The organism is Borreliella chilensis, assembly GCA_000808095.1.
Taxonomy (GTDB): Bacteria; Spirochaetota; Spirochaetia; order Borreliales; family Borreliaceae; genus Borreliella; species Borreliella chilensis.
This window is the reverse complement of sequence record CP009910.1, coordinates 576,715-634,385: the sequence shown is the minus strand read 5'-3', so window position 1 is coordinate 634,385 and position 57,671 is coordinate 576,715. Positions and strand designations below refer to the sequence as shown.

41 protein-coding genes, 5 tRNA genes and 2 pseudogenes (2 of these 48 only partly in view) are annotated in these 57,671 nt (G+C 28.5%); 14 read left to right on the top strand and 34 right to left on the bottom strand.

The annotated features are described in order from the left end of the window. From OY14_03040 to OY14_03000, 9 genes and pseudogenes are all read right to left on the bottom strand, one after another. A pseudogene (locus OY14_03040) lies at positions 1 to 298 on the bottom strand (trigger factor) (it extends 1,062 nt beyond the left edge of the window). Between the two features lie 45 nt (positions 299 to 343). After that, positions 344 to 415: transfer RNA gene (locus tag OY14_03035), tRNA-Gly, on the bottom strand. A gap of 5 nt (positions 416 to 420) precedes the next feature. Then, positions 421 to 501 (bottom strand) — tRNA-Leu (locus OY14_03030). A gap of 77 nt (positions 502 to 578) precedes the next feature. Continuing rightward, positions 579 to 652, bottom strand: a tRNA-Arg gene (locus OY14_03025). Between the two features lie 25 nt (positions 653 to 677). Next, positions 678 to 750: transfer RNA gene (locus OY14_03020), tRNA-His, on the bottom strand. A gap of 122 nt (positions 751 to 872) precedes the next feature. Then, entirely contained in the window at positions 873 to 2,303 is a 1,431-nt protein-coding gene (locus OY14_03015) for an aminoacyl-histidine dipeptidase (GenBank protein AJA90404.1), read from the bottom strand. Between the two features lie 128 nt (positions 2,304 to 2,431). Next, on the bottom strand, positions 2,432 to 4,408 hold the full coding sequence (locus OY14_03010; GenBank protein AJA90403.1) for an ATPase AAA: 1,977 nt from the start codon (positions 4,406 to 4,408) through the stop codon (positions 2,432 to 2,434). Positions 4,409 to 4,410: 2 nt separating this feature from the next. Next, complete coding sequence (locus OY14_03005) at positions 4,411 to 4,902, bottom strand: chemotaxis protein CheD (protein AJA90402.1); 492 nt, start codon at positions 4,900 to 4,902, stop codon at positions 4,411 to 4,413. A gap of 19 nt (positions 4,903 to 4,921) precedes the next feature. Then, positions 4,922 to 6,124, bottom strand: a pseudogene (locus tag OY14_03000) (D-Ala-D-Ala carboxypeptidase). Between the two features lie 70 nt (positions 6,125 to 6,194). On the opposite strand from OY14_03000, the gene OY14_02995 reads away from it, so the two are divergent. Continuing rightward, positions 6,195 to 7,703, top strand: a complete 1,509-nt coding sequence (locus OY14_02995) for a lactate permease (GenBank protein AJA90401.1) — start codon at positions 6,195 to 6,197, stop codon at positions 7,701 to 7,703. 237 nt (positions 7,704 to 7,940) lie between these two features. Continuing rightward, complete coding sequence (locus OY14_02990) at positions 7,941 to 9,803, top strand: membrane protein (protein ID AJA90400.1); 1,863 nt, start codon at positions 7,941 to 7,943, stop codon at positions 9,801 to 9,803. Between the two features lie 55 nt (positions 9,804 to 9,858). On the opposite strand, the gene OY14_02985 is transcribed toward OY14_02990, so the two are convergent. From OY14_02985 to cysS, 4 genes are read right to left on the bottom strand one after another with little or no spacing between them, the layout of a single operon-like run. Continuing rightward, entirely contained in the window at positions 9,859 to 10,611 is a 753-nt protein-coding gene (locus OY14_02985; GenBank protein ID AJA90399.1) for a molecular chaperone DnaJ, read from the bottom strand. A gap of 26 nt (positions 10,612 to 10,637) precedes the next feature. Further along, positions 10,638 to 11,891, bottom strand: coding sequence for a serine hydroxymethyltransferase (gene glyA / locus OY14_02980; GenBank protein AJA90649.1), 1,254 nt, complete (start codon positions 11,889 to 11,891; stop codon positions 10,638 to 10,640). Beyond that, the gene (locus OY14_02975) at positions 11,891 to 13,447 is read right to left on the bottom strand and encodes a DNA-binding protein (GenBank protein AJA90398.1); all 1,557 of its coding nucleotides are present in this window, start codon (positions 13,445 to 13,447) and stop codon (positions 11,891 to 11,893) included. Before OY14_02975 ends, glyA begins: the two co-directional genes overlap by 1 nt. 3 nt (positions 13,448 to 13,450) lie before the next feature. Continuing rightward, entirely contained in the window at positions 13,451 to 14,893 is a 1,443-nt protein-coding gene (cysS, locus tag OY14_02970) for a cysteine--tRNA ligase (GenBank protein AJA90397.1), read from the bottom strand. A gap of 52 nt (positions 14,894 to 14,945) precedes the next feature. Between cysS and OY14_02965 the strand changes: the two genes are divergently transcribed. Continuing rightward, positions 14,946 to 15,866 (top strand): UDP-N-acetylenolpyruvoylglucosamine reductase, encoded by a 921-nt coding sequence (locus OY14_02965; protein ID AJA90396.1) that lies wholly within the window; start codon positions 14,946 to 14,948, stop codon positions 15,864 to 15,866. Here OY14_02965 and OY14_02960 read toward each other — a convergent pair. After that, positions 15,863 to 18,064, bottom strand: coding sequence for a chemotaxis protein (locus OY14_02960; protein ID AJA90395.1), 2,202 nt, complete (start codon positions 18,062 to 18,064; stop codon positions 15,863 to 15,865). The genes OY14_02965 and OY14_02960 overlap by 4 nt on opposite strands. A 255-nt stretch (positions 18,065 to 18,319) precedes the next feature. Between OY14_02960 and OY14_02955 the strand changes: the two genes are divergently transcribed. From OY14_02955 to OY14_02945, 3 genes are read left to right on the top strand one after another with little or no spacing between them, the layout of a single operon-like run. After that, complete coding sequence (locus OY14_02955; protein ID AJA90394.1) at positions 18,320 to 20,467, top strand: chemotaxis protein; 2,148 nt, start codon at positions 18,320 to 18,322, stop codon at positions 20,465 to 20,467. Between the two features lie 21 nt (positions 20,468 to 20,488). Continuing rightward, a complete protein-coding gene (locus tag OY14_02950) occupies positions 20,489 to 21,088 on the top strand; it encodes a hypothetical protein (protein ID AJA90393.1) in 600 nt (199 codons plus the stop codon). Then, positions 21,081 to 22,841 carry an arginyl-tRNA synthetase gene (locus OY14_02945; GenBank protein ID AJA90392.1) on the top strand — a complete coding sequence of 587 codons (1,761 nt, stop codon included), beginning with the start codon at positions 21,081 to 21,083 and terminating at the stop codon, positions 22,839 to 22,841. The genes OY14_02950 and OY14_02945 overlap by 8 nt, the downstream gene beginning before the upstream one ends. A gap of 36 nt (positions 22,842 to 22,877) precedes the next feature. On the opposite strand, the gene OY14_02940 is transcribed toward OY14_02945, so the two are convergent. Continuing rightward, positions 22,878 to 24,815: a long-chain fatty acid--CoA ligase gene (locus tag OY14_02940; protein AJA90391.1), complete on the bottom strand. Its 1,938-nt coding sequence runs from the start codon at positions 24,813 to 24,815 to the stop codon at positions 22,878 to 22,880. 14 nt (positions 24,816 to 24,829) lie between these two features. Continuing rightward, positions 24,830 to 25,543 (bottom strand): CAAX protease, encoded by a 714-nt coding sequence (locus OY14_02935; GenBank protein AJA90390.1) that lies wholly within the window; start codon positions 25,541 to 25,543, stop codon positions 24,830 to 24,832. A 116-nt stretch (positions 25,544 to 25,659) separates the two neighbouring features. On the opposite strand from OY14_02935, the gene OY14_02930 reads away from it, so the two are divergent. Both OY14_02930 and OY14_02925 read left to right on the top strand, forming a co-directional pair. Beyond that, complete coding sequence (locus OY14_02930; GenBank protein ID AJA90389.1) at positions 25,660 to 26,913, top strand: competence protein; 1,254 nt, start codon at positions 25,660 to 25,662, stop codon at positions 26,911 to 26,913. A 50-nt stretch (positions 26,914 to 26,963) separates the two neighbouring features. Further along, on the top strand, positions 26,964 to 27,788 hold the full coding sequence (locus tag OY14_02925; GenBank protein AJA90388.1) for a 16S rRNA methyltransferase: 825 nt from the start codon (positions 26,964 to 26,966) through the stop codon (positions 27,786 to 27,788). Here OY14_02925 and OY14_02920 read toward each other — a convergent pair. Together OY14_02920 and OY14_02915 are read right to left on the bottom strand one after the other, a co-directional pair. Beyond that, positions 27,771 to 28,808 (bottom strand): phosphate acetyltransferase, encoded by a 1,038-nt coding sequence (locus tag OY14_02920; protein ID AJA90387.1) that lies wholly within the window; start codon positions 28,806 to 28,808, stop codon positions 27,771 to 27,773. The two genes, OY14_02925 and OY14_02920, sit on opposite strands and share 18 nt — an antisense overlap. A gap of 111 nt (positions 28,809 to 28,919) precedes the next feature. After that, positions 28,920 to 29,714: an MTA/SAH nucleosidase gene (locus OY14_02915; GenBank protein ID AJA90386.1), complete on the bottom strand. Its 795-nt coding sequence runs from the start codon at positions 29,712 to 29,714 to the stop codon at positions 28,920 to 28,922. Between the two features lie 159 nt (positions 29,715 to 29,873). Here OY14_02915 and OY14_02910 point away from each other — a divergent pair, with 159 nt between their 5' ends. Together OY14_02910 and OY14_02905 are read left to right on the top strand one after the other, a co-directional pair. Beyond that, positions 29,874 to 32,048: a methionyl-tRNA synthetase gene (locus OY14_02910; protein ID AJA90385.1), complete on the top strand. Its 2,175-nt coding sequence runs from the start codon at positions 29,874 to 29,876 to the stop codon at positions 32,046 to 32,048. A 10-nt stretch (positions 32,049 to 32,058) separates the two neighbouring features. Further along, positions 32,059 to 33,102 carry a peptidoglycan bridge formation protein FemAB gene (locus tag OY14_02905; GenBank protein ID AJA90384.1) on the top strand — a complete coding sequence of 348 codons (1,044 nt, stop codon included), beginning with the start codon at positions 32,059 to 32,061 and terminating at the stop codon, positions 33,100 to 33,102. Here OY14_02905 and OY14_02900 read toward each other — a convergent pair. The 3 genes from OY14_02900 to OY14_02890 all read right to left on the bottom strand — a co-directional run bounded on the left by OY14_02900 (position 33,099) and on the right by OY14_02890 (position 37,337). After that, the gene (locus tag OY14_02900) at positions 33,099 to 34,454 is read right to left on the bottom strand and encodes a UDP-N-acetylmuramoylalanine--D-glutamate ligase (protein AJA90383.1); all 1,356 of its coding nucleotides are present in this window, start codon (positions 34,452 to 34,454) and stop codon (positions 33,099 to 33,101) included. The genes OY14_02905 and OY14_02900 overlap by 4 nt on opposite strands. 18 nt (positions 34,455 to 34,472) lie before the next feature. Beyond that, positions 34,473 to 35,819: a membrane protein gene (locus tag OY14_02895; GenBank protein AJA90648.1), complete on the bottom strand. Its 1,347-nt coding sequence runs from the start codon at positions 35,817 to 35,819 to the stop codon at positions 34,473 to 34,475. A 168-nt stretch (positions 35,820 to 35,987) separates the two neighbouring features. After that, entirely contained in the window at positions 35,988 to 37,337 is a 1,350-nt protein-coding gene (locus OY14_02890) for a membrane protein (protein AJA90647.1), read from the bottom strand. 120 nt (positions 37,338 to 37,457) lie between these two features. Here OY14_02890 and OY14_02885 point away from each other — a divergent pair, with 120 nt between their 5' ends. Then, a complete protein-coding gene (locus tag OY14_02885; protein ID AJA90382.1) occupies positions 37,458 to 38,246 on the top strand; it encodes a D-alanyl-D-alanine carboxypeptidase in 789 nt (262 codons plus the stop codon). On the opposite strand, the gene OY14_02880 is transcribed toward OY14_02885, so the two are convergent. The 5 genes from OY14_02880 to OY14_02860 all read right to left on the bottom strand — a co-directional run bounded on the left by OY14_02880 (position 38,243) and on the right by OY14_02860 (position 46,459). After that, on the bottom strand, positions 38,243 to 40,303 hold the full coding sequence (locus OY14_02880) for an ATP-dependent DNA helicase RecG (GenBank protein ID AJA90381.1): 2,061 nt from the start codon (positions 40,301 to 40,303) through the stop codon (positions 38,243 to 38,245). The two genes, OY14_02885 and OY14_02880, sit on opposite strands and share 4 nt — an antisense overlap. Before the next feature lie 9 nt (positions 40,304 to 40,312). Then, positions 40,313 to 40,894, bottom strand: a complete 582-nt coding sequence (locus tag OY14_02875; protein ID AJA90380.1) for a membrane protein — start codon at positions 40,892 to 40,894, stop codon at positions 40,313 to 40,315. A gap of 8 nt (positions 40,895 to 40,902) precedes the next feature. After that, complete coding sequence (locus tag OY14_02870; protein AJA90379.1) at positions 40,903 to 44,388, bottom strand: DNA polymerase III subunit alpha; 3,486 nt, start codon at positions 44,386 to 44,388, stop codon at positions 40,903 to 40,905. Between the two features lie 88 nt (positions 44,389 to 44,476). After that, complete coding sequence (locus tag OY14_02865; protein ID AJA90378.1) at positions 44,477 to 45,640, bottom strand: chemotaxis protein; 1,164 nt, start codon at positions 45,638 to 45,640, stop codon at positions 44,477 to 44,479. Between the two features lie 228 nt (positions 45,641 to 45,868). Next, on the bottom strand, positions 45,869 to 46,459 hold the full coding sequence (locus tag OY14_02860) for a hypothetical protein (GenBank protein AJA90377.1): 591 nt from the start codon (positions 46,457 to 46,459) through the stop codon (positions 45,869 to 45,871). Positions 46,460 to 46,597: 138 nt separating this feature from the next. On the opposite strand from OY14_02860, the gene OY14_02855 reads away from it, so the two are divergent. Then, positions 46,598 to 47,122: a hypothetical protein gene (locus OY14_02855; GenBank protein AJA90376.1), complete on the top strand. Its 525-nt coding sequence runs from the start codon at positions 46,598 to 46,600 to the stop codon at positions 47,120 to 47,122. 17 nt (positions 47,123 to 47,139) lie between these two features. Here OY14_02855 and pyrG read toward each other — a convergent pair whose 3' ends face one another. The 4 genes from pyrG to OY14_02835 form a co-directional block, all read right to left on the bottom strand. Continuing rightward, a complete protein-coding gene (gene pyrG / locus OY14_02850) occupies positions 47,140 to 48,741 on the bottom strand; it encodes a CTP synthetase (protein ID AJA90375.1) in 1,602 nt (533 codons plus the stop codon). A gap of 193 nt (positions 48,742 to 48,934) precedes the next feature. Continuing rightward, positions 48,935 to 49,786 (bottom strand): membrane protein, encoded by an 852-nt coding sequence (locus tag OY14_02845; protein AJA90374.1) that lies wholly within the window; start codon positions 49,784 to 49,786, stop codon positions 48,935 to 48,937. Between the two features lie 6 nt (positions 49,787 to 49,792). Then, positions 49,793 to 50,599, bottom strand: coding sequence for an ABC transporter ATP-binding protein (locus OY14_02840; GenBank protein AJA90373.1), 807 nt, complete (start codon positions 50,597 to 50,599; stop codon positions 49,793 to 49,795). Between the two features lie 61 nt (positions 50,600 to 50,660). Then, the gene (locus OY14_02835) at positions 50,661 to 51,737 is read right to left on the bottom strand and encodes a glycosyl transferase (protein ID AJA90372.1); all 1,077 of its coding nucleotides are present in this window, start codon (positions 51,735 to 51,737) and stop codon (positions 50,661 to 50,663) included. Positions 51,738 to 51,937: 200 nt separating this feature from the next. On the opposite strand from OY14_02835, the gene OY14_02830 reads away from it, so the two are divergent. Both OY14_02830 and OY14_02825 read left to right on the top strand, forming a co-directional pair. Then, entirely contained in the window at positions 51,938 to 52,627 is a 690-nt protein-coding gene (locus tag OY14_02830; GenBank protein AJA90371.1) for a uridylate kinase, read from the top strand. A gap of 7 nt (positions 52,628 to 52,634) precedes the next feature. Beyond that, positions 52,635 to 52,718 (top strand) — tRNA-Leu (locus OY14_02825). 268 nt (positions 52,719 to 52,986) lie between these two features. On the opposite strand, the gene OY14_02820 is transcribed toward OY14_02825, so the two are convergent. The 4 genes in view from OY14_02820 to OY14_02805 are tightly spaced (at most 56 nt apart) and all read right to left on the bottom strand, a layout consistent with a single transcriptional unit that may run on beyond the window. Beyond that, entirely contained in the window at positions 52,987 to 53,361 is a 375-nt protein-coding gene (locus tag OY14_02820) for a chemotaxis protein CheY (GenBank protein AJA90370.1), read from the bottom strand. A gap of 40 nt (positions 53,362 to 53,401) precedes the next feature. Continuing rightward, complete coding sequence (locus tag OY14_02815; protein ID AJA90369.1) at positions 53,402 to 55,177, bottom strand: hypothetical protein; 1,776 nt, start codon at positions 55,175 to 55,177, stop codon at positions 53,402 to 53,404. Positions 55,178 to 55,179: 2 nt separating this feature from the next. Then, positions 55,180 to 56,337 carry a glutamate methylesterase gene (locus OY14_02810; protein AJA90368.1) on the bottom strand — a complete coding sequence of 386 codons (1,158 nt, stop codon included), beginning with the start codon at positions 56,335 to 56,337 and terminating at the stop codon, positions 55,180 to 55,182. A gap of 56 nt (positions 56,338 to 56,393) precedes the next feature. Further along, positions 56,394 to 57,671, bottom strand: partial view of a chemotaxis protein CheA gene (locus OY14_02805; GenBank protein AJA90367.1) — the 3' portion only. It continues 873 nt past the right edge of the window; 1,278 of the gene's 2,151 nt are visible here — the last part of the coding sequence; its start codon lies beyond the right edge, outside the window; it ends in the stop codon at positions 56,394 to 56,396.

The following is a 57,671-nucleotide window of genomic DNA, read 5'->3' as shown; positions in this document are numbered from 1 at the left end:
TTTTCTCCTTTATGATAGGAGAAGCATAACTTAAAGGCTTTTTAGACTCTTCTTTAAAAAATTCTTTAAGAGAATCATTAACCACCTCTTCTAAAACAACAGCCCTTAAACTCTCAGAATATTTACTCTCAACAATATTAATAGGAACTTTTCCAATTCTAAAGCCCTGAATCTTAAGACGGGAAGAATAATCTTGTAATAATGAGTTATATTTTTCCTGAATAACACTTTTTGAAACCCTAATGGAAACCTCAACTTTTGAGCCTGGAAGAAGCTTGGTATCTTTACTTAAAATCACTGCTAATGCCTCTAATTAATATAAAACTTATTGATAATTATTAAAAGCGAAAGACGGGATTTGAACCCGCGACTTTCACCTTGGCAAGGTGACACTCTACCCCTGAGTTACTTTCGCATTTTTACAGAAGGTGGGAGTCGAACCCACACGCCAAAAGCACTAGATCCTAAGTCTAGCGTGTCTGCCAATTCCACCACTCCTGCATACTTCATACTCAAACTAGTATACAAAAACTTAAAAGCTTTTGCAAGTATGCCTGATATACTAAAAATAAATAATTTGCACTCAGCAGGACTCGAACCTGCAACCTTCGGATTCGAAGTCCACTGCTCTATCCAATTGAGCTATGAGTGCAGATAAAAAGACAATTGGGTACAAGGGTGATTGACGGGGATTGAACCCGCGACATTCGGAACCACAACCCGACGCTCTACCAACTGAGCTACAACCACCAATAACTATTTACTATAATATTTTATAGACATTTAATTTCTAAGTCAATAAAAGATAATAATAAAAGCTATACGATTTAGATTAAAAAATAAAAATTAATATTTAGTATTAGCTTTTAAAACTAAAATTTTTGAAATCTTTCTAAACTTTTTTTCAAAAAATCATAAACTCTGATGGTTGAAGAAATATCTACTCTTTCTCTAGTAGTATGAGGAGATTCAATCCAAGGACCAAGAGTAACAGATTCTATACCTCCCAGCCTAGAAGATATTATGCCCGTTTCAAGTCCTGCATGTATTAAAGAAACCTTAGCATCTTTTAAATACATCTCTTTATAAACACCTTGAAGATGTTTTAAAAGTCTGCTATTTTTATCAGACTCCCAAGAAGGATAATCATAAATTACGCGCAAACTAACCCCAGACAAACTACTTACTGATTGCAAATGATTAAAAATATATTCTTTGTCTAAATCCGATAAAGATCTTATTAAAAAAGTAAAAATATAGTCACCTTGCACTTTTAAAAGACTTGAAAAATTTAAAGAAGTTTTGATAAGCTTGTTTTCGTAACTTTCTACTTTTTGAACTCCATGCAAAAATCCCATTCCCATATTTAAAAGCTTGTTTTTACTGCTTCCATCAAGAACTTTAACTGATGAAAATTCTCTTTTGTTAATAATAATGTTAAATCCATTTTCAAGAAAATATGTGTTTTTAATTTTAAATACGAAAAGTTTAAGTTCCTTATTTAATAGATCATAATCAGTACTATTAATAAACACTAAAGCCTTGGCCTCATTTGGAATTGCATTACTGCTCTCTCCACCAAAAATACTCTCAATCTCAAAATCAATTTTTGCTTTAATTTCAAAAAGGAAGAAAAACATTAATTTTAAAGAATTTGCCAAATCTAAGTGAATATCTGCCCCAGAATGACCACCCTTAAGCCCTTTAAATACAATTTCTACTTTTGTTTTTTTTACTGCAAGACTATACTGCGGAGAAAAACCAATCTCAACAAGCCTTGATCCTGCACAACCAACCAAAAAATACCCCTCTTCTTCCCCATCAAGATTAATAAGGCTTTTGCCGCTACATAACTTAGGGTCAAGACCAAGAGCGCCTAATAAACCTATTTCTTCATCAATGGTAAAAAGAAGTTCTAAATCGGGATGGGGAAAGCTATTGGCCTCACTCATAATGCTAAGCATCATAGCAACCCCAATACCATTATCAGCCCCAAGAGTAGTCCCTACTCCTTTGAGATACCCATCTTCTTCAACTATTTCAATTGGATCCGTTTCAAAATTGTGCAAACTGTGCTCATTTTTTTCACAAACCATATCAACATGAGATTGTAAAATAACAGGATGCATATCAACACTATTGCTGGATTTTATCTGCACCACAACATTACCAACACTATCTTCTTTAAAAGAATACCCAAATTTTTTAGATCTCTCCTTAATAAAATTAATAATTCCTTTAACATTTTTTGAGCATCTTGGAATTTTTGCTATCTCTTTAAAATAATTAATTACAATACTCATAACGGTTTTCCTTTGGTTAAATTATCCACAAATATTAAATATACTTAAGACTGAATTATAATTAATCATATAATACAGGATTTATTAAATCAATCTTAAAATTCACTCAATAAATTAAACAATGTCAATTAAGCTTTATTTTCAACAAAATCTGCATAATAATTAAAATTTAGAAACTCTTTAGGAATTTCTGAAATAAATCTTGAAGGCAGTTGGTCAAAAATTTGCCTATCTTTTTTCCGTTTATTGGCCATAGTAATAGTAAGAGCATCTTTTGCACGAGTTAATGCAACATAAAAAACTCGTCTCTCTTCTTCCACGCCAACCTCACTATCTTCAATTATTCTATGATGCGGAATAATATTATCTTCAACAGCAATAAAAAATACATAATCAAATTCTAAACCTTTAGCGGAATGAACTGTCATTAAATTAATATTAATATTTTCAACACCTTCACTCTCTTCCTTAGATTGAAGAACTATATAGTTTAAAAAACTACCTAAATCTCTCAATTCTCCAAATTGCCTGGATTCCCAATTTTTAATTATGCTTAAAAACGCTTCTATATTTTGATATTTATATTCGGCTACTTTGATTGAATTTGGATTTTCACTAACTAAAAATCCCCAATATTCAATACTTTCTACCATTTCTTTAATTACAGTAGAATATGTACTTTTCGTTATACTAAATTTATACTGATACTCTTCAATAAAAGATACAAAATCTTCTATACTTTCAATTACTTGCTTATTTAAAGCCCTATCGTAACCAGAAGCATTTGCAAAAGAAAAAACAATATCACAAAGAGCATCATAAATACAACAACCCTTTTTGTCAGCAATATTTCTAATTTTCTTCAAATATTCTTTACCAATACCTCTTCTTGGAACATTTATGATTCTAAGCAAATCATAATCACTTTTAGGATTTATTATCAAATTTAAATAAGAAATAATATCTTTTATTTCCTTTCTCTGAAAAAAAGATGTTCCCCCAGAAACTTTATATTTTATGCCTTGTCTTCTAAAAATCATCTCAATATTTCTAAAAAGAGCATTGGTTCTCATAAGAACTCCTATCTTTTTAAATTGAAAATCTTCTTGCCTTGAAAGTTTTATGATTTGATTTACAACAAACTCAGATTCTTGAATTTCATCCTCAAATATAAAAACATCTATAACTTTGCTACACACCTTTGAAGACCACAAAGTCTTTTCTTTTCTATTTTTATTATTTAAAATAACAGAATTAGCAACATCTAAAATATTTTTTGCAGAACGATAATTTTGTTCAAGCTTTATTTCTTTAACATTGTAATCTTTTTCAAACTGAAGCATATTATTGTAACTAGCCCCACGCCAAGAATATATTGATTGATCATCATCTCCAACACAACACAAATTGTTATGATTTATCAAAAGGCGAATAAAATTATATTGAATCAAAGAAGTATCTTGAAATTCGTCAATCAAAACATACTTATACCTTTTAGAATATTTATTACTAATATCAAAATTATTACTCAACAATTCTTTTGGTTTTAAAATCAAATCATCAAAATCAAAAGCATTATAAAGTTTTAATCTCTCTTCATAAAGCCTGAAAACATTTATATCTTCTTCTTTTAAATCATTAAAAGTAATAATCTCATTTTTTAAAAGTGAAATAACATTACTAAGTGACTTCAAAGAAACTTTTTTATTAAAAAGACCCTCATCAAGTAAAATCTCTTTAAGAAGAGAAACTCTATCATTATCGTCATAAATACTAAAATTTTTCCTATATCCCAATAATCTATAATTTTCTTTTAAAAAGAAAAGTCCAAAAGCATGAAAAGTAGAAACCATAAGATTACTAAGAGGACTTCTCAAAATTTCTTTAATCCTATCTTTCATTTCATTAGCCGCCTTGTTGGTAAAAGTTAAGGCTAAAATTTCCTTCTGAGCAATTCCTTTTAAAAGCAAATAAGCTATTCTATGAGTAACAACCCTTGTTTTTCCACTACCAGCACCAGCAATAATTAAAAGAGCGCCTTCAATAGTAGTAACTGCTTCATATTGAAATTGATTGAGAGCGCTTTTAAAAAAATCATCAATCAAAATTAAAAAACCTTTGCTCCATCTGGATATTCCACAATAACTTTAAAGTTTTCAGGAAAAGCAAAAATCTTTCTCGACTTAGATTGATCAAAATCTTTAGCTAAGATTGGAATACGATACTTATTTAATGTATTAATAGCAAACTCTGAATTTTCAAGACCCACTTTAACTGACCCTTTTGCCATAAAATTCGTACCGCCAAAAAGCTTAGCCTTAAGATTACTCTTATTAGCTCCATTTTCTAACATTGCATTTATTAACATAGGAATAGCATAAACCCCATATCTTCCCCTTTGAGCAGGAGATATATCAAGATCTGACTTAACTAGAACATAATGGTTCATTCCAATTAAATTGACTGATTCGTCATAAAGTACAACAGAAACACAAGAACCAAGAATTGTAGAAATAACTCTTTTGTTTGAAACAAAAGCTTCGCCCGGAACTATTATTGTAACATCTCGTTTAAATTTAAAATTAAAATGATTTAACATAAAATTTAATACTCTCTTGAAAAAAATTTAAAAAACTCTTATAAAGACTTTGCCAAAATCCTAATTTATTTACTTTGCTGCTAAACAAAGCAATATCCCCCAATTTTTCATTTTCTAAAAAAATCATAGCCCTCCCAACAGGCTTATCCCCACTAAGAGGAGCAACCAACTTATCAATAGTATAACTTATATTAATTTTATCAAATTCATCTCTTGTCAAAACATAATAAAAAGGCTCTTTAGAAAAAAGAGCAACTGCATCTACTGTACCATTATAGACTTTTTCTTTTAATTTTACTATTAAAGGAAATTTAGAATACTCATTAAATCCATACTCAAATAAATTTTTTGCAATCAAAGCTCGCAACTTCTCTCCATATCCATTAAGCCCCTTTTCAACCCCCAATATAACTGCGATTAATCTTCTTTTACCCTTTTTGGCAGTAGCAACAAGATTTAAACCCGATTCCTTAATATATCCTGTTTTAAGACCGTCTGCATAAGGATAATCATATATTAATAGATTTGCATTTTTTTGTTTTAAGTTTAAAAATTTCGATGATAAAGTAGTTCCTAAATTTTTATTCTTTGGATAAACAAAATCCTTCAAAGAATGAATATTAAGCATAAACTTAAACTTTTCTAAATAAGATTTTACAAAAAAAGCCATATCTAACGCTGTAATTTTATTTTCATTGCTATATCCAGAAGGTTCGACAAAATGCATATTCAAAAGTCCTAAATTCAAAACATTAATATTCATTAAATTAACAAAGCTGTTTAAATCACCTACTACAAACTCAGCAATTGCAATGGCCGCGTCATTACCTGAAGAAACCGAAAGTCCTTTTAGAATTTCTTCAAAATTAACAATTTGACCCTTTTCTAAAAACATTAAAGAAGAATTCAAAGGTGCATTATAATATGAAGCAGAATCACTAATAGGAACTGCGCTTGTTAATTTTATATTCCGCTTTTCAGCCTCAATCAAAGCTGTATAAATTGTAACAATCTTTGTAAGTGATGCTGGGGGAAAAAGTAAATTAGGTTCCTTAGAATAAAGTATCCGATTAGTACCACAATCCATCAAAACTATTGATTTTGCATGCTTTGATAATTCATTAATTGCAGTTAATTTAACTGCAAAAAGATTGTCACAAAGCAATAAAAAATTTAAAAATAAAGTTAACAGCAATTTTTCAATAGCGCAGATACTCTTCATGTTGTAATATTAAATTATATATTATTTATTAATTGTTAATATAATACAACAGAAAAAGGAGCCATTTTTTATGAATTCTTACGATTTTATAACGGCTTTGGTGCCTATAATCCTAATAATTATTGGACTTGGCATAATAAAAAAACCTGCTTACTATGTAATACCTATATCACTAATAACTACTATTGCTATAGTTATATTTTATAAAAACTTAGGAATGGTAAACACAAGTCTTGCAATACTTGAAGGCACCCTAATGGGAATATGGCCAATAGCAACCGTTATTATTGCCGCCATATTCACATACAAAATGTCAGAAGATCAAAAAGATATTGAGACTATTAAAAATATATTATCAAGTGTATCTTCTGATAAAAGAATTATAGTCTTACTAGTAGCATGGGGATTTGGGAACTTCTTAGAAGGAGTTGCTGGATACGGAACTGCCGTTGCAATCCCCGTATCAATATTAATAGCAATGGGATTTGAACCATTTTTTGCCTGCTTAATTTGTTTGATAATGAATACCTCATCAACCGCTTATGGATCTGTGGGAATCCCCATAATATCTTTAGCTCAAGCAACCAACTTAGATGTTAACATACTTTCATCTGATATTGCATTGCAACTAATACTCCCAACCTTAACAATACCTTTTGTATTGGTAATTCTTACAGGAGGGGGCATTAAAGGATTAAAAGGAATATTCCTTCTTACCCTACTCTCAGGAATGTCAATGGCAATATCTCAAATATTTATATCAAAAACTCTGGGTCCAGAACTTCCTGCAATACTTGGAAGCATCCTTTCTATGACAATAACAATAGTTTATGCAAAGCTTTTTAGAAATGAATACGCTAACAATTGCCAAAGCAAGAATACGAGCACAATGCCCCTTTCAAAAGGAATTATTGCTTGTTCACCCTACATTTTAATAGTGGTATTTATAATCCTTGTATCTCCTCTTTTTAACAAAATTCATGAATACCTAAAAACTTTTCAAAGCACTATTAGCGTTTACCCAGAAGCAAATCCCTTACACTTCAAATGGATCATATCTCCGGGTTTCTTGATTATACTTGCCACAGTAATATCCTATTCAATACGGGGGATCCCAATATCAAAACAACTAAAAATATTCTTGCTAACCTTAAAAAAAATGGCATTATCTTCATTTATCATCATATGCATCGTTGCAATATCAAGATTGATGACACATAGTGGAATGATAAGAGATCTTGCTAATGGAATCTCAATAATAACAGGTAAATTTGGCCCATTATTTAGCCCACTAATTGGAGCTATTGGTACATTCTTAACAGGAAGTGACACAGTTTCAAATGTTCTTTTTGGACCTTTGCAAACACAAATGGCAGAAAATATTGGAACAAATCCTTACTGGCTTGCAGCAGCAAATACAACAGGAGCAACTGGAGGAAAAATGATTTCTCCTCAAAACATCACAATAGCAGCAACAACTGCCGGATTAATTGGGCAAGAAGGCAAACTTTTATCAAAAACAATAATTTACGCTTTATGTTACATTTTAGCAACAGGACTGTTGGTTTATTTAATATAAATTAATCGTTTAAAATAAATAAGATTAATTAATGACAAAGTTAATCTTATTTATATATTTGAATAAGATAAAAATAATAAAATTCTAATATGATCTTGAATTTTTACCCAATATTTTAATATTATATACATGCTGTTATGTAAAAATATAATAGCATGTATATAATATTATTTATTAAAATATTTAATAAATAACTACAACTAACAAAGTTTATAGTTACAATAGGAAGGTATAATTATGAAAGATAATATCTTATATAAATTGATTATATTTTTAACTACATCTGTATCAATATTTGCAGCAGATGCATTAAAAGAAAATGATATATTTAAAATAAACCCATGGATACCTACATTTGGATTTGAAAACACAAGTGAGTTCAGATTCGATATAGATGAACTTGTTCCTGGGTTTGAAAATAAAAGCAAAATTACTATTAAACTTAAACCATTTGAAACTAATCCCGAATTAGGTAAAGACGACCCATTCTCAGCTTATATTAAAGTAGAAGATCTTGCATTAAAAGCAGACGGCAAAAAAGGTGATCAATTTAAAATTGATGTGGGAGATATTACATCCCAAATCAATATATACGATTTTTTTATTAAAATAAGCACTATGACAGATTTTGACTTTAATAAAGAATCTTTATTTAGTTTTGCACCTATGACTGGATTTAAAAGCACTTATTATGGATTTCCAAGCAATGATAGAGCAGTACGGGGAACAATTATTGCAAGAGGAACTTCTAAAAGCATAGGAACAATCCAGCTGGGATACAAACTTCCACAACTCGACCTTACATTTGCAATAGGGGGAACAGGCACAGGGAACAGAAATCAAGAAAATGACAAAGACACCCCATACAATAAGACTTATCAAGGAATACTTTATGGAATTCAAGCAACATGGAAGCCAATAAAAAACCTACTTGATCAAGAAGAAAATACTGAATCTGTAATTGCAGAAACACCTTTTGAATTAAATTTTGGCTTATCAGGGGCTTATGGAAATGAAACATTCAACAACTCATCAATAGCGTACTCTTTAAAAGATAAATCTGTAGTTGATAACGATTTATTAAGTCCAACTTTATCAAATTCTGCCATTTTAGCATCTCTGGGAGCTCAATATAAATTTGGACTAACAAAAATCAATAATAAAAATACCTATCTTATTTTACAAATGGGTACTGATTTTGGCATAGATCCTTTTGCAAGCGATTTTTCTGTATTTGGACATATATCAAAAGCAGCAAATTCCAAAAAAGGAATAGCCTCAGATCCTAGCAAAAAAGCCGAAGATATATTTGATCCAAAAGACAATGCTCTTAATTTCAGCAAAAATCAAGAACTAGGAATTGCGTTCTCAGCAGGAGCAAGCATAGGATTTGCTTGGAATAAAGTCGATGGCAAGAAAGAATCTTGGAAGATTAAGGGATCTGACTCCTACAGCACAAGACTATTTGGAGAACAAGACAAAAAATCTGGAGTTGCACTAGGAATAAGCTACGGACAAAATCTTTACAGATCCAAGGATACAGAAAAAAAATTAAAAACCATATCAGAAAATGCATTTCAAAGCTTAAATGTTGAAATCTCAAGCTATGAAGACAATAAAAAAGGGCTTGTGAATGGACTAGGATGGATAACATCTATCGGTCTTTATGACATTTTAAGACAAAAATCTGTAGAAAACTACCCTACAGCAATTCCAAACACTAATCCAAACAATCAAAGCCAACAAAGTTCATCAACAAGCACACAAACTTTAACTCCTAATTTGACATTTGAGAATGCAATGAAAATCGGTATGGCTTTATATTTTGATTATGCAATCCCAATAGCATCCATCTCAACAGAAGCATATGTAGTACCCTATATTGGAGCATACCTTTTAGGACCTTCTAATAAAATCTCAAGCGATGCTACAAAAATTTATTTAAAAACAGGGCTTAGTCTTGAAAAACTAATAAGATTTACAACAATTTCTCTTGGATGGGATTCAAATAACATTATAGAACTTGCTAATAAAAACACAAATAATGCCGCTATTGGTAGTGCTTTCTTGCAATTCAAAATAGCCTACAGTGGAAGCTAACAATAAAAAAAGAAGGGTTTTGCCCTTCTTTTTTTTTATCTTCACAAAAAATTAATTACTTCATATTTCTTTCTTTGCAAATCTTTTCATAAGCATCTTGAATTTTAATAAATTTATCATTTGCATCTTTTTGTCTTATAGGATCATTTGTAAACTTATCAGGATGATATTTTATAACAAGGCTTTTATAAGCCTTTTTAACCTCGTCATCACCAGCACTGTAAGTCAAACCCAAAACACTATAAGGATTTACAATTTTAATATTAACATCTTTATAAGCTTCATAACCATCAGATTCAAGCTCAAGAAAAACCCCAACATAAGAAATAAATTTTTCAGCTTCTAAGTTTTTATGCCTAGAAAGTCTGTTAATTTCTTTAAGAGAAGCAAAAAGCCATATAAAAAGATCTTTATGCTGGAAATAACCGAGCTTAAGAGTATACAAAATTTTATCCGCATTATTATTCTTAGTAATAGCAGAATGAAAGATAGTATACAATTCTGATTTACCGCGTTCAGACAAATTCAAAGAATTAATAATAAAATTAACATAGCTTAGCTGCTCTCCTGTTACAGTTCCCAAAATAGATAGCAATTTAGACATTAATAAAAATGAAAGTTTATAAAATTCAAACTCTCTAGACCTAGAATATGAGTAACCTCTTGTAAGATATATTCTAAAAACACCTAAAAAACTAAACAATATTAAAATAAAAGGAAATAATATAAAAAGCATCCCTATTAAAATGGGGTTAAAAATAAAAATAAGCAACAACACTAAAAAGAACATTCTAATCAAGCTTGGCATTTATTGATCATAACCTCCAAACACAATTAAGGCATATCAAAATCGCTAATAAATCTTACGACTTCCTTTTTTATTTGTTTTAATTCAGTATCAGACCTTGTCTTTAAAGCTCTAACAATAAATTTAGCAACATTTAAAGAATCGCTTTCATTCAAGCCCCTTGAAGTAATAGCGGCACCTCCAATTCTAATGCCAGAAGCCAAAGAAGGACTTTTTTTGTCAAAAGGAATGGCATTTTTATTTAAAGTAATATTTACACCCTCAAGCAATTTCTCAGCATCAGCACCTGTAAGATCTAAATCACTAAGATCAATCAAAAATAAATGATTGTCTGTACCTCCACTGACAATCCGAAATCCTTCCGATTTAAAATATTCAGCCATAACTTTAGTATTTCTTATTACGTTGGCAATATATTCTTTAAAATTTTTATGAAGAGCTTCTTTGAATGCAACAGCCTTACCCGCAATAACATGAACCAAAGGACCTCCTTGAGTTCCAGGAAAAACTGTAGAATTTACAGCATTAAACAAAGCTCTCTCTTTCCCATTAAAGTTTACCAATCTGTCAAAATCTTTTCCAGAAAGTATTATACCACCCCTTGGTCCTCTTAAAGTTTTATGCGTAGTACTTGTAGTAAGATGTGCCACATCAATAGAAGAATTATGAAAGCCAGCGACAATAAGACCTGAAATATGGGCAATATCACACAAAAGATAAGCAGAAACATCGTCTGCTATTTCTCTAAATTTTTTAAAATCAATTTCTCTAGAATAAGAAGAAGCACCAGCTATTATTAAATTTGGTCTACAATCTCTAGCTATTTTAAGAACCTCATCATAATCAATCACCTCAGAATCTCTAGAAACACCATAAAAATAGGTATTAAAAAATATGCCAGAAAAATTCACCCTACTACCATGGGTTAAATGTCCTCCATGAGACAATTGCATACCAAGAATCCTGTCCCCAGGGCTAATAAGAGCCATTATAGCAGCCATATTGGCCTGAGAACCGCTATGGGGCTGAACATTGGCATACTCTGCGCCAAAAAGCTCTTTGGCTCTTGAAATTGCTAAAGATTCAATCTCATCAATAAAAGAACAACCACCATAATATCGATTCAAAGGATACCCTTCAGCATATTTATTGGTTAAAATACTCCCAACAGCCTGCCTTATCTCTAGAGATGTAAAATTTTCAGATGCAATAAGCTCAATATGTTCTTTTTCTCTTAATCTCTCTTTCTCAATTAAATTAAATATTTGATCATCCCTCATCATAAATTATCCTCCAAAACAAATCTATGTATTAAAGAATACGATTCGTTTGTTAGGCTTTTATACCTTAAAAACCCAGAATCTGAATATCCATTAAAAAATCCATTTTTATCGTGGTCTTCCTTGCAACCATATTGAATATAGTTTTCAGATATATTTAAAAAATACTTAGAACTATCCTTAAATAATACTGCATTTATTATATCAAAATATACAAAGCCAACCCCAGGCAAAAAAAATTCAAACCAAAGATGTTCATTTAATTTAAGAGAATTGGAATCATAATAAAGCCCAACTATATTTCTAAGAGGAATCTCATACTTTAAAAATAATAAATTCGTAAGAACCATTAAATTGCTAGATGAAATTTTTCTTTCTTTAATAGCATCCTTTAAACTTAAATTATTCTCAACAATTTTAAAATTTAAAGTCAAAACATCAATAATTGCTTTAGACAACTTATAAACTGAATTATTCCCAGCCGTCATAGATAAAATCATAGAATCTAACGGCATTAAATCAACAGCTACGTAAGATAAATAATCTTTTCTTTTGTTTTGAACATATGTTTTGTACTCTTGGTTATTAACATCTCTATTAACCTCAATACTTTCTAAATATTTAGTATCCAAAAATTCCAAATTAAGTTTATGAGTCTTTACTTGGGTCTCAAAAATAAATTTATTTGTCTTCAAGCTTTTAAAAAATAAATTATCAATATTAAAATCAAGATGCTCATTGTCGTACTTTGTAATTTTTTGACGTTCATTCTCAATTGGTCTTAAATAGAAGATATTAAAATTAATGTCTTCAGGCTTTGAATCAAAATTGCTACTGATATCTTGAGAAAAATAAATTTCTTCAATTATTCTAAACTGTTTTGAATCGCTCAAAGACCATTTGAAAAAATCATCTTTAACAAAAAATGGAACTTTATTGCTTTGAAGATCCTCCAATAAAACATAAAGCTTACCACCAGAATTTAAAGTTTTAGGAGAAATAAATTCTACTTTATTCTCAGAAACATTTAAAATATTTTGAGGCAAAATTGTATAAAGTTCATCCTTAGTTTCAAGAAAAATTTTAATAGTACTAGAATTTGAAAAAAAATTCATACCTTGTAATAAAGTTGAAGAATTTGCATTTAAAATTATTTTATCCTCTGGAAAAATCGAAGGTATATTTTTCCCATTAAGCTTAATGGGGACTTGCCTGCTAATCACTAGAAAAAGTTCGTTACTAGTCCCACTCTCACTTTTTACAAAAATAAGCCCAGAATTTACTTCTTCTGTAATTTTAAAAATTATCTCAGTATTATTCCAACTAATAATACTACTTTTAACCAAATAATTATTGTTAATATTAATCTCTCCCGTGCTACTACCTAAATTGCTTCCTTTAATAACAATAATGTCCTTGTGTGAAGTGGGAATTGGAGATATATCATAAATAATTGGCTTTGAATAAAATAAAAATCCAGAAAAAACAAATAAAAATAAAAAAATAACAAAAATTAAGCTTAAATAAAAATATTTGTTTTTTAAAAAAATAACCAAATACTAGCCTCTTTTAACTTTAGTTCCTTCCTTAGTATCAATCAAAACAAACCCTTTTTTAGCAAAAAAGTCTCTAATTTCATCAGCACGCTTAAAATTTTTTTCACATTTAGCTATTTTTCTTTCTTCAATCAAAGTTTTCATATTCTCATCAATAACTGCATTATTATTTTCCAAATTTTTTAAAATCTCTTCTCTTAAATTAAGCGACATAATCTCATCAAAAATAAACGCTAATTTAAGCTTTGAAACAAAACCTAAATCTTCAGATTTAATTATCTCCCAAAGCAAAGCTAATCCTTGAGAAACATTCAAGTCAAAAGAAACTTTTTCTACAAAAAAATCATAATATTCTTCTTCTGTACTAGAGGAAAAACTTTTCAAATCTTTATGAAGCATATTTAAATCAACCGAATCTAAAGAAGCATAAAAAGAACTTAGCCTGTTTATCATATTCTCCCTAGCAATCTTACTTGCTTGAAGATTATTCAATGAAAATTTTAATTGATTCCTGTAATGCGATGTCAAACACAAGTATCTAAAATCTAGAGGAGAAAAATTTTGCTCTTGCAAGTCTTTAACTGTAATAAAATTCCCACTCGATTTTGACATTTTATTATAATCCATAATCAAAAATTCTCCATGAACAAAGATATCACACCACTTCTTATCCAAAAAACACTCTACTATTGCTATTTCATTAATATGATGAACTCCAATATGATCAACTCCCCCTAAATGAATATCAAGCGTATCTTTAAAATACTCCAAATTCATAGCAGCACACTCCAAATGCCAACTTGGATAACCAAATCCCCAAGGAGAATCCCACTTCATTTCCTGATCTTTAAATTTAGAATTAGTAAACCATAAAACAAAATCGGTTTTATTCCTCTTAAACTCATCAATATCAACCCTGGAAAAAGCCATATCTTTATCAACCAAATTAATGCCAGCCATCTCTCCATAACTTTTAAAGCAAGAAGTATCAAAATACACATTACCATTAGAAAAATAAGTAATTTTTTTTTCTTCAAGAATTTTAACAACCTCTATCATGGTGGGAATATGTTTGCTTGCAATAAGAACTTTATCGGGATGTGCAATGTTTAATTTTCTACAATCGTTAAAAAAAGCCTCCGTAAAAAATTCACTAATCTCATAAACTGTAAGACCTTTTTCTCTTGCAGCTTTAACAACTTTATCTTCTCCCTCATCAAAATCGCCCGTTAAATGCCCAATATCTGTAATATTCATCGCATAATCAATCTTATATCCTAAAAACTTTAAAGTTTTAATTAACAAATCTCCAAAAATATAGGTTCTAAAATTTCCAATGTGAGCATAATTATAAACAGTAGGCCCACAAGCATACACTTTAAGGCCATCAAAATTTGTTAACTCTGAAAAACCCTTTGTTCTAGTATTATATAGCTTTAAAATCATATATTTTCCAAAAATTGAAAAAATAAAAAATCTAATTTATCATTAAGCAAGTATGCTTAAAAGCCTAAATAATTTTTTGAAAAAAATCAATATTAAGCCTCAAACAAAAAGCCTAACAGACTATACAACATATAAAATTGGAAGTATTTCGAAATTATTCCTCATTCCTAAAAATATTCAAGAAGCCCAAACTATTTTTAAAGCTGCAATAGAAGAAAAAATTAAATTATTTATTCTAGGAGGAGGATCCAATATTTTAGTCAATGACGAGAAAGAACTTGATTTCCCAATAATATACACCGGACATTTAAACAAAATAGAAATTCAAGACAATCAAATCACCGCCGAATGTGGTGCAAATTTCGAAAACTTATGCAGAACTGCACTTGAGAACAGCTTAAGTGGTCTAGAATTTATTTATGGGTTGCCCGGAACACTCGGAGGCGCTGTATGGATGAATGCCAGATGTTTTGGAAATGAAATCTCTGAAATACTAAAAAAAATTACATTTATAAATGACAAAGGAAAAACTATTTGCCAAGAATTTAAAAAAGAAGATTTTAAGTATAAAATCTCGCCTTTTCAAAATAAAAACTTTCTCATATTAAAAATTGAATTGAATTTAAAAAAAGAAAATAAAAAAATTATTGAAGAAAAAATGAATAAAAATAAACAAGCAAGAATAAAAAAAGGACACTATTTATTCCCAAGCAGTGGAAGTACTTTCAAAAACAATAAAGCATTTCTCAAGCCTAGCGGACAAATAATTGAAGAGTGCAAACTTAAAGGACTCAGCATTGGAGGCGCCACGGTGTCTAAATACCATGGAAATTTTCTTATAAACGTTAACAATGCCACTTCTAATGATGTAAAAAATCTAATTGAAAAAGTAAAAACTGAAGTCTACTCAAAAACTGGACTTTTACTAGAAGAAGAAGTTCTCTACATAGGGTTTAAAAATCATAAAAACTAAAAAAGAATATCTTTAATCTCATTATTAATCTTTTGAATCAATTCCTTTGTCTTTAATATTTTGCCTTTAGAAGATTTAATCAAAGATGAATATTCTTGAAGAGAACTTACTGCATCTAAATTCATCTTAGAAACCTTAAGTTCTTTTAAATCCTGACTAAAGTTGTTAAACTTTCCGCTAACAAAAAAATGGTTATTAAATATTTCTTTATACATATTCTTAGCATCTCTGATCTTAGTATCATGAGACAAATACCTTTCTTTAAACTCGCCAATTTCTTTAAAATGCTTGGCAAGAGTAAGATCTACTTTTTCATGTCTTGAAAAATTGTTATCCACATTATCTTGAATATCTATAAAATTTTTATAAATTGTATCAATCTCTGAATTAATTACTGCAATAATACTATCAACCATTTTAAGCTCATCTTTAATGGTTTTAGAATATTTTCCAGAATTAATAGCAAGCTTTCTAATCTCCTCAGCAACAACTGCAAAACTTTTACCCGCATCACCTGCTTTTGCAGCTTCAATCGCTGCATTCATGGCAAGCATATTAGTCTGAGCTGAAATTGAAACTAAAAGTTTATTTACACTTTGCAAGCTGTTTGTTTGAGATAAAAGATCTGCGAAGTTTTTATTCACATTTTCAAAAACAATATTTAAATCGAAAACTTTACTTTTAATACTTTCAATATCAGCAGAATTTGTAGTAGCAATTTTATTAAAAATTTCCAAATTTTTATCTATGCTATAAAAAAAACTAACATTCTCTTCAAACTTTGAAGAGATTTCTGACATATATTTATTGTGGTCATTAATCGGATCAGTAATAGATTCAAAGCCTTTTAAAATATCTACAATTGACTTTTCAAATTTAGAAAAAGTATCTCTTAATTGCTCATAGGCTAAAACACTAGAATCTATACTCTCAGTATTTGATATAGCAGCTTCTATTTGCTCTAAACATCCACTTAAGTCTTCAGAATAAAATTTTATCTTCTCAAAAGATTCATTACTCCTAGACGATATACTATCTAGCTTTGAACCAATATAAGAAATAATAGCCGAAGAATACTTAACCTCCAAAGGAGACTCAAAACTAAAAGGATCACTTTTTGATTTTTGATAATCAACAATTCTGTTAAAATCATTAATTAACGAAAAAACAAAAGTATTACACAAGTAAAACATAATCAAAAAAGACAGCAATAAAAATATAAAAAATAAAACCCAATTTGACTTAAACATAATAGGAATAGAATTGACATTTAAAATCAATCCTTGAATCAAAAAATCACCAGTTTTTACAAAATTTAAAGAATAAAAATCACTTGCATAACTAAAAGTATGCTGAGAAACAGAAACATCTTTTTTAGTATAAGCTATAGCTTTACTCAAAACATTCTCACTATAAGCTTTAGAAAAAGATTTGGTCTTAAGATTGTTAAAGTTTGAAAAAATAGGCACATAATTCCTGTCAAGCATAAAAAAGTTATAATTGCTAGACTTAAGAGAAGAATACAGCTGATTTTCAATAATATCAAATGAATCATCAAAGCACACTAACATCCCTATTACCCCTAATGTTGTAACAGAATCTCTAACGGGGAAACTTACTACAGAATAAATTTTCCCATCTATTATTAGATACCTCGAATAATATTTAGAATTTTTTTCCACAGGAACAGAATAAATTGGATCTGATCTAACATCTTTTAAACCCAAGGATGAAAAATCCGCATTCGATATTAAAACATTTTTCCCTATAGGAATATAAAATACGCCTTCGAGTGAATTTTCTGCTATAGGAATAGTCTTAAAAATTTTATCTATAGAGCCAAATTCTCTTGACTTTAAAAATAAATCGCTATTTTCATCTAAACTATCGCCAAATTTTAAACTTGAAGACAAAAGAAAGCTCTTTGAAGAATTCACCAATATCCCAAACCTATAGCTATCTTTTACAAGCTCTTCCAGGAATCTAGAAGATTCTATATACTTACCCTTAATAACAGTAGATACACTGTTTAAAAACAACCTAGCATCAAATTGAAAGCGATTCAAATATTCCTTCTTATAATTCATATAAGAATAGCCTATAAATAAAAAATTTAAAAAAAGAAACCCAAATAAAACAAGATAAAGAACTCGTTTAGTATTTTTTAGATTAACATCGATTAAATTCTCATCAGTCATAAAAGTTCTCCAAACATAACATGATTAAAACCTTAAAACAAAACTTTCACCTTCCATAAATCATGTATAAATAAATACCAATAACAATTGGCAAATACACTTTTCCCACTAAAGATTACATATCCCAAATATTTGCAAATAATTATTTTATTATTTAGTCACATGCATATATAATTATATAATAAAACATGTAGAATACTAAAAATCTAATATTTTTGAAAATTTTATAGAAAATTAAAATTTTAAGGGGACTTAGTGAAAAAAAAGAAACTTAACTCCAACCTTTTTTATAAATTCAATTTTATAATTTTGGCATATACAATAATCATTATTGCAACAACCTTTTTGCTACTAGATCAAGGCTATAAAAAAATCATAACAAAAGAACTTCAAGACTTTACAAAATTCATTAACCAAGCAATGATTAAAAGCTTTTCTGATGAATCTAAAGAAATAATAAAAGCTTTAAGCATATTAACAGCCAAATATGACTATAAATCTGCAATTCAAAATAACAAAAGAGAAGAACATTTAGTATCTGACAAGATTTTAATTACACTTCCGTCCTTTATTAAAATAATAGAGTACACAAACAAAGATGGGTACATAATCTCATCAAGTGACAAAAAAAGAAACGGCCAATACATGAGCTTGAAAGAATTAATCTTAGGCAAAGCTCTAACTACATTTCAAATTTCAATCCTTCACAACAGTTTGGTAAAAATAAATAACAATTTTTATATCCCAATAACATATAAAATAACAGATTCAAAAAAAACTAATATTGGATATATTATTTTATATGCTGACATTTCAGAAAAAATTGCCGAGCTAAAAGAATATCTTTTGCTTCTTTTAGAAAACTCGTTGCTAGAACAAAATGCAAGCAGTCAAAACTCATCAAAATACTTCAATATATACATAATAAACAACAGTGGAGACGCATTTGGAGGAAAAGATGAAGTTTTGAAAAACATAAAGCACATATTTGGATTTAATATCAAAACGCTAACTCAAATACTAAACGCATTGTCTCAAGGAAAAGCAAATTACAATACAAGTAATTCAAATGAAATAATCTCTTTAGCAAGGATTACAACATCCCATTGGTACTTGGGAATAAAAATAGATTATAACAACATATTTTCAAAAGAATTTAAAAATATGAGATTAGTTTCGCTTTCCATTATATTGATTTTAGTAATAATTTTTATATTAATAATGATATCAACCATAAAAACTTTAATAATATCAAAAATAGATAAACTCAATGTTGTCATTCCAAAAGTGAAAAACGGCGACTTAACATTTAAAATCGAATCAAAAGGCAAAGATTCAATAAGCTCAACAATAAATCTTTTTGGTCACTTTATTGAAAATTTAAAAAATGTAATTAATTCACTACAAGAAAGAGTAAGACTGCTAAAAGAAAACGGCGACCATTTATTTAGTGAAATAAATAAAACCCACGATACAATAAAAAATTCAAATCAATACATAGAAAAAACACAAGAAGAAGTAGAAAAGCAAGTAGAATTCATCTCCAATACAACAAACGTAATTGAAAGTCTTTCAAAAAATATTTCATCTCTTGACAACTCAATTGAAACTCAAGCCGCAAGCGTTGAACAATCCTCATCAGCTATCGAAGAAATGATAGGGGGAATACAATCAATAACAGAAATAACTCAAAAAGCTGCAAAAAGCACAGAAGAACTAAAAAGATTTTCTGATGAGGGTCGAAAAAAACAAGAAGAAGTTATTGCTCAAATCAAAGAAATTTTCAAAAACTCAACAAGATTACAAGAAGCAAACTCTTTAATCTCATCTATAGCTAGTCAAACCAACCTGCTCTCAATGAATGCTGCAATTGAAGCATCTCATGCTGGTGAGGCTGGCAAAGGATTTGCCATTGTTGCAGAAGAAATAAAAGACCTAGCAGAACAAGTTACATCACAATCAGAATCTGTTGCTTCATCAATAAACGAAATAATGGATTCAATAACCAAAACTGTGAATACTTCTGAACTAACAAATAAAGCTTTCAACCAAATATTCGATTCAATCAATCTAGTTGTTCAAGTAATAGAAGAAATAAACCACACAATGCAAGAGCAATCAATAGGTAGCCAAGAAATCTTAAAGGCTTTAAACACAATGAGAGAAATCACATATGAGGTAAAAATTGGCTCAAACGATATGTTTAGAGGCAACAAAGAAATCATTAGCACTGTTAAACTATTAGGAGAAATTAACATTACGGTCTCAAACTCTATGAAAGGACTAAAAGAAGAGATTAATAAGCTAGTAGGAGCAATTGAACGCATTAAAGTTTTAGGAACTACAAACTCAAGCCATATTTCTGGAATTAGTGAAAATACAAATCAATTTAAAACTAAATAAAATAGATCAAAAGGAAATAATATGCAAAAAAAGACATTTTATATCACTGAAAAGTATCTTAAAAGTCATTTAATGTTATTTCCTATTTTTGCTTATACAAAAAACTTTTTAGATGCTAGTATTGTATCTGTTTGGATTTCACTATGCATTATATTGCCTGCTTTAATAATCAACCAAATTGAGTTGAGAAAACATAAAAATCACATATTGGGAATATATCTATTAATAATAGGAATGTTTGCTAGTCTAACCTACTTATTCATGTTCTATTTGACTCCAACCCTATACAAAGAATTCAAATTTTCAATACCCATTTTAATAGCCATAATAATATCATTCCATAAAAATGAGCCTTTTAAAATCCTAAAAAATCCATCAATAATAATTGAATATTCTAAAATCCCAATTTTAATTTTCATTACTCTAAACGTAATAATTTCACTTATTAGAGAAATATTAAACACAGGAAATTTAAAACTTTTCAATAAAGAGATAATTATAATAAAAGATTTTATAAATATAAAAACACCAGCCTATAGCTCAAACGTTTTTATTATAGCATCTTTAATTTTACTATTAATCAATATGCTAATAAGAGTTAAAGGGGAAAAGGATGACTAAAAGTATAAAAAAAAAGATTAAAGACGAAATTGGCATCATAGTTGCTAATCTAGCATTAGCAAAAAATATAAGCATAGACAAAATCAATATAAATATTCAAAAACCTCCTAAAAACGATCTGGGAGACATTACTATATTAATATTTGAACTTAGTAAAACCTTAAAACTTCCTATTGCAACTATCTCGGAAGAAATAATAAAAACTCTTAAAAATAAATACGAAATTAAAGCTATGGGACCTTACTTAAATATCAAAATTCCTAGAAAAGAGTATATTAACAATATAATACAAATGGTAAATGCCCAAAAGGATAACTACGGAACAAATAAATATCTAGACAATAAAAAAATAATATTAGAATTTTCATCCCCGAATACAAACAAACCACTGCATGTAGGGCACCTTAGAAATGACGTAATAGGAGAAAGCCTATCAAGAATATTAAAAGCCGTAGGTGCAAAAATTACAAAAATAAATTTAATAAACGATCGTGGGGTACATATCTGCAAATCAATGCTTGCATACAAAAAATTTGGGAATGGCATTACCCCTGAAAAAGCTTTTAAAAAAGGAGACCATTTAATTGGTGATTTTTATGTCAAATATAACAAATACTCACAAAAAAATGAAAACGCTGAAAAAGAAATTCAAGATCTGCTTTTAAAATGGGAACAAAAAGATGAAGACACAATTAAACTCTGGGAAAAACTAAATAAATGGGCAATTGAAGGAATAAAAGAAACATACAAAATTACAAATACATCATTTGATAAAATTTACCTTGAAAGTGAAATTTTTAAACTTGGTAAAAATGTAGTATTAGAGGGACTTGAAAAAGGACTTTGCTACAAAAGAGAAGATGGAGCAATATGCATTGATTTGCCCTTGGATTCAGATGAAAAAACAGATGCTGCTCAAACCAAACAAAAAGTGCTCATACGACCAAATGGAACATCTATCTATCTTACCCAAGACTTAGGAAATATAGTAGCTAGAACAGAAGAATTTAATTTTGAAGAAATGATTTACGTGGTTGGAAGCGAACAAATTCACCACTTTAAAAGTCTATTTTTCATATCAGAAAAATTGGGAATTTCTAAAAACAAAAAACTCCTCCATTTATCACACGGAATGGTTAATCTTATTGATGGCAAAATGAAGTCAAGAGAAGGCAATGTAATTGACGGAGATAATTTAATCTTGGACCTAATGGAGTCAATAATGCCTGAAATTACACAAAAAATTGCAAATAAAAAAGATGCTAAAAAAAATGCTTTAAATATTGCGCTAGGAGCAATCCACTATTACCTACTAAAATCGGCTGTACATAAAGATATTGTTTTTAACAAAAAAGAAAGTCTATCTTTTACAGGAAATTCTGGACCATACATACAATACGTTGGTGCAAGAATTAATAGCATTCTTGAAAAATATAATGCACTTTCTATCCCCATAGTGAAAAAAATTAATTTCGAACTTTTAAAACATGAAAAAGAATGGGAAATTATTAAAATAATATCAGAATTAGAAGAAAATATAATCAAAGCAGCAAAAGATTTAAATCCTTCAATACTTACCAGCTATTCATACTCGCTTGCAAAGCATTTTAGCACATACTATCAAGAAGTTAAAGTAATAGACATAAACAATACTGATTTAACAGCAACAAGAATCGAATTTTTAAAAATTATATTACAAACAATAAAAAATTGTATGTACCTATTAAATATTCCTTATATGTTAAAAATGTAGGCAAGAAAATGCTATAAAATATTCTTGCCTAATATTCTAATATCCATTTAAATCAAGATCACTTTTACTAAAAATTAACCTTATTTTATCTTCATACTTTTGAGATATATAATATCTTTTTAACTTAAGAGTATTGGTAAGTTCTTCTCCAATTGAAAAAGAATCTTGAAGCAAAACAAAACCTACTATTCTTTCAAAGCTTTTAAAACCTAATTTGATATTAATAGTATCTGAGATTTGCTTAGAATACAGCTTGTTAACATCTTCGCTGATCAATAAATCACCTCTAGAAGCAAAAGATACCCCATTAGAATTTGCCCACTTTTCAAGATTTTCAAAATTAGGCACAATAATAGCTCCCAAAAATTTTTGATCTTGACCAACAATCATAATATTTTCAATAAATAACGATTTGCTCAAAACCCTCTCAAGAGGCTCAGGCTCAATATTTTCTCCCCCTCTAAGAACAATTGTATCTTTACTTCTACCAACAATTGAAATTTCATTATTAATTGTCAATCTAACCAAATCTCCAGTATTAAACCAACCATCTTCTGTTAAAACTTCACTTGTCTTAGCTTTATCTTTAAAGTAACCGCTCATTATTTGTGGAGACCTTATCCAAAGTTCACCTTTTTCTCCATAAGACAAAACTCTCCCGTCAATTCCAACTACCTTATATTCAACATCCGGCAAAATAGGACCTACGGTTCTAGCTACAGGACCCTTAAGACGCCTAACGCTCAAAATAGGACCTGTTTCAGTAAGGCCATAACCTTCAAGGACTTTAATTCCTACAGCTTTGAAAAAATAATCAACATAATCAACTAAAGCCCCACCACCAGAAACTCCAAATTCAAAATTTTTTCCAAGAGCATTTTTTATTTTCTTAAATACCAAAATATCACCTAATAATTTAACAGGAAAAATTAAAATAATCCCAACAAATAAGAATAATTTTGAAAAAAGTGAAATAAAAAAATTAGGTTTTTTATAAACAGGAGAAAACCCTAAAAATTTTTCCTTAAGTTTTGCATAGAAAATTCCAATCTTTAAAAACCCTCCAAACACAAGTTTTTTAATCAAAGATTCTGACACTTTTTTAATAATACCTATTCTTATGCCTTCCCAAATTCTAGGCACAGAAATAATCGTTTGAGGATTTAAAAGTAAAAAATCTTTTAACAAAACAGGGCCTATGGGTTTTGAATATGCAATTGCTATGCCCTTTAAAGCAACTATATATTCACAAGCTCTCTCAAAAGAATGCCAAAGAGGAAGAATAGAAATCATTATCTTACCTGGCTTAAGTGTTGGAAGATAATCATAAAGCCTGTCTAATTGAAAAATAAAAGATTCATGCCTTAACATTACTCCCTTTGGCACACCTGTTGTACCAGAAGTATATATTATAGTTGCAATATCTTTTGAAGAACCTTTTTCAATCTCCATATCAAATGATTTTGGATTAGCCCTTAAATACTCAATTCCAAGTTCTAGCAATTTTTTATAAGAAAATACAGTAATACTTCCCATTTTTTCTTCATAAGATTTATCATCATCAATAACAACAATACATCTCACCAATCTAAGATCATGTTTTTTGGATAAAACTTTTTGAAGCTGTTTATTGTTTTCAACAAAAATAAAAGTGGATTCAGAATGGTTAATAATATAAGCTAATTCATCCTCAGAAGAATCATTTCCCCTAGGAACATCAACACAACCTAGTCCCAAAGTAGCAACGTCAATTATTATCCACTCTCTTCTAGAATCAGAGACGATTACAACTTTTTCTCCCCTTTTAATACCATAATACAAAAGCCCAGAAGCAACTCTTTTTACCTCATTCCAAAAATCAGCGTATATTTGTTTTTTGAAACTCTTAGACTCTGCTTCCTTATATATAAAAATATCAAGCTCACTATAAGGAGTTACCACTTCCTTGAAGCGCTTAGGCACAGTATCTCTCATAAATCCCCCTCAAATCAATTTAAAAAAAGCAATAACATGCTAACAATAATATTATAAAAACTATGCATAAAAATCATATAATATACATTTTTATACCTTAAATAAGTAAAAGCAAAAAATATCCCAAATATAAATGTAACCAAAAAGCCTAAAACCCCATAATATAAATGCTCAAAAGCAAAAAACATACTACTGATTAAAACGGTGACTACACCGGAAAAGCCCATTTGCGTAAACTTAGTAATAACAAAAGCCCTGTAAAACAACTCTTCAAAAGCTCCTGTAAGTAAAGAAGTAAAAATCATTAAAATCAATGCTGTTTTACTACTGATCTTCCAATTAAACCCAGAATTATTTTGGAAATAAGAGGCAAATGACGACTCTGGCAACAGATATTCAAGCAAAAAAGCTATTAAAAAAATTGATATTATTGCAATCAATATTGTTTTAATAAAAATTATTACAGATTCCCAAATAAAAATAAATTTAAATTTAGGAATAAAAAACTCCACTCTAAAATCATCACAAGAACTAGTAAGTTTGGAAAAATAAATTATAAAAATAATTAAAAAAGATCTTGAAGCCCAAAAATAAAAATGGTTCTTAGCAACATTCCAAAATTCTGAATTAACATTTTCAAAAGAAGATGCAAGATAAATAACAGCATAGGCCAAAAAAAGATCAAGCAAAGCTCGCTTGAATGAATATTTATTTTTTAACAATTGCATAAAGTATTGTAATTAAATAATAATTAATTGTCAATTAATTATTATTGATTGATTAATCAAAACAAATTAAAATTCAAAATATAATTATTTACAAATAAAAAATGGGAATATTATAAATGATTTTAATATTTATCCTAATTTCACTTAATTTATCAATTCAATACTATTTTAAGCTCAATTTAATTTATCTCAACACAACACTAGCATTATTTTTTATAATAAAAAATAACAAACACTTAGCACTTAGTTTTATTTTTTGCACATTGTTTCTATTAAGCTTTCAAGCTAGATTGAATTTTAAAACATTGGAAAAAAATATTTATAAAATAGTAAACATTAAACATTTTAAAAAAGATTCAAAAACCATTATTGAAGCAATTGACAATACAGCCAATACACACAAATCCTACTTTAAAAATATTGAAAATATTTTTAAAGTAGGAGATACTGTTAAAATTAAAAACCAAAAAATAAAACTTATTAAAAGATCCTTTTTTTCTAAGCTTAGAGAAAAATATACAAATGCTTTAAATATTTTTTTAAACTCATTAAATCCTAGCTACTCCCACTTTTCAAAAGCAATAATTTTGAATATCAAATCAGAAATAACAAAATACGAAAAAACATTATTTCAAAATGCAGGCATTGCCCACATTTTGGTAGTGTCTGGACTACATTTTTATCTAATAAGCTTAATAAGCTACTACTTACTTTTAATAATCACAAATGAAAAATTAAAATACTCAATACTAAGCACAATTTTATTAAATTATCTAATTTTAACTGGATTTACACCTTCAACACTAAGGGCATTTCTAATGACAGAATCTCTTATAATATACAAACTAATCTACGGGAAGATTAATTTAATAAGCTGCCTATCTATTAGTTTTACAATAAACAGTATTGCATTTCCCGAAACACTAAATTCAATAGGATTTCAGCTTTCCTATCTTGCAACAATGGGAATATCAGTAGCGGTTCATCTAAAAAATAGATATGGTCTTAACAAGCTAATGTCATCAATGCTTACAACATTTTTTATTCAAATATTCACTTTACCAGTAATTTATGTTAACAATTTTGATCTAACACCAATCTCAGTATTGTCAAACTTAATAATTATTCCATTAACATTAATTTTCTTAATAATAACAATATTAAGCTTAATAACTTACTACTCAAACTTGAATTTATTTTTTCTTCTTGACCTTATAAATGCTTACATATTCCAAACAATAAAAATTACAGCAACACTTTTTAGCAAATTCTTTATAGTAAAACATCACCAAATACCTACATTTTTAACATTAAGCGTTGTCCTTATAACTTACATTATTTACAATAATGAGATTAAAAAAATAAAATAATGTAAAAATGACTGCCAATATAAAGAATAATATGCTAATATCTCTTATCTATGGACATCAACTATAACAGTATAGCTAGCATAAAGCAAACATTAAAAGAAAAAAAAATAGCTCCAAGAAAGTTGTGGGGACAAAACTATCTAATAAACGAAAATATAAGGCAAAAAATAATAGAAAGCTTAGAACTAAAAAAAAATGAAAAAATCTGGGAAATTGGTCCGGGTCTTGGCTCAATGACTGCCATTTTATTAAAAAAAACTAATTTCCTAACTGCATTTGAAATTGACTTAAAATATTCAGAAATATTAAATGAAAAATTTGGAAAATTAAAAAACTTCAAACTAATAAAAGGGGATTTTTTAAAAAAATACAAAAATGAAAATAAAAACATTAATAAAATATTTTCAAATTTGCCATATAATATAGCATCAAAAGTAATATCTAGATTAATTGAAGAAAATTTTTTAAAAGAAATGGTATTCACAGTACAAAAAGAGTTGGCCGACAGAATGATTGCAAAAATAAACAGTAAAAACTATTCTTCATTTACAGTCTTAGTACAATCACACTTTACCGTAATTAAAATAATAGACATAGGAAAAAGCAATTTTTATCCTGCTCCTAAAGTTAAGTCTACAACACTAAAATTAATTCCTAAAAACCCCAATATAAAAGACTTTAAAGACTTCAACAAATTGGTTAGAACTGTATTTTCAAGCAGAAGAAAAAAATTGAAAAATACCATTATTAATTTCGTCGAGAATAAAGCTGTTCTAAGAGAAGATTTTTTAAAAGAATATCTAGACAAAAGACCTGAAAACATTTCTGTTGAAGAATTTATAAAAATTTCAAATACTTTAAATGCTTATCATTAAAGCACTTGCAAATACAATCTCATCAACAGAACAACCTCTTGAAAGATCACTAATTGGCTTAGAAAAGCCTTGCAAAAAGGGACCGTAGGCCTTGGCAAAGGCTAATCTCTCTACTAATTTATAACCAATATTTCCAGCATCTAAATTAGGAAATATTAATACATTTGCAGAGCCTGCTACCAAAGAATCTCTACATTTTTTCTCTGCAACATTTTTAATTATGGCAGAATCAAGTTGAAGCTCTCCATCAATAAGCAAATCGCTCTTCCTATTCTTAACAATATTTAAAGCATTCTTTACTTTTTCAGTTTCTCTAGCATTAGAAGAGCCTTTTGTTGAAAAACTTAAAAGAGCAACCTTGGGATTTGCATTTAAAATATCTTTAAAAGATTTAGCACTTTGAAGTGCAATCTCTGCAAGCTCTAAGGAATTAGGATTGACTACTACAGAACAATCCGCAAAAAATAAAATTCCATTATACCCAAAACAAACATCAACATTGCAAGAAATACTAAAAGTATCCATAATCATAAAAGATGAGATAACCTTAACACCTTCCAACTTGGGAATTATTCTCAAAGCATTAGACAAAACTTTGGCAGAAGTTGCAACAGCTCCACAAACACAAGATTTGGCATGGCCAAATCTTACCATAAGCATAGCAAAAGTAATCTCATCTAAAACCTGAGCCTTTAAACTTTGCTTAGTAGCTCCCTTTAGCCTTAGCAAATTCCAATATTCATCCAAATACATTTCAATACCTGAAAAATAATTAGGATCAACAACTTCTATTCTTTCTAAAACATTACTAGAAATAGTAAATTCTTTTAAAGAATTAAAAACAGAATCTTTTTTCCCTATTAAAATAATTGAATTTGCAAGATTCTTTTGCAAAACAACAACAGCTGCCTTCAAAACCCTAGAATCACTACTTTCAGGAAAAACTATACTAGCCTTATACTTATTCTCTTGCACAAATACTCTTGCTTTTTCAAAAACATAATCTTTTAAACAAAACATTTCATAAAAATATTACAATACAAATTAATAAATGCATAAAAAAAGACATCTTTTGAATTTAAAAAAATCTTTTCTCATGCATTATTTTCAATTATAAAAAATTAAATATTTCTAAAGCGTTTTTAAAATCTCTTGTACAACTTTAGCTGAATTAAAAGCAGCTAATTTTAAAAATTTACTATATTCAACTTCATTTCCTTCTTTATTTACAATGTCAGATATGGACCTAATAATTATAAAAGGAATATTAAACATATGAGAAACATGTCCTATTGCCGCACCTTCCATCTCAACAGCTATTACATCTTTAAAATTCTTTATAATTTTTTTCATATAAGTTGGGCCAATAAACTGATCTCCTGAAACTATTAATCCTGAATATACATTAAAACCCACAACCTCTGATTTAACAACCTCCATAGCCTTATTAACTAAATTCTTATTGGCACTAAATTTTTCAGGAAACCTTGAAAGCTGCCCCATCTTGTATCCAAACTTAGTCAAATCAACATCATGATATGCAACATCTGAGGATACTACTACATCTCCCACTTTAATATCTTTATATTTATTACTAACAATACCACCGGCAATTCCAAAATTAATTACATGGCTTATATTGTATTTTGACAAAATATAGCTAGTCCACACACCCGCATTAACCTTGCCAACCCCACAAACAACAGTTATAACATTACAATTAGACAACTTGCCCTTCACAATCTTTCTATTAAGACCATATTCCTTAAGCACTATTTCTTCCTTATTAGACATAAGCTCATTTATCTGCTCAAACTCAGAATCCAAAGCAGCTATTATTAAGACATTAATATTTTTAGAAAAAGCAACATAGCTGTTTGAAAAAACTAATAAAAAAAGAAAAAATTTTATTAAACAATTATTCATAAATTTACGCTCCTTATAATAAAAGAACATTTATATCATTTATCACAGAAAAAAATTAAAACTGAGTTTCTTTTACAAATAATTTTTGTAAAAAATATTGAAAAAAATTATCCTATCCGTATTACAATATTAGTAGCTTAAATAAAAAGGGGAAACTGAATGAAAACAATGAATCTAGTTACAGCTGCTTTACCCTATGTTAACAATATCCCTCATCTTGGAAATTTAGTGCAAGTATTATCAGCTGATGCTTTTGCAAGATATTCTAGAATGTCAGGAATTGAAACCCTTTATATCTGCGGAACAGATGAATATGGAACAGCAACTGAAACCAAAGCTTTAATTGAGAAAACTACCCCTTTAGAACTTTGCAATAAATATTATGAAATACATAAGTCAATTTACAAATGGTTCAATATTGAATTTGATATCTTCGGCCGTACTACCAATGAGTACCATAAAGACATTGTCCAAAATTTTTTCCTAAAATTAGACAAAAATGGTTATATAAAAGAACGAGAAACTGAACAGTTTTTCTGCAAAAAAGATTCAATATTCTTAGCCGACAGATATGTAATAGGAGAATGCCCAGAGTGCCAAAGCATTGCTAAAGGAGATCAGTGCGACAACTGCTCTAAGCTTTTAAATCCAATAGACCTAATAAATCCAAAATGCATAATTTGTAAAAACAAACCTATTTTGAAAAAAACCAATCATCTTTATATAGACCTTCCAAAAATAAAAACAAAACTTGAAAAATGGATAAAAAATCCATCTACTAATAAGAACTGGAATACCAATGCCATTAAAATGACAAACGCTTTTTTAAGAGATGGTCTTAAAGAAAGGGCAATTACAAGAGACCTAAAATGGGGGATTCCTGTACCTAAAAAAGGCTATGAAAATAAAGTATTTTATGTTTGGTTTGACGCCCCAATAGGATATATTTCAATTACTAAAAGTATTGTCAAAAATTGGGAATCTTGGTGGAAAAACAATAAGCAAGTAAATCTTGTACAATTTATTGGCAAAGATAATATATTGTTCCACACAATTATATTCCCTTGCATAGAAATCGGAAGTAAAGAAAATTGGACAATGTTAAATCAGCTCTCATCAAGCGAATACTTAAATTACGAAAATCTTAAATTTTCAAAATCAGAAGGGATAGGAATTTTTGGAAACGACGCTATTACCACAGGAATTCCTTCTGATATTTGGAGATTTTATATCTATTACAACAGACCTGAAAAATCTGATTTTCAATTTATGTGGCAAGATTTTATGGAAAGAGTAAATACTGAGCTTATTGATAATTTTTCAAACCTTGTCAACAGAGTATTAACATTCCAAAAAAAATTCTTTGGGGATGTTATAGAAACAATAGAAATTAAAAATAAATTTTGGAAACAAATAACACCAAAGTATAATAAAATCTTAAATCTTTTTAAAAAAGCAGAACTAAAATCTGCACTTAAAGAAATACTTCAAATTTCATCCCTTGGAAACAAAATATTTCAAGACAACGAGCCTTGGAAAGGAAAAAACAACTCTCCACAAGAAACAAAAGAACTAATCTCAAACTTAATATATTTAATCCGAGACTTGTCCATTTTAATGATGCCATTCATTCCCGAAACAAGCAAAAAAATACAAGAATTCTTTGGCAAAAGTTATCAATTTTCAACCAAAATTCTTGGAACCAAATCGGGAATTAAAAAAATTGAATTTACAGAAATATTATTCAATAAACTAGAACAAAAAAAAATAAACAACTTAAAGCTAAAATACTCAGGAGAAATAAATATGGAAGAAAAAGAAAAGCCAGAAAATTTATTTAGGGAAAAAGTACTATTAAGAGTTGTAAAAATAAATAAAATAGACAGAAATCCCGAAGCTAAAAACTTGTTTATATTAAAACTAGATAACGGAACTGTTGAGGAAAAACAAATAGTAAGCAGTCTTGAAGGCCATTATACAGAAGAAGAACTTTTAGGAAAACATATAATAATAGTAGATAATTTAAAGCCTGCAAAATTTAGAGGAATAAAATCTGAAGGGATGCTAATAGCTACTGAGGACAAAAATAAAAATTTTAAAATTATAATTGTAGAAGATTCCACCCAAAATCCTATTGCTGGAGAGAGAATAATACTTGAAAACGATCAAAACAAAGATCTTCCCTGCCCGCCTAAAATTGACATAAATAAATTCTCAAAAGCTAATATAGTAGCAGAAAACGGAGAACTTAAAATAAATGGAATAAATTTAATATTAGAGCACTCTAAGAACAAAATATTGTCCAAAGATATTCCAAATGGAATAGTTTGCTAAGAGCCATTTAATGACTATTAAAAAAATTAAAACAGAACAAATAGAAGAAAATTATCTTCAAAGTGAGCTGTGGGCATTAATAAAAACAACAAAAAACAGCAATTGGAAAGTCGTAGCATTTAAAAGTGATGTTCTTGGCAAAATTGTTGTAATGCAAAGAAGACTATTTAAAAATTTTTACTTAGCATATATTCCACATCCAGAATTTTCAAACAAAACTCTTGAAAATATTAATATTGAAAAAATCAGTCAAAATATTAAAGAATTTTGCATAAAAATAAAACCCTACTTACATAAAAATACAATCTTTTTAAGATTAGATTTAATGTATTACTATAAAAGAACATTAAACGAAAAATACTTTCCACTAAAAATTAAAATAAAATATCTTGAAAAGGCATTTGACGATATACAGCCTTCAAATACAACAATACTAAATTTAAATAATTCACTTGAAAATATTCTGCTCAATATGAAAAAAAAAACAAGATACAATATAAAGCTCAGCTTAAAAAAAACCCTAGATATAATAATAGATGATGAATTTAAACATTTAAATTCATTTTACAAGCTCTACAAAGAAACTAGCAAAAGAGATAAATTTGCTATTCACTCAGAAGAATATATACAAAATCTCATTAAAATATTCAAACAAGACAAAAATTCTGAAATAAAATTGATAATTGCATTTTACAATAACATCATTATTTCTGGAATAATAATAGGAATCTACAAAGAAAAAGCGGTTTATCTTTATGGAGCTTCTAGCAGCGAACATAGAAATTTAATGCCCAATTACGCAGTACAATTTAAAGCAATACAAATTTTAAAAGAATTGGAAATAAAAGAATATGATTTACTAGGCATCCCTCCAACTGAATCTAAAAAGCATCCCTTATCTGGACTTTTTAATTTTAAAACAGGATTTGGAGGCAATATTATTCACAGAATCGGTTGCTATGATTTTGTTTACAACAATTTTCTTTACAGAATTTATACAAATCTTGAAAAAATCAGATACTTTTACTACAAAGTAATAAAGAAAAAAATTTAAACAAGCATATTAACTAAATTCTTAAATTGCAAACCCCTATCAAACTCATTGTTAAAAAGCTCAAAAGAAGCACTGGCGGGAGAAAATAAAACAATATTACCTGGTTTTGAAACCTTTAGAGCATAATTTACAGCATCGCTTAAAGAATCAAATACAAAATATTGGATACTACTTTTTTCTAAAATTTTAATAATTTTTACAGTTGCACTACCTTTTATTAAAATCCAAGTTTTAACAAGATTTAAAATCTCATTAAAACCTGAAAAATCAAGCTCTTTATCAGTCCCTCCAACAATCAAATTAATACAATTATTATTTGTTTTTAAACTTTTAACAGATAAAATCGTAGAATCGGGAATAGTTGAGGCTGTATCATTATAAAACATTATATTTCTAACTAATTTAACAAACTCTAATCTATGCTCAATACCTTTAAAATCGTTTAAAATCTGAAACGTATGATTAATATCTATATTTAAATAATATAAAACAAAAAAAGCAATAAGCTTGGGTATTAAAAAAACAGCTTGCGACTCAAAAAAACTTCCAATCAATTTATCATTAAAATATACTTTGCCTTTATTGTAATAAAAAAAATCTTGATCAAAATTACAAGGACTAAATTCAGAAAATAAAATAACTTTAACTTTTGACTCAAATTTTGAAAAATATTTGTAATAGGCCTTATCCTGAATAATCACAATTCCTGAAGTTTGATTTACAAAAATTTTTGACTTATCAGTAATATAATCATTAAAATCTAAATAATAATTTTGATGGTCGTTGTAAATATTTGTAATAATACTAATAATTGGATTAAAATCTCTTAAAGCTTGTAACTGCCAAGAAGAAAGCTCTAAAATCAAAGGTGATCTTCCATCAAGTTGATCTAAAAAACTCAAAGGAGACACACCAATATTGCCCCCAAGCATTGTCCTTAGATATTTTCTTTTCAAAACCTGATACAAAAGAGATACAAGAGTTGATTTACCTTTGGTACCTGTTACTGCAACTATAGGATTTTTGTTGAACATCAAAAATAAACTAATATCGGTTTCAACTCGTTTTGCAAACTTTAAATATTCATTATTGGGTTTCACACTAGGATTTTTCACAACAATATCAGCTTTTTTGAAATCATTTATATCATGTCTACCTAAAACATATCTAATTTGGCTATTAAAATCTTTTAAAAGATCGATACTTAAAGCTAATTCCGACTCACTTTTAAGATCAGTAATTACTAACTTTGCCCCATGCTTTAATAAAAATCTAGAAAGAGCTACTCCTCCTCCATTAAGACCTAAACCCATAATTAAAAAATTTAAATTTTTAATTTCATCTAAACGCACAATAAGATTATAACAAACCTACCAACCTGTTTTAACAGGTTTAATCCATCTTTCACTATAAAAATAAGGAAGTGAAATAGCAAATTTGATTACATCCTCAAGAGCTGGAATAAAAATAATAATTTCAAATGGTAAATTTGTATAATTTGCTAAAATAAATGCAATAGGAATAGTATAAATAAATGTTACAGCACCTTCCATAATAGCTCCAAAACTTGGGGATGCCCCTGCACGGAAAAACCCAAAAAGATACTGAAAAGCAAGAGCCATGAAAAAAGCAGTAATAGAGGAATATCTCAAAATAGTTCCTGTAAGATACGCATATTTCAATGTATAAAAAATATAAGGTGCAATAAATGAAAAAACAAACAACGCAAAAGATGTTAAAAAAGCAAGCTTAAGCCCAATTTTGCCCAAATAGATTGCAACTTTCATAACTTCTTTTTTACTATTATGCATTTCATAACCCATTATGATATTTAAAGAAATACAAAAGGAATTAATTATATTAAAGATAATAAAATAAACAGAAAAAGATATACTGTAAGCAGCATATTTATGCGTATCGATTCCTATAAAAATTGATGTCAATACAAGATATCCTAAAAACCAAATAAAATCATTTAAAAGGATTGGAACAAAAAATTTAACTAACTGAACAAACATGCTAAAATTAACCTTTAAGTCTGCAAACTTAAGGTTCAAGACCGAATTCTTGTTAAATACTGTATAAATAAGATAAAAAAGAAGCTCTAAAATACGAATAATGGTAGTTGCAATAGCAGCCCCAACTACTCCCATATTAAAAACAAAAATAAAAATATAATTTAATATTACATTTAAAAGCACTGAAAAAATAGAGATGTAAACTTGAAATTTTACAATCTCAACAACTTTAAGAGCATTGGCAATAAGTCCTTTTATGATTGCAAATACAAAAGAAAAAATAGCAACATTTAAATAAATCGCCCCATAATAAACTGCCTGCACATCATTGGAAAGCAATCTAAGCAATAAAACAGGTCTTAATCTAGAAATAACTATAAATGGAAAAGAAAGTAAAATAATGATTAATATGCTAATAAAAAATGTATTTCGAAAGTTCTTAAAATCACCCTCATTGTATTGTCTTGTAGAGATTATATTGCAAGCTCCCACCATAGCAAACCCAATAGTAACAAACAGTTCAAAAAATTTATTTGCAAGAGAAACTCCTGCAACAGGATAATCGCCAAGATACGCAACCATAGCATTATCTGTAAGGGAAATAACATTGAATAAAAAAAATTCAATAGCGGTTGGAATAGCTATTTTTAAAAGGTCTTTATAAATTTTCTCCTTTTTTGGTGCACTTAAGGAATACACATAAGCTCCTCTAAATAAATAATTAAGATTTTTGCAAAAAATAAATACTATAAATTTACAATAAAAGCAAATAAAATTATTTAATAAAAAAATAATCAAAATGAATTTTAAATTCACGAAGTCCTATGAAAAAAAATTACTTATTCTAAATATATCACACTACCATACTCAAACAAGCTCCTCGTAATCAATCTCTCGTATCCAATCATCTTGAAAAAATTCAATTATAATAAATATATTTTTTATGATTTCCTCAGCATTTACAATAAAAACCACTATTGGCAAACTTAAACTTGTATAAAATACTAATAAATAGGCAACAGGAAGTGTATAAAAAACAATTACCCCAGATTCAATAAAAAAACAAACATTTGGTATACCACTAGCCCTAAAAACTCCAACAAGAACTTGGGCTGTGAAAGCTTTAAAAACCACAATGCTTGCAAAAACATAAATAAACACACTAACAAGTTCAGGAGAATCTAAATTGCTAAAAATATAAGGCGCAAAGCCAGATATCCCAATAAGCAAAATAACCACAAAAATGCCTAAAATAAATCCTAAAAAAGATAAAAAAAATCCAATCGATCTAACATGACTCTTATCATAAATCATTAAATGCCCAATAACAACGCCTGTTGCAAGTCCCACACCATGAAGCAATACAAAGCAAATGTCAAAAATATTCGATGCAACAGCAAATGAAGCATACTCAATGCTTCCAATACGAGCATAAAATGCATGCAAAATAGTTATACTTAACACCCAAAAAACCTCGTGAGACAAAACGGGTATGATTAATTTCAAATTGGCCCTAGTAACTATTCTTGAAGCAAAAAAATCACTAAACTTAATCTTATAATATGAATTATTACTTATCAGACTATATGAAAAATAAAAAACAAACTCAACAATTCTAGCAAGCACAGTAGCATATGCAGCACCTTTTATTCCCATGCCAAAAACAAACATAAAAATATAATTAAAAACAATATTTATTAAAACAACAATAAAAGTAACATATAAAGGTATTTTTACTTCTTTAGCACTCTTAAACCCCATAGCCGATAAAAAAGAATATGCCATTAACACATAAGACCATGAAATAATTCTTAAATACTCTGATCCAAAATTTAAAGAACTCTGATTAGATGTAAATAGTTGAATAATGTTTTTTGGGAAAAGAAATGAAAATATAAAAAAAATTATTCCTATTGTAGTTCCAATTGACAATATATAAGCAAAAGATTGTCTTATTTGAAGAAATTTCTTTTTTGCAATTGCCTGAGACACGTAAGCACTTAAAGCTGTACCAAGTCCAAACACAATAATAAAAAAAATAAAAGTTACTCTATTTGCTAAAGAAACACCTGTGACTTGAAAAGAACCCAAATAAGAGATCATAAAATTATCAAAAAAAGTTACCATCTGAAATAACAGCGATTCAAAAGCTGTAGGAATAGCTATAACAAATAGCTCTTTTATTATCTCATCATAATTTTTAAACTTTTTGATCATATTACCTATTCCCATTCTCCTTCATTTATTAATTTTAACTAAATTTAATCTAATCTATATTAGATACATATAATTAAAATTAACTACTTATTATACTAAAATATATTATAATTAAATAATATGAAATCAATCTGTATTTTATTATTTCTATTTATTAACTTATCTTTATTAGCTAGCAACATTTCAAAAAAAGATTTGAAAATACTAATAAAAATTACCAAAACAATAAATGAACAGTGTAAAAATTTTATTGAAAAAAATCCTATTCAATTCTTAAAAGAAATAAAACCCTTAGTAGATGCAGAAAAAACCAATCTCCTAACTCTAATAAATAAAAAAACACCTATTCCTGAGGATCATAAAGTATCTGATTTGGTAAATATTGATGATTTTAAAGATCTTAAAAATCTTGGCCCAAAGAATCTTAGGGTAAGACAAATTTTAATCGAGAATTTAATTAAGCTAGTAAAAGATGCAAAAAAAATTGGAATTGAAATTAAAATAAAATCAGCCTACAGAACAAAAGAATATCAAAAATTTTTATTTGATTACAATGTAAAAACTTATGGCAGAAAAATTGCAGAAACTCAATCAGCAATTCCAGGCTATTCTCAACATCACATGGGAACAGCAATAGACTTTATAAATATAGATGATAATTTACTAAACACAAAAGAAGGAAAATGGCTTTACGAAAACTCTTTAAAATACGGCTTTTCTCTTTCATATCCAAAAGGATACGAACTAGAAACCGGATACAAATCAGAACCTTGGCACTACTTGTACATAGGCCCTAAGCCGTGCTTTATTCAAAAAAAATATTTTAACAATCTACAGCATAAACTTCTTGAAGTTTGGAATCAAAACAAAGAAACGCTTATTAACTTAATTGAAAAATATGCAAGTTAAATGCTTCTACCAACATTCAAATAAGAACAAAAAAGATTGTCTAGTAAATCAATATCAAGCTTATCGTAAGCAGTATTATCATTAAAAAACAAGTCAAGCTCTTCTCGGATCAAGACTATAATATCTCTGTCATCAACAAAATTAGCTATTTTTAATTTTAAATATCCTGCTTGCTCAAGTCCAAATAAATTGCCGGGCCCTCTCAATCTCAAATCTTCCTCTGCTATTTTAAATCCATCTAAATTTTCTTTTATGGTTTTTAATCTAAATTTTCCAGCATTTGTCAAAGGTTCTTTATAAAGCAAAAAGAAAAAAGATTGTAAATTACTTCTCCCGACACGACCTCTAATTTGATGTAAAGTAGATAGCCCAAAACGCTCAGCATGCTCTACAACCATGCAAGTTGCATTTGGACAATCAATCCCAACCTCAATAACACTAGTAGCCACCAAAATATCTACTTTTTTGGAATAAAAATTTTTCATAATTTCTTCTTTTAAGTCGGATGGCAACTTAGAATGAAGCATATCTACAACATATTCACTAAACACTTCCTTCAATTTTAAACACATATTATTAACATCTTTTAATTCAAATTTTTCTGAAGATGAAATCAATGGATAAACAAAATAAACCTGATGGCCCTTTAAAAGTTCTTTTCTTAAAAACTCATAAACCTTATTCTCATTACCATGCTTTGCTAAATAAGTAGTAATAGGCAAACGTCCCTTAGGCAATGTTTTAATAAAAGAAACTTCAAGATCACCAAAAAGTGTTAATGCAAAACTTCTAGGAATAGGTGTTGCAGACATCAAAAGCATATCTACCCCTTCTCCTTTGTTTTTAAGCTCTTCCCTTTGAACCACCCCAAATTTATGCTGCTCATCAATAATAACGTATGCTAATCTTTTAAATTCTGTACTTTCGTAAAAAATAGCATGTGTTCCAACTATTAAACCGGTAGTTCCATTTTTAATATTTTCTAACACTTGTTCCTTTTCTCTCTTTTTCAAACTACCAGTCAAAAGAGTTACTGAAATATTAAAAGGTAATAATATGTTGGATAAATTATCATAATGTTGATGAGCCAAAAGATCAGTAGGAACCATAAATGCCACTTGATATCCAGCTTCAATTAAAGGAAGCCCTGAAAGCAGGGCTACAAGGGTTTTTCCACTTCCAACATCTCCTTGAAGCAATCTATTCATTGGCTTAGAAGAGCCGAGATCTAAGAGTATCTCATCAATAGAAATTTTTTGATCTTCTGTAAGTTCAAAAGGCAAGCCCGACACAACCCTTTCAAGCAAATCTCTTGATAAATGTTTTTTTTCTCGTAAAAGAATCTTAGAAGATCTATACCTTGAAAAAAACTGAAGCAAGAAAATTTCTCTGTAAATTAAAGTTTTTTTTGCCTTTTCAAGCATTTCTAATGAACTTGGAAAGTGAATTTCTTTTAAAGCCTCGCTTAACGACAATAAAGAATACTTTTCTATCAAAAATTTGGGAACATCTGTTTGACCAAACTTAAAAAAATATTCAAGAGCCTCTCTTACATATAATGAAATTTTCTTTGATGTTAACCCTTCTGTCAAAGAATAAACCGGAAGAATTTTTTTAAACCTTTCAGGATTATCGCTAAAAACTTCACTGTCAAAATTAGAACAACTCCATAAGCCACTGTAATCGTTATAAATAAATTTAGAATAAATATAGAACTTTTTATCTTTTTTAAAAACATTCTCCAAAAAAGCCCTGTTAAACAGTAGAATTTCAAAAGTCTCATTATTCACGCTTTTAACTGTTAACTTTAAATTTTTTTTAAAATTATCTCCAAATTTTTTATGCTCAACAACAGTAAACACCGTCATCATATCACAACTTTTCACCTTAGAAAAATCTGGAAAAGTTTGTATATTTTGACGATCTTCATACTTTATGGGAAAAAACTCAATAAGATCTTTAACATTTAAAATTTGAAGATTATTTAATCTTTCAACCCCTTTCTCACCAAGACCGCCTATACCTTTAAGCTCATATTCAAACTCATGTAAAAACATTTTAATCTCCTAAAAAGGTAAATATGTTCCTAAAATTCTAATAGCAAATACAACTTGTTCAATAATAATTATAAATGCCACCATTAAAGCGCTCCCAACAATCAAACGGAAAGTATAAGACATATGCTTATCAGTAACTAATCCACTTATCCGAGTAGACAAAGGAAATAAAAATGAATCAACCGTTTTTAAAAAGCTTGAATCTTGGAACAAATTCAAAAGCAATAATAACAATCTCAACAATAAAAAGAAAACTATGGCAATAAAAATACTCCTAAATATTCCCCAAATCTCAACAATAAATAAAATAAAAAATGTAGAAAGCTTATAATTTCCATAAACCAACATTCTTTCAACAATAGTTAGAGTGATTAAAGCTGCAATTGGAGAAAAATCAAACATACCAAATGTAAAAAACGGAATTCTTCTGAAAAAAGATAAAAATGGCTCTGTGACAATATGTATAAATCTGAAAAATACATTGGTATTAATCCCAGAAGACACAAGCCAGCTCAAAATGATCCTAATTAAAATTAAAATCCTATAAATCTGCAAAAATACCATTAAAGTTTCTATTAAAACAAACAACACAGCTCCTCCTAATCAACCCAAACATCTTCAACTATTACACACCTTCTCAACTTATCAAGCTTATCTGCATCTGGTCCAAAATTTAAAATTGAATTCATTTTTAATTTTAAATCCTTACCATTTTCTCTTAAATAAAAATAAACATTTGACAATCCAGAATTGTCTTCAAAATTATTTATACTTTCCTTCAAAGAATTAAGTAATTGCAAATCATTTAATTTACTATTTAAAAATTTAATATGAATATTACTTACTTTATTTTCAGAGAGCCTCTCAATATTTAAAACTTTTTCAACTACAATTGAAAATTTGTCTCTATTAAATGTAAGTCTACCTATAACCCCAATAATATTGCCCTCAAGTAAAAAATTCTTGTATCTTTCATAGCTTTCTGTAAAAACTACAATATCTATTGTACCCTTAAAATCTTCTATAGAGCCAAAAGCCATTCTTGCATTATTTCTTTTAGTCTGAATAACTTTTATTGAATTTAAAATACCAGAAAATTGAACAATACTATCTTTTTTAGAAGCAAGATCTCTTATAACATCAAAACTAGAAAAACTATTAATTGCCTTTTTATAAGGATCAAGGGGATGTCCTGACACATAAAATCCTAAAAGCTCTTTTTCAAACCCCAAAAGCTCAGAATAAGAATACTCTTCATAAACTTGATAATTAAAACTTTGTTGAATTAGATCTTGACTTTCAAGAACATCAAATAAACTATTTTGACCAAGTTTTTTATTGTTCTTATCTTCTGAAACAACTTCAATCAAACGATCAAGATTTTCAAATAAAGTTTTCCTATTCTGCCCTAAGCTATCAAAAAGTCCAGATTTGATTGCAGATTCTAAAAATTTCTTATTAATTACTTTATCATCCACACGTCTAATAAAATCTTCAAAAGAACTATATTTCCCTTTTTCCTCTCTCTCAGCAATCATTAAATCGACAACAATCCCTCCAAGATTTTTAATCCCATTAAGCCCATAAGAAATCCCAGAGCCAGTTACACGAAATTCTCTAAAAGATCGATTTATATCGGGCTTTAGTACGTTTATTCCTATAGCTTTTGATTCTTCAATGTAATAAGAAAGCTTTTCATTATTATTAATTTCATTTGTCAAGTTGGCAGCCATAAAATGCTCAGGATAATTTGCCTTAAGATAAGCAGTTTGATACGCTATTAAAGAATACGCTGCTGCATGCGATTTATTAAATCCATAACCTGAAAAAGGCTTTAAAAGTTCAAAAATTTCACTAGCAATTTCCTTACCGTAACCCTTATCAATAGCACCTCTTAAAAAGTCGACTTTCATTTCATTCATCTCGTCTTCTTTCTTTTTACCCATAGCACGCCTTAAAATATCAGCTTTGCCAAGAGAAAACCCTCCAATTATTCTTGCAACTTCCATTACTTGTTCTTGATAAACAATAACCCCATAAGTTGGTCTTAAAACTTCCTTTAAATCCGGATGAGGATACTTAATCCTCTTAACACCCTTTTTAGCAGCAATAAATTGGGGAATAAATTGCATAGGGCCTGGTCTATAAAGCGCATTTAAGGCTATTAAATCTTCAATATTGTCAGGCTTTGCGTCTTTTAGAATTTGTTGCATTCCCTCAGACTCAAATTGAAAAACAGACGCACTTCTTCCTTCTCCTAACATCTTAAAAGTCTTAACATCATTATCTGGAATATTTTTTATGTCAAAATCGGGATTTATACTCTTGATAAGATTTTCTGCATTTTTTATTAAAGTTAATGTTTTCAAACCAAGGAAATCCATCTTAACAAGTCCACATTCTTCAAGCAAATCCATAGTATATTGAGTAGAAACAGAGCCTTGCTTATAATCCTTATAAAGAGGCACATAATCGGTTAAAGGAGTTTTAGAAATCACAATTCCTGCAGCATGAGTTGAAGCATGCCTATTCATTCCTTCAAGGACCAACGCAGCATTCATTAATTCTTTATAAACAGGCTTGCTAGTAAAATACTCTTTCAAAGAATTATCATCTAAAACTTCTTTTAAAGAAACCTTAGGTCCATCAGGAATAAATTTAGTAAGTTCGTTTGATTCAGAAAATGGAATATCCAAAACTCGAGCTACATCTTTGACTACAGCTTTGGGCTTTAAAGTTCCAAAAGTAATTATTTGAGCTACCTTATCCTCCCCATATTTATTGGTGACATACCTTATAATCTCGTCTCTACCTTCAAAGCAAAAATCAATGTCAAAATCGGGCATAGAAATACGCTCAGGATTTAAAAATCTCTCAAAAAGCAAATTATACTTTAAAGGGTCAATATCGGTAATCCTAAGAGCATAAGCTACAATTGAACCAGCACCAGAACCACGTCCAGCTCCAACAGGAATATCGTGATCATGAGCAAATTTAATAAAATCCCAAACAATCAAAAAATAGCCTTCAAAGCCCATCCCAATTATCACGCTCAATTCATAAAAAGCTCTATCTTTTATTTTGCTTGTCAAAGTTTTATATCTAAACTTTAATCCCTCAAGAGTGAGATGCTCCAAATATTCACCAAGAGTTTTAAATTCAATAGGAATTTGATAATCAGGCAAAATGGGTCCTGGAAAAGTTATTTTAAAATCATCACACTTTTCTGCAATCCTTACAGTATTTTCCAAAGCTTCAGGCAAATCAACAAAAAGTTCACACATTTCTTCCTGAGATTTAATATAAAATTCATTGGTTTCCATTTTCAACCTATTCTCATCGCTTTTCTTAGCACCAGTGCCAATGCAAACAATGATATCTTGAGCAACTGAATCTTCTCTGTTAACATAATGAGAATCATTAGATGCTGTTAAAGGAACTCCGAGCTCCCTAGAATACTCAACCAACCTTTTGTTTACAATATCTTGATCTTTAATGCCATGCCTTTGTATCTCAAGATAAAAATCATTACCAAAAACTTTCTTAAACCAAAGAATTTCATTCTTAGCCTCTTCAAATCTGTTGGCCAAAATAAGTCTTGGAATAAGCCCTCCAATACAAGCTGAAGTGCAAATTAAACCTTCTGAGTATTTTTCAAGATCCTCTTTATCTATCCTTGGACGATAATAAAACCCTTCAAGATAAGAAACACTTGTTAACTTTAATAAGTTTTTATAACCCAGTTCATTCTTAGCAAGCAAAATTAAATGATAAGACATTTTTCCAAGATCATCATGTTTTTTTAGAAACTTAGAAGTTTTTGCCATATAAGCTTCAATGCCGATTATTGGCTTAATCTCCGCTTTTTTAGCTTCTTTATAAAATTTAATAGCTCCAAAAAGATTACCATGGTCCGTTAATGCAATATGCGACATATTGCATTTTTTAGCTTTTGCTATAATGTCTGATATTTTTGCAGCCCCATCTAAAAGAGAATAATCTGAATGAACATGAAGATGAATAAACTTAGATCTAAAATTCATACCTAAAATTATTTTATCAAAATAAAACTTGATTTTTAACAAACCTTAGCCAAATAAACAAAAACTTAAAAAGTTATAATAATTTTTAAATCCCTAATTTAAATTATTGCAAAAAATCTCATCAAAATAATCAAGAAAAAACACTAATTCCTTGATTATCCAATTCAATTACCATTTTTTTAATGTGCTCTAGCTTTCTAACAATCTCTTCAGACAAACTTTCAGCTTGAGACAAAAAATCTTTAGCTTGCCTTAAATCACTATCATTGCGATTTTCTGTTCTAAATATAATCACAATTTCGGTTGCAAACTTATTAATATTTAAATAAGGAATATATACTTCTTCCCACAACTGCTTAATAACATCATTCTTAGGAGACAATCCTTTATAAAACAATCCAAACCCATGCTTGGAAACATCCGTTTGAATGAACATTGACTTCTGCCCTTCAACAATTAATCTCAAATTATTAATCCAAGAAAATTGCTCTGAGATAATAAATTCTAGCTCTTTTAAAAATTCATCATTAGAAAGCATAAAAGTATCAGAACTAATCAAAGAATCACAGTTCTTTGAATAATAAGCCATATTAGCATCTATGCTCTCAAGATTTTCCAACAAAGAAGAAAACTCCTCTTGACTACTTGAAAAACGTTTAAATATGCTCTCAAGATAATTAAGCTGTTCAAGAATCCCAACAAAGAACTTATCAATATCAATCTGCAAATCCTTAAGATTATGAGAAATTAAATCTTTAGAAACCTCCTCAATTTCCTTTACAGAAATCATATTCATAACACCTTTTGCCTGATCAGAAAGACGCTTAATTTCATCTGCAACAACAGAAAATCCTTTACCATATTCTTTAGCCCTTGCAGCTTCAAGTTTTGCATTAAGAGAAATCATATTGGTAGCACCAAGAAAATTACTTATTGTTTCTAAGCTTCCCTGAATTCCAACAATAACAGAAGATATTTGATTCAGTTTTTCCTTGTTATTCTTACCAAGATCACTAAAAATAACGTTTATATGATCACGAGCATTATTTGTCATCTTGACAAGAACAGAAAATATATGATCAAGATCTTCTATTCCAGAAAACAAAATTCTTTGTAGAAACTCGAATCCTACTTTTAAAGTAGAGATGGAAGCTTTAGTATGATAAAATCCTTTTAGCATTTCCTTAACAGGAGCTTTATACTCATACGTACTCAAATCTTTTTTGTCATTGTCTACAAAATTTGAATCAAGAACTTTTTCTTTTTTTTTCTTTAAAAACGAAAATTTTTTCATAAGGGGATTCTATCATAAAAAAAACTTTTTGAATAGAGCGACTAGTACTTAATTTGACATATTATTCCAACCTTAATATCAAATCAAATACATCTATAAACAAAAAATATTTTTAAACTTAAATAATACAAGTTAACACTTTGAAATAAATTTAGACTTTCATCTTAAAATCATCTAAAGATACAAATTATTCTCCTTATTTATCAAATTTACTACCAATATTAAATTTTATTTGCTTCTTTTTATCAAGGAATACCGACCACTAATTTCATTATACTCAAAAAGAGCATCTCTGTAAGAAAAAAAACAAAGAAAAATATCGATAAATTCTTCTAATTTAGTCTTAACTTTTGGCAAGTTAAAATCATTGTCAAAATTAAAAATATCATCTGATTCTGTTGTAAATAATTTAGCATCTTGCTTGAGAATAACTTTTTTGGGTTGCCAAAAAAGAACATTAATTTTTTCATCCTGGAGAAAAAATCTATTAAATTCATAATCAAGATCAACTTGATCTGTTTTTGCCTCAACAACACCAACAATAACACACCTTTCATGATCAATTCTTTTAATCAAAACAGCGTCCGTAAGAACAACCCTATCACCAACTTCAAGAGCAAACTGTTCTTCTATCTCATATTGCTTATTGAAAGGAAGATTTGCAATTTTTCTAAAAAGATTAAGAAGTATATATTTAGTGCTCATCTCTTTATTGCTTATCCTAAGGCAAGGGATCTTCATTCTATACTTAAGCTCATCAAAAAAATATTTAACTAATCTTTTCATTAGAATCGTTTTTCTAATATCTTCTTCTTTCATTTAATCCTCCTAATAAAAATTGCCAAAAATTAAAACTATTATATAAAAATAATAAAATCTAAATCGAATTAAAGAAATCAAAATATTTTATATATACTAATTATAATTAAATCATTGTCTAAAATGAAGGGGAAAATTATGTTAATCAAATTTATGTTCTCAGATATTAATTCAATATTAATACTCAGTATGACTTTATTTAAAATACTATTAGAAGTAGTATACCGAAAAATATTATTTAAAAAAATAATTAGCAATGTCAAACCATTACATACTCAAAATAAACACCACAAAACATTTATTATTACCATTTTAGCTTTCAATAATTTATTACAAAGTTTTTTAATCAATGCCCTTGTTAATTTATTTAACAATTTAATAAACCTAACTAACAACTCCTTTGAAAGCTTAACAAACTTAAATTACAATATATTGTCAGCAATGCTAATATCTGGCATAACTTGGCTTGCATTTAGTTTGCCTAAAGTGATAAACGATATAATCTATGAAAAAATGTCTTTTACCAATACAATAGTTAATGCTTTTTTTGATCTTTTAACAATAATGATGCTAACCATTTTTTCTAAATTGTTTTTAAGCTACAAAATCATGCAATTTGAAAACATGACAAACATTAATTTTGAAAATATGCCTACTCAATAAGAAAATAAATAAAAAACTCAAATGCAAGCTTTAATTAATCCCAAAAAAAGCTTAGCTGGATTTTCTATTCTTGTAATAAGTTCTGGATGAAATTGACAAGCTACAAAAAATTTATTTTTAGGAATTTCTATTAATTTTGCCATTTTAAAATCACTTGAAAATCCAGATACTACAAGTCCATTTTTTTCAAATAAATCTAAATAATCATTATTAACTTCATACCTATGTCTAAATCTTTCAGTTATCCTGTCTTGGCCATAGAGATTAAAAGCTACTGTGTTTTTTTTAAGAATCACAGGATATCCTCCAAGTCTCATTGTAGCACCCTTATCTTTAATTCCCTTTTGCTCAGGAAGTAAATGTATAACAGGATTTACCAAAGGCTCATCTTTTTCTAAATTTTCTTCCGTATTAGCATCAAGTATTCCGCAAACATTACGAGCAAACTCTATTACAGCAAGCTGTAAACCCAAACAAATTCCAAGAAAAGGGATATTATTCTCACGAGCGTATTTAATAGCAAGAATTTTACCCTCATATCCTTTACTCCCAAAACCACCAGGAACAATAATGCCATCAAACTCTTTTAAACAGCTTTCATTTATGTCATTAGAATCAATTAGAGTATTTTTAATAAGTAAATTCAAATTAGCTGCAACATGAACCAAAGACTCTCTAATTGACGCATAAGAATCATCAAGCTCAGCATATTTACCACAAATAGCAATATTAACAATTTTTTTAGGTGCAAAAAAATTAGATTTTATAACCCCTACAAGCTTTGAAAGCTCTTCGATTTTTGGATCAACCTTAATGCCTAACTTAGAGCTTAAAATTTTATGCACACCTTGCTTGTAAAAAGATATAGGAATTTCATAAATAGTAGAAACATCAACATTATCAATAATAGAGGTACTCTCTACGTTACAAAACATTGCTACTTTTTTTTTGATTTGGTCTGTCAATACTTGAGAACTTCTAGCAATAATCAAATCGGGGAAAATACCCGCTTTATTTAAAGTTTTAACACTTTGTTGAGTAGGCTTAGATTTTTGTTCGTTAATTCCGGCTGGACTTGGCACATAAGTTAAATGAATAAAAGAAATATTATCGCTTCCAATCTCATGTCTTATTTGCCTTACTGTCTCAATAAACAAAATATTTTCCATATCTCCCACAGTTCCACCAATTTCAATTATCAACATTTCACTATTTTCAGAACTTGCAATTTGAAAAATTGTAGACTTAATTTCATCAGTAACATGAGGAATAAGCTGCACTGTTCTTCCCAAATACTTACCCTGTCGCTCATTCTCAAGTATCTTTTTATATATTTTGCCCATTGTAATATTCCAACTAGACTTTGCATTAAGATTTAAAAATCTCTCATAATGACCAAAGTCCATATCAACCTCTCCTCCATCATCAAGCACAAAAACTTCTCCATGCTCAACAGGATTAATCGTTCCAGGATCAGTATTTAAATATCCATCACATTTAATTGGAGTAATCCTAAAGTCATATCTAAATAACCTTGCAATACTCGCTGATGTAACCCCTTTACCAATCCCAGAAATTACACCCCCTGTTATTACTAAAATCTTTAAGTTTTTTTTCATTGAACACCCCGAAATTGAAACTTTAAATTCTAAATTATCAAACTTACACTCAAATACAAACAAGTAAATAAAACATAAAACTTTACTTCATCAAAGCATATAAAAATATTAATTTAGAACAAAATTAAAAATCATTAACACCAAGTCTATGAATCTATTTTAAAATCTTCAATCTTAAGCCTTTTAAACTGTTTTAATTATAATTTACAAAGCAATAAAATGAACCTTTGGTTAAATAATAATAATTAAACATTACTAAAAATATTAAAAATCCTACAATAGCAAATAAATTGCCCTTTTTCCTAACACTTCCAAACTCCACTATCTTGAAATATGATGCTAAATACAAAAAAAATCCTAAACTGTAAAACATTTTTAAAAAAAGATCGTCCAAAAATCTATCAAAATAAAAAATTAAATCCGAAGAACACGGTGAATATTTAAAAACCGAATGGAAAAAAGATGTAAAAGAAAACAATAAAAAGACAGTTCCTAAAAACACTATTAAAGTCTTAACAAAAGAATGTGTTTTAAAAGCTATTCTAAAAAAAATAAAGATTGAAAAAATGGACAAAAAATCAAAATAACGAAAAAATAAAAAATCAGAAAGATAGCTTAATTCCAAATAAACAGCATTCTCGCTTCTTAAAAAAAACACATTATCTAGAAACAAAAGAATATTAAACCCTAAATAATATAAAAATATTAAAATCAAAGGTAATGCAATCAAATATTTAATTAAATTGAAAAAATAATGTTCAAAGCTTGAAACAGGTAAAGAAAAATAAAGAATATTTTTAAACGGATCGTGAATTACTTTATAATAATCATAAATAGCAAACATTGATATAATCAAAGTTAAAATAAAAATTTTAGGAGCAATAAATCTTAAAAAATCAGTTGCTGAAAAATTAAAATAAAATCTAACAAGCAAATAAGATATAAATATCATACCCAAAATTTGAGCTATTAATAAAGCATAGAATTTTTTATTATAAATAAAATCAAAATAAAATAAATTTAAAAATCTTCTTAATCTAAACATCTTTTATTACCTCTCCTTTTTATTTTCTGTAATATATAAAAAGAAAAACTCAATATCAACAACTTCAACCCCACTGCTACTCTCAAGATAAAGCGCCTTAAACCCATCTTTATTTTTTTCATAGAATAATTCACTTCCATTCAATTCGCTTACAATTCTAATCTTATAGTTTTTATTAACATAAGATATTGAATTGGAAAAAAGTATTGATTTTTCTCCAACAATAATCAAATAATCTACAACTCCTGTTAAATCTCTTACATTATGACCTGTAATTAAAATAACTCTATCATTTAAATTAGAAAGCACATTTCTAAAAACATTTTTTGAACTAATATCAAGACTATTTGTTGGCTCATCAAACAATAAACAAGAAACATTTGTAGCTAAAGAAAATGAAATAATGCTTTTTTTTCTCTGCCCAAAAGACGCTGAAGATAAATTGAGAGAGGTATTAAGATTAAAATTCGATAAATATTTTTCAAAATCTGCCTTATTAAAATTTGGGTAAAATCTAGATAGAGCTTTACTGTATTCAGCTAAAGACAATCTAGGAAGTGAAAATTCTTCAGGAACAAAGAATAAATCAACTAAATTCAAAGGATTTCTTGGAAAAGCTGCTAAAGAATTGAACAAAACTTTCCCTTTTAGTGGCTCTAAAAGCCCACTTACAAGTTTAAGCAAAGTTGTTTTTCCAACTCCATTTTTGCCAAGAAGCAAATAAGTTTGAGGAGTTTTAATGTTTAAATTTAAATTCGAGTAAACTTCTTTTCCCTTATAGGAAAATCCTACATTAAGTGCTTCAATAAGCATACACACCCCTTAATATTAAAAATCAAAATATGAAAAAAACAATTAAACCAAAAAGGTAAATTCAATTTCTTATGAATAATTTATAAATAAATATAGAAAAATTTACATAAAGTCTTGAACTAAAATTCCAAATCTTTAGCATAACTCTAGGCAAAATTTGGATTTCGTTAAATCCAAAACTTTTTGCATACTCATAACAATCTTGAAATTCAGGCAATCCTTTAATCTCATCAAGAACAGAAATAAGCTTTTTCTTGTATGCATTATAAACAAGCTTGTCAGAAATATTCCAACTAATAATATAAATCTGCTTAAAAGAAATAAAATAATAAAATTGTAAGTAAAATCTTTTATACAAATGTTGACATTCATTAAAAATGCCTTCTCTTTTTAATAAATTTTCTATTGTGCTAAGAGATAATTGCGCTTTATGCAAAACACTAATAGAAGAGCTCATACTTCCCATTCTTTGAAAATTAGTATAAAAATAATTATTTACAAAAGAAACTTTAGAGGATTTTAGTAAAGCTTGCATAACAAAAACTATATCTTCAAATACCACATTTTGCTGATAAATATTGTTCTTTAAGATTAATTCTCGTCTAATCAATTTATCCCATAATGTTCCAACAACAAAATTCTTCCTTCCAAAAGTAGCATAAACAGTACAAAGCAAGTTTTTAAAAGCCTCTTTACCTGTTAATGGGTAATTAGGAAAAGGAAGAAGAGATTTTCTTTTTACATTTATTGCAAGAAAATAAACATAAAATTGAGAACAAACAATATCGGAATTGTCTGCCTTTGCCCTATTATATAAAACTTCAAGCATAGTGCTCTCTACAGAATCATCTCCATCCCAATAAATAACATATTCCCCCTGGGCCTCAGAAAGACCCTTATCCCTAGAGGCGGGAAGTCCCATATTTTTCTGGCTAAAAAGTTTAATAAAACTATACTTATTAACATATTTTTCCGCTATCTCTAAACTGCTATCATAAGAACCATCATTAATCAATATGATTTCTTTATCTTTTAATGTTTGATTAACAGCATCCTTTATTATTGTATCGAGAGTTTCAGCTGAATTAAAAAAACAAATAATAACAGAAACTTTATACTTATGCACAATATCCTCCAAAATAAAAACTGCTAAGTAAAACTACCGCTAAAACACTTAACAATAAATTCTTTTAATTCTTTGCATAATAATTAAATTGTAATATATAATTAACGAGTTTGTATTGTTTTAAACTTATTTTTAATGAAAAGTTTAACAGAAATTGCTATATTATTAAAAGTGAAAAATTTAAAAACCATTAATCTAAACAAGGAACTTGAATGCTTAAAATAATAAGTCTTGGGGGAGGAGTAATAAATTCAAATCAAATCAACATAGAATTCATTAAAAAATTTAAAAACTTTCTTTTTAAATGGTTACTAGAAAATGAAAAAAGAAAAATCATTTTAATAGTTGGTGGAGGAAAAGTTGCAAGAGAATACCAAGACGCCTATAAAAAAATTAACCCTGATTTTCAAGCTCATGAACTTGATGAAATTGGAATAATGTCAACAAAGTTAAACGCAGAATTTTTGTGCAAAGTAATGAAACCCCTTTGTAAAGACAAAATTGTTACTAACCCCTTAAAAAATTTTTCTTTTAAAGGAAAAATACTAATCGCTTCTGGATGGAAATCGGGATTTTCAACAGATTACATTGCCGTAAAATTTGCAGAAAAATTTAACAAAAAAGATATCATAAATATAACAAACGTAAATCAAGTTTATGATAAAGACCCAAAAAAATTTAAAAACGCAACAGCTTTTAAAAAATTAAATTGGAAACAATTGCAAGACATTGTGGGTCAAAAATGGAACCCTGGCTTAAATTTGCCTTTTGACCCAATAGCAACAAAACTCTCTTCAAAACTTGGACTTACCCTTTATGTAGTAAATGGAAATAATATTGAAAACTTAGAAAAAGTTTTCAACAAAAATAATGATTTTTTGGGCACTGTTATAGTAAAATAAAAGTTATGCCGGTATGGCGGAATTGGTAGACGCGTCAGACTCAAAATCTGATGGAGGCAACTTCGTGTCGGTTCGACTCCGACTACCGGTATTCTAATTACTTTTTTATAAACTTAAAAATTATCAAAACATTACAATTTAATAATCACTTCTTCTAAGCAAACAATTTGCTTTATCCACAGTATGTTCACAAATTAAAAATTTGATCTTATCCTTTGTGGTTAATACAATTTAGCTATTACCACATTAAAGATAAAATATCCTTTTAATATCCTATCTTTATTCTAAAATAACATATTGAAAATCGTTTTAATTTATAATGAAACTTTAAAGCCTACAAATTGATTGAAAATAAAAATTTAAAATATCTTTGAAATTGTTTTCATTAAAGCCTCAGGATTAAAAGGCTTAACAAGCCAACCAGTAGCTCCAGCTTTACGACCCTCATCAACCTTAGATTGCTCAGATTCAGTGGTAAGAACGAGTATGGGAACAAAGCTGCCAAATTCTCTTATCTGTTTAATTACACCAATGCCATCTAAATTGGGCATGTTTATATCTGTAATAACAAGGTCAAAATCTTTATCTCCTTGCCCAACTGCTTCTTTAAACTTTAACACTCCTTCTAAACCATCTTTTGCCTCTAGCACTCCAAAACCATTTTGCTCTAGAATATAAGCAACACTTTGCCTTATTGCCCTATTGTCATCAATAACCAAAATTCTTTTTTTCATCTAATTTTCTCCTAAAACCCTCCTGAAAAGTATATAAAAATTAAAACAAAATTACACTACCCTCATCAAAAGAATGAATATCCTTAGCCTCTTCTATCAAAGATAATAAGTGTTTTTTATGAACAAATAAAGTAAATCGATTAGCAATCCTGTTAACAAATTCCTTATCTTCAATCTCAACAGATTGAATCCCAACTTTAGATAGTTCTAAGTTAAGATTAAAATTTATCTTGCTTTCCATATTGCTTAAAAAGTTATCTATATCTAAAAGAGATTTTTTTAAATTCCTAACATTGTAGACTTCTAATTTCATTTCTTCAAATATTTCCATAAATTCAATTGAAAAAACTTCATAAGACAAAATATTGTCAATAGCTATATTCTTAATATCAAGAATATCATTTTTAATTTCCATAAATAATTTTTTAAACTTATTAAAATAGTTTTTTTCAAGATAAAATCTATTGTCATAATCCTTAACAACTTTTTCAAGAAAAAAAATTATTTGATCTAAAAATTCTATTCCCTTAGTAATATTAGAATCAATTTCTTTGATAATTTTAGACATTTCTGAAATATTTCCCTCCATAGCTTCAAGTTCTGGTCTTTTGACAACCTCTATCTTTGAAGCTATATTAATATTTTGGAATCTAGCAGAAATAGCTGAAATATTTGAAAACATTAACTCTAATGATTTTATAAGCTTAACCTGTTCATAATATAAACTCAAAAAATTAGAATTATTTTTTTCAACATCATCAATTCTTCTAAGCAGGTCAGACAAAATACTAGAAAATTGCTCTATTATTTTAGGAATGTCTATGTATAAGGAATTATCAGACCTTAAATCGTTAATAGTTTGAATAGAGCTAAGAGAAGCATCAATAAATTTTTCAAAAACAATATAATTTTTCTCAAGCTTTTCAAGAACATCTTTTACTATAACTTTTGATGTATCAGTAAAAACTGATAAAATTTTTAACTTTTGAACCTCGCTTATATCTCTAAATTTAAAAACATCGATATTAGAATACATAATATTCAAATGCTGCAAAGATTGAGTTAATCTGTCTTGAAACTGAAGATAAGAAATCGAATTTACAAGTTTAAATTTAAATTCTAATAGAACTTTTAAAATATCATCATAAAGAGCAATAACACTTCCTACTCCATCTGAAAAGGCATCTATCTTTTTCATTAAATTATCTCTAAATTCTTCAAGAATTTTATTTTCAGCAGTATTGCTCTCATATACCTGATTTTTAGCCCTATCTAGACCAATTTTAACTTCACGCCCCTTGCTAGTAAGTTGATCTGCTTGTTTGATCATAGATTGAGTCAAAACCTTAATCTCACTAGTAATATAAGAAAAGGCTCCTCCAGCTTTACCGGCCCTCATAGCAACTGTTAGCGTATTAATAGACATTATTTCCATATCAAGAGAGCTTTTTTTCATTCTTTCAATCACATCTTCAAGTATTTCTATATCTTTAACCTTACCTCTTATGATGCTAAATTGAGATTCAAGAGAAGTTGTTGAAGAATTGAAGTAAGCAACAAAATCATCTAATGCACCTATAATCTTAGCTATGAAATTGTTCAAAGAAGTGTCATTATCAATATCAAGATTAGAAATTAAGTCAATACTAAAAGACAAGTCCTTTGAATCTTTAGAAATTTTTTCTATTAACTTAGGAATTGATTTGCTTAAGTTTGAATAAATATGCCTTGCATTCTCATCAAAAGATTCAAGTTTATAAAATAAGGTTGCTAAACAATCATTAGCGTCAAAAAAACCATTATTCTCATTATCCATTACTAAGATCTCCTTAGGACATGATCAGCTATCTTACTTAAAGGAAGGATTTTGTCTACAGCTCCTATTTTTATGGCTTCCATTGGCATACCAAAAACAACAGAGGTTTGCTGGTCTTGAGCAATAGTATAAGCTCCATTTTTTTTCATTTCAAGCATACAAATAGCACCATCATCTCCCATGCCTGTAAGAATAACTCCAATAGCATTAGAGCCTGCATACATTGCAGCAGACCTGAAAAGCACATTTACAGAAGGCTTATGCCTACTAACAAGAGGTCCATCTAATAAGTTTACAAAATAATTTCCACTACCATACTTTACAATCAAATGATAACTTCCATTAGCAATTATTACAAGACCTGGACGAAGAATATCTCCATTCTCAGCTTCTTTAATATCAATATTAAATTCATTGTTTAAGTTTTTTGCAAAAGATCTTGTAAATCCTCCTGGCATGTGTTGAACAATAATAATTGGAGGAGAATCCTTTCTAAAAGACCTTAAAAAAATTCTTAAAGCCTCTGTACCGCCTGTTGAAGAGCCCACAACAATAATTTTGCCCGTTTTATGTTTATTTAAAAGACCTTGATATTTAATAACAACATCCGGATCATTTTTGGGGGCAAAATTAATAACATCAGAAACTCTATAACTTTTTCTTATACTTGAATCATCTAAGCTATTTTCTCTAAACCCTACTTTAGAATGACTAACAAAATCTGGTGCATGAATCCTTTTAGCTTCAAAAGAAGATATTAATTTATTCTTGCCTAGATTCTTCAACTCCAACTTTATTAAATCTAAATACTTACTACGAAACAAATCAACTGTAAGCTTAAAATTAAGCTTATTTATTATTAATTTAACTTTTTCTTTACTTTGCTCAAGATACCCAAAATTTGGTGACATTTCATTTTGAGCAATAAATACAACCGGAAGAGATATATTGTTAAGAACATCGTTTAAAGAACTTCCAAAATTAGATCTTGCCGTATTCTCATCAATAATAACTAAATCTGGAAACTTTTGTAAAAATACATTAATAAGATTTAAAGAATTAAAACCTGCATTTAATATTTCAACATCATTATCCTTAGAAAAAGCTCTAACAAAAACTTGCTTTATAAGACCCTGAATATCAATTACTAATATCTTCATTATTATATTTTAATACTTTGCAACCTTTAAAAACAAAAATCTGTATTTTCAATTTCTCATCTTACAAGCTTAGTTATTGCATCTATATCAATAACTAAAGCTAAACTTCCATCACCAAGTATAGTAGCTCCAGAAACCCCTTCTACTCTAGAATAAATTTTACCTAAAGCTTTTATAACAGTCTGATGCTGACCTAAAACTTCGTCAACCACAATACCCATTTTTCCACTATTTGTATTCACAACAACAACTTGCTCACTAGAACTCTTCTCGCTAGAAACTTGAAAAAACTCCCTAAGTCTAATAAAACTAATCATACTGCCCCTATAATCCATTACGTTACTTTTAGCCTCAACGCCATCTATTTGAGAAATTAACTTACTAGATTCTAAACAAGACTCGACATTAGAAAGAGGCACAATAAAGTGCTCGTCTTTAACTCTGACAAGCCAGCCCTCAATAATAGCCAAAGTCAACGGAAAGATTAATTTAGTTCTAGTATATTTACCAAGCTCACTTTCAAGAACAACATGCCCTCTTAAAGACTCAACCTGCTTTCTAACAACATCCATACCAACTCCACGACCTGATATATCGGTAATAGAATTTGCAGTCGAAAATCCGGGCTCAAAAATCAAATTATAAACGTCAACATCTGAGAGGGTCTTGGCAACTGCGTCGGAAATTATATTGCGCTCTATAGCCTTCTCAAGTATTTTATTCTTATCAAGACCTCTCCCATCATCTTCAATAATAACAATAACAGAATCCCCGGATTGATAAGCTGAAAGTTTAATAATTCCCTTAGGATCCTTGCCCAATTCCTCTCTTTCTTTAGAAGATTCAATTCCATGATCAATTGAGTTTCGAATTAAATGAACCAAAGGTTCATTAAGCTTTTCAATAATACTCTTATCAAGAACAGTATCACCACCATAAGCATGATAAAGAATTGACTTACCAAGGCTAGCTGACAAGTCTTTTACTATCCTTTGAAATTTTACAAACAAAATCTCAATAGGTACTGTTCTAAGCCCTGTTGTATAATCCCTAAGTTCATTAATTAGCAAAGAAAATTCTGCTGATATTGAATTTAAAATATTACTATTTCTATTTTCAGCCTCTTTTGAAAGTTTTGATTGTATTGTAACAAGTTCTCCAACAAGATTCACCAAATGGTCAAGCTTTTTAGAATCTACCTTAATACTAGCAATATTTACCTTACTTCTAACAGCATCATCTTGGCTATTAGATCTATTTTTCTCTCCATTAAAACCGGACTTCTCAACAAATTTTGATTTTTTAGATAAAGAATTAAGAGAATCTTTAGCATC

Bases quoted from the DNA above. Each gene is read 5' to 3' on its own strand.
- OY14_03015 (AJA90404.1), bottom strand. From the start codon at position 2,303: ATGAGTATTGTAATTAATTATTTTAAAGAGATAGCAAAAATTCCAAGA.
- OY14_03005 (AJA90402.1), bottom strand. From the start codon at position 4,902: ATGTTAAATCATTTTAATTTTAAATTTAAACGAGATGTTACAATAATA.
- OY14_02995 (AJA90401.1), top strand. From the start codon at position 6,195: ATGAATTCTTACGATTTTATAACGGCTTTGGTGCCTATAATCCTAATA.
- OY14_02990 (AJA90400.1), top strand. From the start codon at position 7,941: ATGAAAGATAATATCTTATATAAATTGATTATATTTTTAACTACATCT.
- OY14_02985 (AJA90399.1), bottom strand. From the start codon at position 10,611: ATGCCAAGCTTGATTAGAATGTTCTTTTTAGTGTTGTTGCTTATTTTT.
- glyA (AJA90649.1), bottom strand. From the start codon at position 11,891: ATGAGGGATGATCAAATATTTAATTTAATTGAGAAAGAGAGATTAAGA.
- cysS (AJA90397.1), bottom strand. From the start codon at position 14,893: ATGATTTTAAAGCTATATAATACTAGAACAAAGGGTTTTTCAGAGTTA.
- OY14_02965 (AJA90396.1), top strand. From the start codon at position 14,946: ATGCTTAAAAGCCTAAATAATTTTTTGAAAAAAATCAATATTAAGCCT.
- OY14_02960 (AJA90395.1), bottom strand. From the start codon at position 18,064: ATGACTGATGAGAATTTAATCGATGTTAATCTAAAAAATACTAAACGA.
- OY14_02950 (AJA90393.1), top strand. From the start codon at position 20,489: ATGCAAAAAAAGACATTTTATATCACTGAAAAGTATCTTAAAAGTCAT.
- OY14_02945 (AJA90392.1), top strand. From the start codon at position 21,081: ATGACTAAAAGTATAAAAAAAAAGATTAAAGACGAAATTGGCATCATA.
- OY14_02940 (AJA90391.1), bottom strand. From the start codon at position 24,815: ATGAGAGATACTGTGCCTAAGCGCTTCAAGGAAGTGGTAACTCCTTAT.
- OY14_02935 (AJA90390.1), bottom strand. From the start codon at position 25,543: ATGCAATTGTTAAAAAATAAATATTCATTCAAGCGAGCTTTGCTTGAT.
- OY14_02930 (AJA90389.1), top strand. From the start codon at position 25,660: ATGATTTTAATATTTATCCTAATTTCACTTAATTTATCAATTCAATAC.
- OY14_02925 (AJA90388.1), top strand. From the start codon at position 26,964: ATGGACATCAACTATAACAGTATAGCTAGCATAAAGCAAACATTAAAA.
- OY14_02920 (AJA90387.1), bottom strand. From the start codon at position 28,808: ATGTTTTGTTTAAAAGATTATGTTTTTGAAAAAGCAAGAGTATTTGTG.
- OY14_02915 (AJA90386.1), bottom strand. From the start codon at position 29,714: ATGAATAATTGTTTAATAAAATTTTTTCTTTTTTTATTAGTTTTTTCA.
- OY14_02910 (AJA90385.1), top strand. From the start codon at position 29,874: ATGAAAACAATGAATCTAGTTACAGCTGCTTTACCCTATGTTAACAAT.
- OY14_02905 (AJA90384.1), top strand. From the start codon at position 32,059: ATGACTATTAAAAAAATTAAAACAGAACAAATAGAAGAAAATTATCTT.
- OY14_02890 (AJA90647.1), bottom strand. From the start codon at position 37,337: ATGATCAAAAAGTTTAAAAATTATGATGAGATAATAAAAGAGCTATTT.
- OY14_02885 (AJA90382.1), top strand. From the start codon at position 37,458: ATGAAATCAATCTGTATTTTATTATTTCTATTTATTAACTTATCTTTA.
- OY14_02880 (AJA90381.1), bottom strand. From the start codon at position 40,303: ATGTTTTTACATGAGTTTGAATATGAGCTTAAAGGTATAGGCGGTCTT.
- OY14_02865 (AJA90378.1), bottom strand. From the start codon at position 45,640: ATGAAAAAATTTTCGTTTTTAAAGAAAAAAAAAGAAAAAGTTCTTGAT.
- OY14_02860 (AJA90377.1), bottom strand. From the start codon at position 46,459: ATGAAAGAAGAAGATATTAGAAAAACGATTCTAATGAAAAGATTAGTT.
- OY14_02855 (AJA90376.1), top strand. From the start codon at position 46,598: ATGTTAATCAAATTTATGTTCTCAGATATTAATTCAATATTAATACTC.
- pyrG (AJA90375.1), bottom strand. From the start codon at position 48,741: ATGAAAAAAAACTTAAAGATTTTAGTAATAACAGGGGGTGTAATTTCT.
- OY14_02845 (AJA90374.1), bottom strand. From the start codon at position 49,786: ATGTTTAGATTAAGAAGATTTTTAAATTTATTTTATTTTGATTTTATT.
- OY14_02840 (AJA90373.1), bottom strand. From the start codon at position 50,599: ATGCTTATTGAAGCACTTAATGTAGGATTTTCCTATAAGGGAAAAGAA.
- OY14_02830 (AJA90371.1), top strand. From the start codon at position 51,938: ATGCTTAAAATAATAAGTCTTGGGGGAGGAGTAATAAATTCAAATCAA.
- OY14_02820 (AJA90370.1), bottom strand. From the start codon at position 53,361: ATGAAAAAAAGAATTTTGGTTATTGATGACAATAGGGCAATAAGGCAA.
- OY14_02815 (AJA90369.1), bottom strand. From the start codon at position 55,177: ATGGATAATGAGAATAATGGTTTTTTTGACGCTAATGATTGTTTAGCA.
- OY14_02810 (AJA90368.1), bottom strand. From the start codon at position 56,337: ATGAAGATATTAGTAATTGATATTCAGGGTCTTATAAAGCAAGTTTTT.